This window comes from Rathayibacter sp. AY1A4, from assembly GCF_002930955.1.
Taxonomy (GTDB): Bacteria; Actinomycetota; Actinomycetes; order Actinomycetales; family Microbacteriaceae; genus Rathayibacter.
Window position 1 is genome coordinate 166,658 of the sequence record NZ_PSTN01000002.1, and the last position, 57,365, is coordinate 224,022.

Sequence of the window (57,365 nt, forward strand, 5' to 3'; positions counted from 1 at the left end):
CGCCCGTGCTGGAGGCGTTCCTCGGCGTCTACCGCGAGCTCGCCCGTCGCCGGAGCGAGGCGAGTGCCACACCGGAGGAGGCGCGCCGGGCCAACACCGCCCAGCGGCTCCAGCTGCGCGAGCGCAGCTCCTACCTGCCCGAGATCGAGGAGGTGGCGGGCGAGATGCTCCGGACCGTCGGGCACCGCGGAGGAGCACTGACCCACAGCTCCGTCTCGAAGATGGCCCGGCACCTCGGCTTCGAGATCATCCACGTCGGCGACCTGCCGCACTCCGCCCGCTCGGTGATCGACCTCGCGAACGGCAGGATCTACCTCCCGCCCGCCTCGATCCCCGGGGGCCACGGCCTGCGGGCGCTGGCGCTGCAGGCGATGGCGCACCGCCTCCTCGGGCACGAGCGGCCGGTGACCTACGCCGACTTCCTCCGCCAGCGCCTCGAGATCAACTACTTCGCCGCAGCGTGCCTGATGCCGCTGGAGCCGGCGGTCGCGTTCCTCCAGGAGGCGAAGCGCGAGCGGGACATCTCGGTGGAGGACTTCCGCGACGGCTTCGGCGTCACCCACGAGGCCGCCGCCCTGCGCTTCACGAACCTGCTCACCTCGCACCTCGACATCCGGATGCACTTCCTGCGGGTGCTGGGAGACGGCTCGATCCAGAAGGCCTACGAGAACGACGGGCTGCCGCTGCCGACCGACGTCACCGGGGCCGTCGAGGGCCAGGTGGTCTGCCGCTACTGGTCGGCGCGCTCCGCGTTCACCCGGACCAACCGGACGACGGAGTACTACCAGTACGTCGACACCCCGGCGGGGACCTTCTGGTCGGCGTCGCAGACCGGCACGACCGCCACCGAGGAGTTCTCGATCACCGTGGGCGTCCCGTTCGCCGAGGCCCGCTTCTTCCGCGGCCGCGACACCGACCGCCGCGAGCTCTCCCGCTGCCCCGACGAGTCCTGCTGCCGGCGCGCCCCGTCGGAGCTCGCCGCGCGCTGGGACGGCAACGCCTGGCCGAGCGCGCGCCTGCACGCGCACGTGCTCGCGCCGCTGCCGTCGGGGACCTTCCCCGGCATCGACGACGCCGAGGTCTACGAGTTCCTCGACGCGCACGCCCGCGAGTCCTGACCGCTCCCGCGAGACGCCGCTCCGGTGCGCTCGCGTCGGCGTGCCGCGTACCCGACCGGCGTCCCCGCGGAGGGGGCGGGAGTCGTCAGTCCGAGATGAGGGCGCGGGCCGTTCCCTCATCGAGGATGAGGTCGGTGATGAGGCCGGCCGCCAGGGCGCCGCGCAGGCCCGGCAGCTTCGAGGCGCCCGAGACGACGCAGATCCGGCGCGACGCGCGGCGCACGGTGGAGAGGTCCGGACCGCTTGCACGTTCGTTCATGGGGATGTCGTCCCAGCTGCCGTCGGACCGGTAGAACACCGTCGCGACATCGCCGACGACCCCGGAGCCGCTGAGCGAGGTGAAGTCGCTCGGCTCCAGGTAGCCGCCGATGTAGACCTTCGAGGGGACCGCCGCGAACGGCGACCCGAGCCCGAACAGCGCCACGTCCATCCGCTGCTGCAGCTCCAGGACCCGTCGGGTGGAGCGCTCGCGCCACACCGCCTGCTTGGTGGTCGGGTCGTCGAAGAACGCCGGCACCGGGAACTGCTGGACCTTCGCCGCGTAGGCGTCACCGAAGCGGCGGAGGATCTCGCTCGAGTAGTTGATGCCCGTGGTCTCGGTGTTGCCGGCGCCGTTCAGCTGCACGATCTGCGTGTTGTGCGTCTCCTTGGCGATCAGGTGGCGGCTGATCGCGCTCATCGTGGAGCCCCAGGCGATGCCGACGATCATGTTCGAATCGATGAACTGCCCGAGGATCCTCGCTGCGGACAGGGCGACCCGCTCGAGCCGGTCGATCTCGCTGGTGTGGTCCGGCACCGGCACGATGTGCGCCGTGATGTCGAAGTGGGACCGCACCTCGGCCGAGAGGGCGCTCGCCCGGTCGAGGGGGGAGCGGATCTGGATGTCGACCAGGCCGGTCGCGCGGGCGTGCGAGAGCAGGCGCGAGACGGAGGAGCGCGACGTGTGCAGCTCGTGCGCGATCGCGTCCATCGTCAGATCCTGCATGTAGTACAGCTGGGCCGCACGCAGCGCGTCCCGCGTCTTGTCGGGATGGGTCGCGTGGGTCGTCTCGTCGAGTTCGACGACCGGTCTCACCGGGGTCATAGCGCTCCCTGCACGGATTTCCACCCGTCTTGACCGGATGTGTTGTCGGGTCAAGGATGGCTGTATTCCTCCGCGAAATCAATCGGTCATCTCCCCGGTGCACGCTGGTGCGGAGGCCTCGACGACACCCCTACGACACGAAGGCGAGTACGAAGTGGCACAGTCCGACGGAACTCCCGGAAACTCCGCTCTGCGCGAGAGCGTCGCTGCTCTCCGCGACAACCCCCGCGCCACGGTCCTGGTCATCGGCGGTGGCATCAACGGCATCGGGACCTTCCGCGAGCTCGCGCTCAACGGCGTCGACGTCGCCCTCGTCGAGCGCGGCGACTACGTCTCTGGTGCCTCGAGCGCCTCGAGCCACATGATCCACGGCGGCATCCGCTACCTCGAGAACGGCGAGTTCCGACTCGTCAACGAGGGCGTGCACGAGCGCAACGGCCTGCTGAAGATCGCTCCCCATTACGTGAAGCCGCTGCAGACGACGATCCCGATCTACTCGACGTTCTCGGGCATCCTCGCGGCTCCGCTGCGCTTCCTGACCCACAAGTCGGGCAAGCCGCAGGAGCGCGGTGCGCTGCTGATCAAGGTCGGCCTCACGATGTACGACTTCTTCTCCCGCGACGGCGGCACGGTCCCGCGCCACCAGTTCCACGGGCGCAAGCGCTCGCTGAACGAGCTCCCCAAGCTCGACCCGAAGATCAAGTACACCGCCACCTACTTCGACGCCTCCGTGCACGAGCCCGAGCGCCTCGCGCTCGACGTGCTCCACGACGCGCTGATCGGCGGCAGGAAGGCCCGCGCGGCCAACTACGTCGAGGCCGTCGGCGCCGACGAGAAGGGCGTCGTCCTCCGCGACCGCGAGTCCGGCGAGGAGTTCACCTTCGCGGCGGACGTCGTCGTCAACGTCTCCGGACCGTGGACCGACTTCACCAACACGGCCCTCGGCACGTCCACGAAATTCATGGGCGGCACCAAGGGCTCGCACATCGTGCTCGACAACCCCGAGCTGGTCGAGGCCTGCGAGGGTCGCGAGATGTTCTTCGAGCACAGCGACGGACGCATCGTCCTCATCTACCCGCTCAAGGGCCGCGTGATGGTCGGCACGACCGACATCGACGCCGACCCCACGAAGCCGGCGGTGTGCACGGAGGAGGAGATCGACTACTTCTTCGAGCTCGTCAACCACGTCTTCCCGGCCATCCGCGTGGACCGTTCGCAGATCGTCTTCAAGTTCTCCGGCATCCGCCCGCTGCCCCGCCACGACGACGAGGCCCCGGGCTTCGTCTCCCGCGACTACCGCATCGAGCCCTCGACGCTCCCCGGCAACGGCTCGCCCGTGCTCAGCCTGGTCGGCGGCAAGTGGACGACGTTCCGCGCCCTGTCGGAGCACCTCTCGAACGAGGTCTTCAAGCGGATCGGCGTGACCCGTCGCGTCTCCACCGTGAAGACCCCCATCGGAGGCGGCAAGGGCTTCCCGCGCACCGACGCGTCCCGCGCGCAGTGGATCAGCCAGCACCGCTCCGGGCTCTCCTCGGCCCGCACGGGCCAGCTGCTCGAGCGCTACGGCACCCGCGCGCAGGAGGTCATCGAGGCCCTGGCCGACGGACACGACGAGGCGCTCGACTTCGACAAGGACTTCACCACCGGTGAGATCCGCTACCTCGCCCAGCGCGAGAGCGTGGTGCACCTCATCGACCTGGTGATGCGCCGCACCAACCACGCCTTCACGGGCGGCCTGAGCCGCGAGCTCCTCGAGGAGCTCGCCGAGCACACGGGCGCCGTGCTGGGCTGGGACGACGCCGCCCGCGCGTCGGAGGTCGACGCGACCATCGCGCACCTCAAGGAGTACAACGGCGTCGACGTCGGGGGCACCTCGGTGCAGACCCCGACGGCCGTGCCCGCCTCCTGATCGGCGATCAGGCGCGGATCGACGGAAGCCCCGGACCGAGGATCACCTCGACCGGGGCTTCCGTCGTGACAACGCACAAACGTGCACGCGCCGTTCCTTGTCGCTAGGACAGGGCGCCGATAACTTCACACCGTCGGGCATCGAAGCCCGCCGCGGATGCCTGTGCGCGTCCGTCTTACGAAAAGGAAAAGGTCAACGTGGACAATCTCGGAGTGGTCTTCCTCGCCGAAGTCGTGGGAACGGCCATGCTCGTGCTCCTCGGCTGCGGTGTCGTCGCCAACGTCGCGCTCGTGAAGAGCAAGGGTCTCAACGGCGGAACCCTCATGGTCAACATCGGCTGGGGCTTCGCGGTCTTCGCCGGTGTGATCGTCTCGTACAACTCGGGGGCGCACCTCAACCCCGCGGTCACCCTGGGCCTCGTCGCGAGCGGAGCGACCGAGTTCGGTTCCGGCGTGCCCGTCAACATCGTCTCGATCCTCGTCTACATCCTCGCCCAGATGATCGGTGCGATCCTCGGTGCCGTCTTCTGCTGGCTCGCCTACAAGCAGCACTTCGACGAGGAGCCCGACGCGGCCAACAAGCTCGGCGTCTTCTCGACCGGCCCGGCGATCCGCTCGTACGGCTGGAACTTCGTCACCGAGGTCATCGGCACCTTCGTCCTCGTCTTCGTCGTCATCGGCTTCGGCGGCGGACGTCAGGGCGACGGCGGTCTGGCCGCGCTCGGCGCGCTGCCCGTCGCCATCCTGGTGATCGCGATCGGCGCCTCCCTCGGCGGCCCGACCGGCTACGCCATCAACCCCGCCCGCGACCTCGGCCCCCGCATCGCGCACGCGCTGCTGCCGATCAAGGGCAAGGGCTCGAGCGACTGGAGCTACGCCTGGGTGCCCGTCGCCGGCCCGATCGTCGGTGGAGTGCTCGCGGGCCTCGCCTCGCTCGTGCTGCTCCCGGTCCTCTAGACCGCCGCGCTTCCTTTCACCCCCGTTACGAAGGAGTAATCATTCATGGCTGACTACGTCATCGCTATCGACCAGGGGACCACGTCGTCCCGCGCGATCATCTTCGACAAGAAGGGATCGATCGTCTCCACCGGCCAGAAGGAGCACGAGCAGATCTTCCCGCGCGCCGGCTGGGTCGAGCACGACCCGATCGAGATCTGGAACAACGTCCGCGAGGTGATCGGCCAGGCTCTCTCCCGCGCCGACCTGACCCGCCACGACATCGCCTCCGTCGGCATCACCAACCAGCGCGAGACCGCTGTCGTCTGGGACAGGACGACCGGCAAGCCCGTCTACAACGCCATCGTCTGGCAGGACACCCGCACCCAGTCGATCGTCGACCGCCTCGCCGGCGACGAGGGCGCTGACCGCTTCAAGTCGATCGTGGGCCTCCCGCTCGCGACCTACTTCTCCGGCACCAAGATCGTCTGGATCCTCGAGAACGTCGAGGGCGCGCGCGAGAAGGCCGAGGCGGGCGACCTGATCTTCGGCACGACGGACACCTGGGTCCTCTGGAACCTGACCGGCGGCATCGACGGCGGCGTCCACAAGACCGACGTCACCAACGCCTCCCGCACCCTGTTCCTCGACCTCGAGACCCTCGAGTGGCGCGACGACATCCTCGAGGCCTTCGGGGTCCCGAAGTCGATGCTCCCCGAGGTCTGCTCCTCCTCCGAGGTCTACGGCCACGTCGAGTCGTCGTCGCTGCTGCGCGAGGTCCCGATCGCCGGCATCCTCGGCGACCAGCAGGCCGCGACCTTCGGTCAGGCGGCGTTCGACCCGGGCGAGGCGAAGAACACCTACGGCACCGGCAACTTCCTGATCTTCAACACGGGCACCGAGATCGTCCACTCGAAGAACGGTCTGCTCACCACCATCGGCTACAAGCTCGGCGACGGCGAGGTGCACTACGCGCTCGAGGGCTCGATCGCGGTCTCCGGCTCGCTGATCCAGTGGCTGCGCGACAACCTGGGCCTCATCGGCTCGGCCCCCGAGGTCGAGGCGCTGGCCGCCACGGTCGAGGACAACGGAGGCGCGTACTTCGTCCCCGCCTTCTCGGGTCTGTTCGCCCCCTACTGGCGCTCCGACGCCCGCGGAGCCCTCGTCGGCCTCACCCGCTACGTCAACAAGGGCCACATCGCCCGCGCCGCGCTCGAGGCGACCGCCTTCCAGACCCGCGAGGTCCTGGACGCGGTCAACGCCGACTCCGGCGTCCCCCTGCAGGAGCTCAAGGTCGACGGCGGCATGATCGCCAACAACCTGCTCATGCAGTTCCAGGCCGACATCCTCGGCGTCCCGGTCGTCCGACCGGTCGTCGCGGAGACCACCGCGCTCGGAGCGGCCTACGCGGCCGGTCTCGCGGTCGGCTTCTGGGAGAACCTCGACGACCTGCGCCAGAACTGGCAGGAGGACTCGCGCTGGACCCCGCAGATGGACCAGGACGAGGCCGCCCGCCAGTACCGCCTCTGGAAGAAGGCCGTCACCAAGACCTTCGACTGGATCGACGAGGACGTGCAGTAGTTCCTTCCGCGGCAGTCCCTGCCTGCCGCGGCGCGGTCGGCTCATCGAGGTGGTCGCGTCTCGGGGAGCGGGTTCCGTCCGGTTAGGGGACAACGCTGACACGCGTTCTCCCCGTTCGCCTCGTGCGGCGAGCGGATGACGTGCGTCCGTTCACGGTGAAGCGCCCTGTCCGACCCTCGGGTCGGGTGGGGCGCTTCGTCGTTCCGACGACGGCGCAACGAGTATCGCAACGGGGTGGTTCGGGGACACCCATGCTGGTCGAGTGGTCGCCGCAGACGGCTCATCGAGACCCGGCAATTCGGACCTGCATGCTTGTCGGGTAGTCGCTGCAGGCGGCATATCGAGACCCGAACCGGGTGAGGCCTCAGTCCGCCGACAGCCCGAGCTGCGCGTCCAGCTCGTCCAGGGAAGCGATCCGGTGCACGCCCAGCTCGACCGCCTCGGGCGGCAGCACGCGGCCGTGCTCGGGACCGCCGACGCGGTCGAGCCAGACGCCGCGCAGGCCCGCAGCGGCCGCTCCGACGGCGTCGGTGCCGAGCCGGTCGCCGACGTAGAGGGCCTCCTCCGGAGAGACCCCGAACCGCTCGCAGGCGATCGCGAAGATCCGCGCGTCCGGCTTGGCGACGCCGACGTCGCCGGAGGCGATCACGTGCTCGAAGCGACCGGAGAGGCCCGTGCCCTCGATCTTCCCCCGCTGGAAGTCGAGCACGCCGTTGGTGATGACGCCGAGGCGGACTCCGGCGGCGTCGAGCCGGTCGAGGACGGGCAGCGCGTCGTCGTGGAGGGTCCAGGCGGCGACGTAGTGCTCGAGGTACCCGCGGAACCAGGAGCTCGCCTCCTCGGGAGTCAGCCCGACTCCGGCCTCCGCGGCGAAGTCCGTGGCGCGCGCCCGGCGCTGGCCCTCGTAGTCGAGCTCGCCCGCGAGGTAGCGGTGGTAGTGCTCCTCCTCGAGCAGGTGCCAGCGGCGCTGCACGTCGGCCGGCTCGCCGGCGTAGGCGGCGCCGAGCGAGGCGGCGTACGCGACGATCCCCTCCCGCACAGCGCGGGCATGGGCGAAGAGGGTGTCGTCGAGGTCGAAGAGCGCGAGCCGCAGCACGGCCGCCTCAGCGGACGCGGCGGAGGAGGCCGACGGAGTCGTAGACGGCGGCGAGCGTGCGCTCCGCGGTCTCGGACGCGCGGTCGGCGGCGAGGGAGAGGACCCGGTCGAGCTCGGCCGGGTCGGCGAGCAGCTCCGCGGTCCGCGCTCGGATCGGGTCGAAGGTGGCGGCGACCACCTCGACGAGGCCCTTCTTGAGGTCCCCGTAGCCGCGGCCCGCGTACTCCTGCTCCAGCGACTCGACGGAGCGGTCGGCGAGGACCGAGTAGATCGTCAGCAGGTTCGAGACGCCGGGCTTCGCCGCCCGGTCGAAGCGCACCTCCGACTCGGTGTCCGTCACGGCGCGCATGATCTTCTTCGCGGTCGCCTTCGGCTCGTCGAGCACGCTGAGCAGGCCCGCATCCGACTCCGCCGACTTCGACATCTTGGCGCCCGGGTTCTGCAGGTCGAAGATCTTCGCGGTCTCGCGCACGATGTGGGGCTCCGGCACGGCGAAGGTCTCGCCGAAGCGCGAGTTGAAGCGCGCGGCGAGATCGCGGGTGAGCTCCAGGTGCTGGCGCTGGTCCTCGCCGACCGGCACCGCGTCCGTCTGGTACAGCAGGATGTCGGCCGCCATCAGGATCGGGTAGGTGAACAGGCCCACCGAGGCGGCCTCGGCGCCCTGCTTCGCCGACTTGTCCTTGAACTGCGTCATCCGGCTGGCCTCGCCGAAGCCGGTCAGGGTGTTGAGGACCCAGGCGAGCTCGGCGTGAGCGGGCACGTGGGACTGGATGAAGAGGGTCGAGCGCGCGGGGTCGATGCCCGCGGCGATGTACTGCGCGGCGGTCGCGCGGGTGCGCTCGCGGAGCTGCTGCGGATCCTGCGGGACCGTGATCGCGTGCAGGTCGACGACGCAGAAGTAGGCGTCGAAGTCCTCCTGCATCGCGACCCACTGGGTCAGCGCGCCGATGTAGTTGCCGAGGTGCAGCGACCCGGAGGAGGGCTGCATGCCGGAGAAGATGACGGGCTTGGCGCCCGGGATGCTGGGAGTCATGGGTGGCCTCGAGGGGTCGGTTCGCGGGGGAGAGGGTCAGAGCTCGTAGTCGACGACCACGGGGGAGTGGTCGGACCAGCGGGTGTCGTAGGAGGCGGCGCGGTCGACCTCGTAGCTGCGGGCGAGGTCGGCGAGCGCGGGCGTGGCGAGCTGGTAGTCGAGGCGCCAGCCGGTGTCGGTGTCGAAGGCCTGGCCGCGCTGAGACCACCACGTGTACGGTCCGGGCACCTCGCCCGCGAACCGGCGGCCGAGGTCGACCCAGCCCAGTCCGGCACCGGCGTTGTAGTCCGGGTCGCCCTCGGCGCCGACGAAGCGGTCGACGTAGGCGCGCTCCTCCGGGAGGAAGCCGGCCTTCTTGACGTTGCCCTTCCAGTTCTTGATGTCGAGCGTGCGGTGGCCGACGTTGAGGTCGCCCATCACCGCGGCGAGCTCGCTGTGCGCCCGGATCTCGGGCAGGCGCGCCTCCATCGCGTCGAGGAAGCGGTACTTCTCGACCTGCTTGGGGGTGCCGACCTCGCCGGAGTGGACGTAGGTGGAGACGACGGTGAGCGAGCGGCCGCCGACCTCGTAGTCGGCCTCGAGCCAGCGTCCGGCCGAGTCGAAGTCGTCGGCGCCGAACGTCACGCGGTGGATCGTGGCGCGCCTGCGCGAGGCGAGAGCGACTCCGGCGCGCCCCTTGGCGGTCGCCTCGTCGTGCAGCACGTCCCACTCCTCCCCGAGGAGCCCCGTGAGGTCGTCCGTGGAGGCGCGGACCTCCTGCAGGGCCAGGACGTCGACGTCGCGGGCGGCGAGCCAGTCGCCCATCCCCTTGCGGTATGCGGCGCGGACGCCGTTCACGTTGACGGAGGCGATGCGGAGGGTGCTGCGAGTCACCGGAGCAGTCTATTCGGAGCCGCGGAGCGGGCCGCCCGGCAGCGCTCGCACCCCGGAACGCGGAAGCCGGCGGCCGCCTCGCGCGACTCCCTCGGAGAGGGGGAGGAGCGCGGAGGCGACCGCCGGCGGGACCGCTCAGGACGGTCGGTCGGAGGGGATCAGGCGGGGACGGCCTGCGCGGTGGCGGGCTCGGGCACCTCGGCGACCACCGGGGCGCGCTTGATGCTCTTCGCGATGATCACGCAGACGGCCGTGACGACCATGCCCACCAGGATGGCGACCAGGTAGAGGATCGGCTGCCCGACGAGCCCGGTGACCCAGACGCCGCCGTGCGGGGCGCGGAGGGTGGAGCCGAAGAGCGCGACGAGCGCACCCGTGACGGCCGAGCCGACCATGGCGGACGGGATCACGCGCAGCGGGTCGACCGCGGCGAACGGGATGGCCCCCTCCGAGATGAAGGACGCGCCCAGCAGGTAGGCGGCCTTGCCGTTCTGGCGCTCGGCGTCGGTGAACAGGCGCTTGCGGAGCGTCGTGGCCAGGGCCAGACCCAGCGGCGGGGTCATGCCGGCGGCCATGACGATCGCCATCACCTTGAACTGCACGGAGTTCGGGTCGCCGTCGGCGGGGACGGAGGCGAGGCCGGTGGTCGCGAAGGCGTAGGCCACCTTGTTGACCGGACCGCCCATGTCGAACGCCATCATCAGGCCGAGGATGATCCCCAGGATGATCAGGTTGCCGCCCGAGAGGCCCGAGAGCCAGGACGACAGGCCCTCGCTCAGTGCGCGGAGCGGCGCTCCGAGCACCACGAACATCAGGAAGCCGGTGATGAAGGTGGCGATCAGGGGGATGATCACGACGGGCATCAGCGACTTGAACGCCGCGGGGAGCTTGATCCGCGAGATGTAGAGGGCCGCGTAGCCGGCGATGAAGCCGGAGGCGAGGCCGCCCAGGAAGCCCGCGCCGACGGTGACCGCGACCGCGCCGCCGAGGAAGCCCGGCGCGATGCCGGGACGGTCGGCGATGCCGAAGGCGATGAAGCCCGAGAGCACCGGCACCAGGAAGGCGAAGGTCGCGCTTCCGATGAGGAACATCACTCCGGCCCAGTCCGTGATGTTCGCGACGTTGAAGCCGTCGTCGATGATCTGCTGGGCCGTGAAGTCGACGATCCGGTAGCCGCCGAACAGGAACGACAGGGCGATCAGCAGACCGCCCGCCGCGACGAACGGGATCATGTAGGAGACGCCGGTCATCAGGTTCTGGCGGATGCGTGTGCCGACGCCGACCTTCTTCGGCGCGGCGGGGGCCGCGGCCGGAGTCGAGCGGGCGGGGGCGGACGCGGCGGAGCCGCGGAGGGCCAGAGCGCGGTCGAGGACCTCGTCCGGCTTGGACAGGGCCTCGGCGACGCCCACCTGGAGGATCGGCTTGCCGGCGAAGCGGTCCTTGCCGCGGACCTCGAGGTCGGCGGCGAGGATGACGACGTCCGCGGCGGCGATGTCGGCCGCGGTCATCTCGTCCGAGCCGGCCGCGCCCTGGGTCTCGACGTGGATCGGGTAGCCGCGCTTCTTCGCGGCCTGCTCGAGCGCCTCCGCGGCCATGTACGTGTGGGCGATGCCCGCGATGCAGCTGGTCACGGCGACGAAGCGCGGGCCGGAGGCGGGGCTCGCGGCGGGCGCGTCCTGCACCTTCGCGACGGCGCGGTCGATGACGTCGGCCGCCTTCGCAAGCGCCTCCGACGTGCCCACCTCGAGGGTGGGCTTCCCGGCGAAGCGCTCCTTGCCGCGGACCTCGAGGTCGGCGGCGAGGATCACGACGTCGGCGTCGGCGATGGTCCGGTCCGACATGGGATCGGAGCCCGCGGCGCCCTGGGTCTCGACCTGGATCTCGTACCCCTTCTTCTTCGCGGCCTGCTCGAGGGCCTCGGCCGCCATGTAGGTGTGCGCGATGCCGGCGATGCAGCTGGTGACGGCGACGATCCTCATGAGACGACGACCTCTCGGGCGATGATGTCCGCGACCTCCTGGCCGCTGGCGGCGGCGCGGAGGGAACCGGTGAAGGACTCGTGGATCAGCTTGCGGGCGAGCTGGGCGAGGATCTTGAGGTGCGCCTGGTCGGCGCCGTCCGGAGCCGCGATCAGGAAGATCAGGTCGGCCGGGCCGTCGGGGGCCCCGAAGTCGACGCCCTGCTTCGCGATGCCGACCGCCACGCTGGGCGAGACGACGTGGGAGGAGCGGGCGTGGGGGATCCCGATGCCGCCGGGCATGCCGGTCGCCATCTGCGACTCGCGGTCGCGGACGTCGGCGAGGAAGCCGTCGAGGTCGGTGACGCGGCCGGCGTCGGCGAGCGTCTTCGCGAGCTGCGCGGTGGCCTCGTCCTTCGTGGCGGCGGTGAGGTCGACGATGACCGTCGACGCCTCGGTGAGAGCAGTCATGCGCTCAGTTCTCCAATCGGGAGGGTGGGGTCGGGGTTCTCGACGACGGAGACGTCGTCGAGGCGGAGGGAGTCGGGACCCGGGGCTTCGCTGCCCGGGAGCTGGACGGCGGCGGTACCCCACGCGACTGCTGTCGCGAGGCGCTCCGCCTCCGTGGCGTCGACGGCCGAGAGGTAGCCGGCGAGCGTGCTGTCGCCGGCGCCGACGGTGCTGAGGGGCACGACGGCGGGGGCGCCCGCCCACCACGACGCGTGCGCCGTGACGAGGAGGGCGCCGTGCTCTCCGAGACTGACGAGCGCTCGCGCGTCGGGCAGCTGCAGGAGTTCACGGGCTCCGGCGACGACGTCTCCGACCGTCGTCAGGGAGCGGCCGAGGAGCTCCTCGAGCTCCTCGAGGTTGGGCTTCACCAGGGTGGCGGTGCCGGCCGCGATGATCGCGGTCAGGGGAGCTCCCGAGGTGTCGACGGCGAGGGGGACGCCGAAGTACAGGGCGAGGCGGCCGAGAGCGGGGTAGAAGTCCGCTCCCAGTCCCGGGGGGACGCTGCCGCAGGCGACGAGCCAGCGGGGCGAGGCCGAGACGTGCTCGCCGATCAGCTCGGAGAGGGCGTGGGCCTCCTCCTCCGTGACAGCGGGGCCGGGCTCGTTGATCTTGGTGGTGCGGCCCGTCCGGTCGTCGACCACGGTGATGTTGGTGCGGATCGGGTGGGCGATCGCCGCACTGGCCGAGCGGACTCCGGCGGCCCGGAGCATCGTGGACAGGTCGAGGCCGGTGGAGGCGTCGGCCGGGTAGACCGCGGTCGCCTCGACGCCGTTGCGGGCGAGGGCACGGGCGACGTTGACGCCCTTGCCGGCCGGGTCGCGCCGCACGTCGTAGGCGCGGTTGACCTCGCCGACGGCGAAGCCGCTCGTGGAGAGGGTGACGTCGATGCTCGGGTTGGCGGTGACGGTGACGATCATGCGCGGACGACCTCCGGGCCGGCCGACTCGATGTCGTCGGCGAGCTCGTCGTCGACATCGGCGTCGGTGATGACGGTGTCGACCGCGGACAGCGGAGCGACGTGCCCGAAGTCCTGCCGGCCGAACTTCGAGTGGTCGGCGAGGACCACGACCCGGCGCGCGGAGGCGATGATCGCGGACTTGACGACGGCCTCGTCGAGATCGGGGGTGGTGAGCCCGCGCTCGAGGCTGAGGCCGTTCGTGCCGATGAAGGCGACGTCCACCGAGACCGTGGAGAGGGCCTGGGCGGCCCACGGTCCGACGGCGGCCTGCGTGACTCCGCGCAGGTGCCCGCCGATGAGGTGGAGGTCGATGTTGGGCCGGCCGACGAGCGCCATCGCGACGGGGAGGGAGTGGGTGACGACCGTCAGCCGGCGGTCCAGGGGGAGCAGCTCCGCCAGCCGCACCGTGGTGGTGCCGGCGTCGATGGCGATCGAGCCGCCGTCGGGCACCTCGGCGAGGGCCGCGGTGGCGATGCGGTCCTTCTCGCCGGCGAGGTGTCCCTCGCGGGCGGCGACCTCGGGCTCGATGCCCAGCCGCTCGACGGGGATGGCTCCGCCGTGCGCACGGCGCAGCAGGCCCCGCTTCTCGAGGCTGGTGAGATCGCGGCGGATCGTCTCCGGCGTCACGGCGAGGGAGAGGGCGAGGTCGCGGACCTCGACACGCCCGTCGGTGCGGGCGCGGTCCAGGATCGCCTGGTGCCGCTCCGGTGCGTACATGTGGACTCCGTCGTCTCGCCGTGGGTGGTGCCCCGGATCCGCGGTGTCGTTGCCGACCTCGGATCTGCGTTTACCTCTTTTTAGACCCGTCCGGGAGGGAAGTCAACAGAAACGGACAGAATCGGCAGGCGGAACCGGGCGCGGCGTCACCGGGAGGGACGGGAAGAGGTCCGCCGAGTCAGGCGGCGAGCTGCTCGAGCTCCTCCTCGAGCTGCGCGAGCTGGCGCTCCAGGCGCCGTCGTTTGAGGAGGGACGCCTCCGGCAGCGCGGCGCGAAGCCGCTCGCGCTCGGCCTCGGCGAGGGTGCGGCGGGCGGTGCGCAGCTGCTCCTCCCGCTCCTTCTCGCGCTCCTCCGGCGTGAGCTTGCGCGCCGAGATCCCGGCGTCGCTCATCCCGACGGAGATCCACGACGCGGCGATCAGGATCACCTGGCAGACGAGGTTGAACCAGATCAGCAGACCGATGAGGACCGCGAACGAGGCGAGCAGCGGATTGCGGGAGGCACCGCCCAGCAGCTGCGTCCCGAGGACCTTGAGCGCGCCGAGCGCGATCCCGCCGAGCAGCGACCCCGCCCAGAGGTTCTTCCAGGGGATCGAGATGCCCGAGAGGATGCGGAAGGAGCCGGCGAGCGTGCCCGTGTCCAGGGCGAGCATGATCAGCAGGCCGACCGCGCTGCCGGCGAGACGGGCCGGCATCGACTCGCTGCCGATCCCGAGGAAGCCGAACGCCACGTCCACCAGCGAGGTCGAGAACACGGAGAGACCCGCCGAGACCAGCAGCACCGCCCCGAAGACCAGGGCGAGCCCCGCGTCCTTGAGCTTGAGCAGGACGAAGAGGGTCGTGGGTCCGGGGAGCGAGAAGAGCAGCCGGACCGCCTGGCGCAGGCTCCCCAGGAAGTTCAGCGCCGTCCAGAGCAGGCCGGCGGCCGCGATCGCACCCGTCCAGCCGAGGATCGACGAGTCGAGTAGGTCGTCCACCGACACGAGCGCGTTCTTCCCGCCGATCAGGCCGGGGACGGAGCGGGTCACCAGATCGAGGAGGGAGTCGCGCAGCACCGAGTCGTCGCGCACCCAGAAGCCGAAGACGGCGAAGAAGACGAAGAGCGCCGCGAAGACCGCGAACAGGGCCTGGAAGGCGAGTCCGGAGGCGAAGAGGGGCCCGCCGGTCTCGGAGTAGTGGAGCATCACCCGCACCGGCCGCGTCCGCATGACCCGCTCGAACAGGCCCGGGATCCCGCGGGGAGTGTCGGCCGCCTCGGTCATTCCTCCAGCGTACTGAGGCCTCGCGGCGCTCCCGTGCACGCGCCCGCCTGCACGCAGGAACGCGTCCGGCCCGCCGGATCCGAGGATCCCGGCGGGCCGGACGCGTTCGCGAGGGGGATCAGGCGCGGCCGCGGATGACGGCCTGCTTCACCTCGGCGATCGCCTGCGTGATCTGGATGCCGCGCGGGCACGCCTCCGTGCAGTTGAAGGTCGTGCGGCAGCGCCACACGCCCTCCTTGTCGTTGAGGATGTCCAGGCGCGCTCCACCGGCGTCGTCGCGCGAGTCGAAGATGAAGCGGTGGGCGTTCACGATCGCCGCGGGGCCGAAGTACTGCCCGTCGGTCCAGAACACGGGGCAGGACGACGTGCACGCGGCGCAGAGGATGCACTTCGTGGTGTCGTCGAAGCGGGCGCGGTCGGCGACCGACTGCACGCGCTCCTTGCCCTTGGGCGCCGGGGTGTTGGCGACCAGGAACGGCTGCACCTCGCGGTAGGAGGCGAAGAACGGCTCCATGTCGACGACGAGGTCCTTCTCGAGGGGCAGGCCCTTGATCGCCTCGATGTAGATCGGCTGCGAGATGTCGAGATCCTTGATCAGCGTCTTGCACGCCAGGCGGTTGCGGCCGTTGATCCGCATCGCGTCGGATCCGCAGATGCCGTGCGCGCACGAGCGGCGGAAGGTCAGCGATCCGTCCTGGTCCCACTTGATGCGGTGCAGGGCGTCGAGGACGCGGTCGGTCGAGTACATCTCGACGTCGAAGTCCTGCCAGCGCGGCTCGGCGTCCACCTCGGGGTCGAAGCGGCGGATGATGAACGTGACGGTGAACGCCTCCGGGGCCGCGGGGGCGGCGGGCGGCTGCTCGAGGGTAGCGGTCGACATGGCTAGTACTTCCTCTCCATCGGCTGGTACCGGGTGATCACGACGGGCTTCCAGTCGAGCCGGATGTGGTCACCGGCGTCGGAGGAGTGGGCGTCACCGGAGAGGTACGCCATCGTGTGCTGCATGTAGTTCTCGTCGTCGCGCTTCGGGAAGTCGTCGCGCATGTGGCCGCCGCGGCTCTCCTTGCGGTTGCGCGCCGAGTAGACGACGACCTCGGCGAGGTCGAGCAGGAAGCCCAGCTCGACGGCCTCGAGGAGGTCGGTGTTGAAGCGCTTGCCCTTGTCCTGCACCGAGATGTTGCGGAACCGGTCGCGCAGGCGCTGGATGGTCCCGGTGACGGCCTCGAGGGACTCGTCGGTGCGGAACACCTGGGCGTTCTTGTCCATCTCGTCCTGCAGCTCCTTGCGGATCGAGGCGATCCGCTCGGTGCCGGTGGCGGAGCGGAGCGAGGCGAGCATGTCGCGGATCGCGCCGGCCGGGTCGGCGGGCAGGGGGGTGAAGTCGACCGTCTTGGCGTAGTCGGCGGCGTTGTTGCCGCTGCGCTTGCCGAAGACGTTGATGTCGAGGAGGGAGTTGGTGCCGAGGCGGTTGGAGCCGTGCACCGAGACGCACGCGCACTCGCCGGCGGCGTAGAGGCCGGGGACGACGGTCGTGTTGTCCGAGAGCACCTCGGCCTTGACGTTGGTCGGGATGCCGCCCATCGCATAGTGCGCGGTCGGCATGACGGGGACCGGCTCGACGACGGGGTCGACGCCCAGGTAGGTGCGGGCGAACTCGGTGATGTCGGGGAGCTTGGTCTCGAGGACCTCTGCGCCCAGGTGGGTGCAGTCCAGCAGCACGTAGTCCTTGTGCGGTCCGGCGCCGCGGCCCTCCGCCACCTCCTGGACCATGCAGCGGGCGACGATGTCGCGCGGCGCGAGGTCCTTGATGGTGGGGGCGTAGCGCTCCATGAAGCGCTCGCCCGAGGCGTTGCGGAGGATCGCACCCTCTCCTCGCGCTCCCTCGGTGAGGAGGATGCCGAGCCCGGCGAGGCCGGTCGGGTGGAACTGGAAGAACTCCATGTCCTCCAGGGGGAGGCCCTTGCGCCAGATGATGCCGACGCCGTCGCCGGTGAGGGTGTGCGCGTTGGAGGTGGTCTTGTAGATCTTGCCGAAGCCGCCGGTCGCGAAGATGATCGCCTTCGCCTGGAAGACGTGCAGCTCGCCCGTGGCCAGCTCGTAGGCGACGACGCCGGAGGGCTTGGCCACTCCGTCGACCTCGGTCATCACCAGGTCGAGGACGTAGAACTCGTTGTAGAAGTTGATGCCGAGCCGGACGCAGTTCTGGAACAGCGTCTGCAGGATCATGTGGCCGGTGCGGTCGGCCGCGTAGCAGGCCCGGCGGACGGGCGCCTTGCCGTGGTCGCGGGTGTGGCCGCCGAAGCGGCGCTGGTCGATCTTGCCCTCCTCGGTGCGGTTGAAGGGCAGGCCCATGTTCTCGAGGTCGATGACCGCGTCGATGGCCTCCTTCGCGAGGATCTCGGCCGCGTCCTGGTCGACGAGGTAGTCGCCGCCCTTGACGGTGTCGAAGGTGTGCCACTCCCAGCTGTCCTCCTCGACGTTCGCGAGGGCGGCGGCCATGCCGCCCTGCGCCGCTCCGGTGTGGGAGCGGGTCGGGTACAGCTTCGAGATCACGGCCGTCCTCGCCTTGGGGCCGGCCTCGATGGCCGCGCGCATCCCGGCACCGCCGGCGCCGACGATGACGACGTCGAACTGGTGGTAGTGGACGCCGTCGGGTCCGACGGTCTGCGCGAAGGCGCTCTGGTCGGCGCCGGTGTGGGAGTGGCCTGGTGTGCTCACGGGGTGGGTGCTCCGTCGTACGGGGATGGGAGGGGGAGGTGCCGGGACGTGATGCCGCGGACCGGAAGGGGCGCGGGCCCCTCTCCGATCCGCGGCACCGTGGTCACGCTGCGCAGAAGGAGGGCAGCAGGTCCGCGGCGGTGCCGGCGGGGCACGGGTCGAACGCGAAGACGACCCAGGTGCCGAGCGCGATCAGCGCGACGACGGCGACGAGGATGCCGCCCTTGAAGGCCTTGGCCAGCAGGGGCGAGGTCGCGTAGTCGTTGACCAGCGTGCGCATGCCGTTGCCGCCGTGGATCAGCGCGAGCCACAGCATGAGGACGTCCCACCACTGCCAGAACGGGTTCGCCAGCTTGCCGCCGACGAAGCCGAAGTCGATGGCCTTGATGCCGTCGCCCAGCAGCAGGTTGTAGATGAGGTGCCCGAAGATCAGGACGATCAGCACGACGCCGGAGGCGCGCATGTAGATCCAGCCCCACTTCTCCCAGTTGGTGCCGGAGGAGCGGGTCGGGGTGTGCGGGGTCCGCGGTGCGGCGACGGTGCTCAATGCGCACCCCCCTCGCTGAAGACGTTGATCAGGTGGCGCGGCGCGAAGCCGAGCATCAGCACGACCCAGAGGCCCATGACGACCCAGAAGAGGACGCGCTGGTTGCGGGTCGCCCAGCTCCAGAAGTCGACCAGGATGATCCGCAGGCCGTTCAGCGCGTGGAACGCGATGGCGCCCACGAGCCCGGTCTCGCCGAGTCCCATGATCGGGTTCTTGTACGTGCCGATGACCGCGTTGTACGCCTCGGGGCTCACGGCGATGAGAGCGGAGTCGAGGACGTGGACGAGGAGGAAGAAGAAGATGGCGACACCGGTGATCCGGTGGAGCACCCACGACCACATGCCTTCGCGACCGCGGTACAGGGTGCCGGCCGGACGCCGGATCTTCCCCTGCTTCCGGGGTGCGAGGGTTTGAGCAGCTTGAACTGACACGAACAACCCTCCCTGGTTGTGCTCCGACGGCCTGACCTTTTCCCACGTCGCGTGGACGGGGACGGGGCGGGGAGCGACGAGAAACTCGCCCTCCGATTCTAAGCGCGCTCGCAGGCGGGCGCGGCTTAGGCGAGCCTTAGCTGCGGGGCAGGGCGAGGGCGGGTGCCCCCGCGGTCGCGTAGTGCGCGAGGAGCTCGTCGGTGAGTGCGCTCCAGGTGCGGTGGAGCACGCGGCGGCGGCCCGCCTCGCCGAGCCGGGCGCGCAGTGCGGGATCGCGGACCAGGCGCTCCACCTGCCGGCGGAGGTCGGAGTCGCTCTCGGGCGCGTAGAGCAGGCCGTCCACGCCGTGCTCGATGAGGTCGGTGGGGCCGCCCGCGTGCGGCGCGACCACCGCGGTGCCGGACGCCTGCGCCTCCTGCACCGTCTGGCCGAACGTCTCCTCCGTTCCGGTGTGCACGAAGACGTCGAGCGCGGCGAAGACCGCCGGCAGCCGGTCGCCGTCGAGCCGGCCGAGCATCCGCGCCGCCGGGCCGAGGGCGGCGGCGACCCGGGCGGAGGAGGGGCCGTAGCCGCCCACGACCAGCTCCGCGTGCGGGAGGGAGGCGAGTGCCGCCATCCGCTCCACTCTCTTCTCGGGGGAGAGGCGCCCGATGTAGCCGACGAGCGCGTCGTCGGCGCCGAGTCCGGCCCGGACGGCCTGCGCGTAGGGGGAGGAGCGGCGGCGCGGGTGGAAGCGCTCGCTCTGCACGCCGCGGCCCCACAGCGCGGTGCGCTCGATGCCGGCGGCGGCGAGGTCGTCGAGGGCGCTGGTGGAGGGGGCGAGGGTCAGGTCCGCCCCGGCGTGGATCTGGCGGATCACCCGCCAGGCGAGGGCGCGGGCGCCGCGGATGCCGTAGCGGGCCGCGAATCGCGCGACGTCCGTCTGGTAGATCGCGACACTCGGCACCCCGAGCCGGCAGGCCGAGGCGATGGCGCGGGCGCCGAGGAGGAAGGGCGAGGCGACGTGCACCACGTCGGGCTCGAAGTCGGCCAGCTCCCGGGTGAGGGCGAGCGTGGGGATCCCGACCGGGAAGTCGCGGTAGGCGATCGCCGGGTGCTCCACGACGCGGTGGCCCGCGTAGTGGCCCGGCGCCCCCGCGGCCGGGCAGACGACGAGCGCCTCGATCCCGCGCTCCGCGAACTCGTCGAGCACCCGCAGGACGCTCGTGGTCACGCCGTTCAACGACGGCAGGAAGCTCTCGGTGACGACCGCGACTCTCACGCCCCGGACGCTACGGCGGCGGGATGAACGGCGGCGCGCGCCCGGGTGAACGGACGGTCGCGCTCGGGCTCCCTTGTATCCTGCGGACATGACATCACCTGAGACCGATGGCCGCGCCCCGCTCGACCGCTTCTACAGCGTGATCCCCGCCGGCGGGATCGGCTCGAGGCTGTGGCCGCTCTCCCGGGCCGACGCCCCGAAGTTCCTGCACGATCTGACGGGGTCGGGACAGACCCTCCTCCGCGACACCTGGGACCGCCTCGCGCCCATCTCGGGCGCCGACCGGATCATGGTCGTGACCGGGCGCGCGCACCGCGCCGCCGTCGAGGAGCAGCTCGAGAGCCTCGAGGACCTCAACGTCGTCCTCGAGAGCGAGCCGCGCGACTCGTCCGCCGCGATCGGCCTGGCCGCCGCCATCCTCGAGCGCCGCCAGCCGGGCGTGATCATCGGCTCGTTCGCCGCCGACCACGTCATCAGCGGTCAGCAGCTGTTCCACGACGCGGTCGCCGAGGCCGTCGTCGCGGCGGACGCGGGCTACATCGCGACCATCGGCATCACGCCGACCGAGCCTGCCGTGGGCTTCGGCTACATCCGCACGGGGAAGCACCTCGGGATCGACGGGGCGACGCACACGCTCGCCGTCGACTCCTTCGTCGAGAAGCCCGACGCCGACACCGCGCGCGCCTATCTCTCCAGTGGTCAGTACCTCTGGAATGCGGGCATGTTCATCGCCCGCGCCGACCGCCTCCTCGAGGAGCTCGGCCGCGCCAAGCCGAAGCTGCTCGCCGGACTGCTCGAGCTCGCCGCCGCGTGGGACACCCCGGAGCGCGGCGCGGTCGTCGACCGCATCTGGCCGGGCCTGGAGAAGATCGCGATCGACTACTCCGTCGCCGAGCCGGCCGCGGCCGCGGGCAAGCTGGCCGTCGTGCCCGGCCACTTCTCCTGGGACGACGTGGGCGACTTCGCCTCGATCGCGAAGCTGCACTCGAGCGGACTCCGCTCGGACCTCGCCATCCTCGGCGAGGACGCGCGTGTTCTGGCCGACTCCGCGACGGGCATCGTCGTCAGCGGCGGCAACCGCACCATCGCCCTCATCGGAGTGAAGGACATCGTCGTCGTGGACACCCCCGATGCGCTCCTGGTGACCACGACCGAGAACGCCCAGAAGGTCAAGGGCGTCGTCGACGCCCTGCGCCTCTCCGGCCGCACCGACGTCCTCTAGCCCTCCGTCACACCCGGCGAAGCGCGGCCCTCCCCTCGGAGGCGCCGCGCTTCGCCGTTCCGCCCCTCGCCTCTTGCGCGTGCGGAGGTCCCGATCCGCCGTTCGCGCGGCCACTCGACCACCCTCGATGAGGGCCTCGGCGGTCGCCCTGGGTGCTGGTGGCTGGGTCTCGATATGCCGCTTCCGCGGCAACTCGACCACCATGGAGGAGCATCGCGTCGAGCCCGATCGCGCGCAGCGCGGAGTTCCTCCGAACGCCTTCGACATCCGGCAGCAGGGGAGAGGGCCGCGAGCCGGAATCGCGTGCCAGCGATTCAGGCCAGCCCGACGCGACCCGCTCTGCGGAACGCACCCGTCGCGAAGCCGACCGCGCCGAGCCGCTCCGCGGCTCGGAATCGAGCCCAGCCGACCGCGCCGAGCCGCTCCGCGGCTCGGAATCGAGCCCAGCCGACCGCACCCCGCGACACGCTCCGCGTGTCGCGAATATCAACACTGTGTAACGCTTCCTGAGGTCTACCGTCCGGGCGGCTGAGCGGCTTGTCACATTGGGTAACGTGTGGGAATCGACGCCCTGCTGCGCTCGTCGCGCGGGGCCGCATTCCTGGAGGACGACATCTTGACTATCACCTCGCGTAAGGCCGCGTTCGGCGGTCTCGCCGCCCTCGGCGTCACCGCGCTTCTCGCCGGTTGCGCCTCCGCCCCCGAGGAGAGCGGCTCCAGCGCCGCCGCCGGTGGCGACTTCCTGCCCTGCATGGTCTCCGACGCGGGCGGGTTCGACGACAAGTCGTTCAACGAGCTCGGCTACAACGGCCTCGTGAAGGCCTCGGAGGACCTCGGTGTCACGCCGAAGACCGTCACCTCGGAGTCCGAGACGGACTACGCCCCGAACCTGACCAGCCTCGTCGACCAGGGCTGCAACCTGATCATCACCGTCGGCTTCGCGCTGGCCGAGGCCACGTCGGCCGCGGCCGAGGCGAACACGGACATCGACTTCGCGATCATCGACGACGCGTCGATCGACCTGCCGAACGTCAAGCCGATCACCTTCGACACCTCGCAGGCGGCGTTCCTCGCCGGCTACACGGCCGCGTCGTACTCCAAGACCGGCGTCGTCGGCACCTACGGCGGCCAGCAGTTCCCGACCGTCACGATCTTCATGGACGGCTACGCCGACGGCGTGAAGTACTACAACGAGCAGAAGGGGAAGGACGTCAAGGTCGTCGGCTGGGACGTCGACGCGCAGACCGGCTCCTTCACCGGCGGCTTCGCGGCGGGCGTCGAGGCCAAGTCGGCCGCGCAGTCGCTGATCGACCAGAACGCGGACGTCATCCTCCCCGTCGGCGGTCCGATCTTCCAGTCGGCGATCGAGGCGATCCGCGACTCCGGCAAGGACATCGCGATGGTCGGCGTGGACGCGGACCTGTACGAGACCTACCCCGACGGCGCCGACCTGTACCTGACCTCGATCCTCAAGGGCATCGAGGCCGGCACGACCGACGTCACCAGCTCGGCCGGAGCCGACGACTTCGACCCCACTCCCTTCGTGGGCACCCTCGAGAACGACGGAGTCGGCATCGCGCCGTTCCACGACTTCGAGTCGAAGGTCTCGGGCGACCTGCAGGGCGAGCTCGACACCATCAAGGCGGGCATCATCGACGGCTCCATCACCGTCACCTCCCCGTCCGCTCCCGCGGCGTCCTAGCCGCTTCCTCGAAGAGGCCGGCGGGCCCGAGCACACCTCGGGCCCGCCGGCCTCTTCGTCGGTCCGGCGGGCGGATCGGCTCCGCTGCGTCCCTTGATCCCGGCCGACGGCGCATCGTGGCGCGAACCGAAAGTTAGATTGGTCCCATGAAGCTCGAACTGCGTGGCATCACGAAGCGCTTCGGCGCGCTCGTGGCCAACGACCACATCGATCTCACCGTCGAACCCGGCGAGATCCACTGCCTCCTCGGCGAGAACGGCGCGGGCAAGTCGACGCTCATGAACGTGCTCTACGGCCTGTACCAGGCCGAGGAGGGGGAGATCCTGCTGGACGACGCGGTCCAGCACTTCTCCGGTCCGGGTGACGCCATGAAGGCGGGCATCGGGATGGTCCACCAGCACTTCATGCTCGTCCCCGTGTTCACCGTCGCCGAGAACGTCATGCTGGGCCACGAGGAGACGAAGGCCGGCGGGCGCCTGGACCTCGCCGCCGCGCGCGCCCGGGTGCGCGAGATCTCGGACCGCTTCGGCTTCGACGTGGATCCCGACGCCCTGGTCGAGGACCTCCCCGTCGGCGTGCAGCAGCGGGTCGAGATCATCAAGGCCCTCTCCCGGGACGCCCGGGTGCTCGTGTTCGACGAGCCGACCGCGGTGCTGACCCCGCAGGAGACCGACGAGCTGATCGCGATCATGCGCCAGCTGCGCGCGGCCGGGACCGCCATCGTCTTCATCACGCACAAGCTCCGCGAGGTGCGCGAGGTCGGAGACCGCATCACGGTCATCCGCCTCGGCAGAGTCGTGGGGGAGGCGTCGCCGACGGCGAGCAACGCCGAGCTCGCCTCGCTGATGGTGGGCCGCGCCGTCGAGCTGACGGTGCAGAAGGAGCAGGCGGTGCCGGGCGACGAGGCCCTCGTCGTCTCGAACCTCACCGTGCGCGACGCCAACGGCCAGGCCGTCGTCGACGACGTCTCCTTCGAGGTCCGCCGCGGCGAGATCCTCGCGATCGCGGGCGTGCAGGGCAACGGCCAGACCGAGCTCACCGAGGCGATCATGGGCCTGCAGGAGCGGGTCGAGGGTTCGGTGACCCTGGACGGGCGCCGCCTCGACGGGCTGTCCGTGCGCCGCGTCCTCGAGTCGGGGGTCGGCTTCGTCCCCGAGGACCGCACCGAGGACGGTCTGGTCGCCGAGTTCACGATCGCCGAGAACCTCATGCTCGACCGCAGCGACCGCGGTCCGTTCGTGAAGGGACTGGGCCTGCGGCTGAAGGAGCTCGAGCGCTTCGCCGAGGAGCGGGTGCGCGAGTTCGACGTGCGCGCCCAGGGGATCGGCACCCACGTCGGCCGCCTCTCCGGAGGCAACCAGCAGAAGGTGGTGCTCGCGCGCGAGCTCAGCCGGGAGCTGCGGCTGTTCATCGCGGCGCAGCCCACCCGCGGCATCGACGTCGGCTCCATCGAGTTCGTCCACAAGCGCATCGTCGAGACGCGCGACACCGGGGTCCCCGTGATCGTGGTGTCGACGGAGCTCGACGAGGTCGCGGCGCTCGCCGACCGCATCGCGGTCATGTACAAGGGCGGGATCATCGGCATCGTCCCCGCCGACACGCCCCGCGAGGTCCTGGGGCTCATGATGGCCGGGCAGACGCCCGCCGAGAAGGGAGCGGCGGCGTGAGCGACGCGCAACTGCCCGCGGTCGATCCCGACGCGGAGACCGAGAAGGCGTCCGGGCTCGAGCCCGGCCAGAAGCCGGATCAGGAGGTGCGCCCCGGCCCGCTCGAGAGCGGTGCCTCGCGTGTCCTGCGCGAGATCCTCTCCGGCACCGCGCTGATGTCGGTGCTCGCCGTGCTGCTCTCCCTCATCGCGGGCGGCGTGCTGATCGCCGCGACCGACAAGGACGTCCAGGCGGCGTCGGGCTACTTCTTCGCCCGGCCGCTCGACACCCTGCAGGCGATCTGGCAGTCCGTCTCCGGTGCCTACTCCTCGCTCTTCCAGGGCTCGGTCTACAACTTCCGCCGCGAGGGCTTCGCCAACGGCATCAAGCCGCTGACGGACACCCTGGCCTTCGCGACTCCGCTGATCGCCGGCGGGCTCGGAGTGGCGCTGGCCTTCCGCGTCGGCCTGTTCAACATCGGCGGCCGCGGCCAGATGCTGATCGCCGCCGCCTGCGCGGGCTGGGTCGGCTTCTCCTTCGACCTCCCGTGGGGCGTGCACCTGATCGTCGCGCTCGCCGCCGGAATCCTGGGCGGCGCGCTCTGGGGCGGACTCGTGGGACTGCTCAAGGCCCGCACCGGCGCGCACGAGGTGATCCTCACGATCATGCTCAACTACGTCGCGTTCTACCTGATCTCCTACCTCCTGCGGACGCCCGGCGCGCTGCAGGCGCCCGGCTCGAACAACCCGAAGTCGCCCGGGATGAAGGAGACCGCGGTCTTCCCGGCGCTCCTCGGCCCCGGATACTCGCTCACGCTCGGCTTCGTCTTCGCGGTCCTCGCGACCGTGTTCGTCTGGTGGCTCCTGAACCGCTCGACGATCGGCTTCAAGTTCCGCGCGGTGGGGGAGAACCCGCACGCGGCACGGGTCGCGGGCATCGACGTGAAGAACAGCTACGTGTACGCGATGCTGCTCTCCGGCGGCCTGCTCGGCCTCGCCGGCAGCGCCCAGGTGATGGGGACGGTCACGACCGGCTTCACCTCGGGGATCGACGCGGGCATCGGCTTCGACGCGATCACGGTCGCGCTGCTGGGCCGCTCCCGACCCTGGGGCGTGTTCTTCGCCGGCATCCTCTTCGGCGCCTTCAAGGCGGGCGGCTACTCGATGCAGGCCGCCGAGGGCGTGCCGATCGACGTGGTCCTCGTCGTCCAGTCGCTGATCGTCCTCTTCATCGCCGCACCGCCGCTGGTGCGCGCGATCTTCCGCCTCCCGACGCCCGGGGCCGCCCCGAAGCGCCGCACCCGCCGCACCTCGGAGGTGTCCGCATGAGCACCGCCGTCGCCACCGCCCCCGACCGCGTCGTGATCCGCAGCTGGAAGGCGCCGATCGCGTTCGGAGTCTTCGCGCTGCTCGCCGTCGTCCTCTTCGTGGCACTCGGCCGCGACGGGACGAGCTCGTTCCGCCTCGCCGCGGGGACCGACTTCTTCGCGCTGCCGGACATCCCGTTCCCGACGCGGGGGACGGGAGTGGTCGTCGCGATCCTCCTGGTCGGCCTGGCCGTCGCCTCGGCCGCGCTCACCCGCGCCGGCCGCCGGATCCCGCTCTGGCTCTCGGCGGTCTTCGCCCTGGTCTTCCTGATCGGGTTCCTCGTCTGGGCGTCGGCCGGTGCCGCGCTGCCCGTCTCGGGACTGCTGCTCGGGACCGTCGGGCTGGCCACTCCGCTGATCTTCGGCTCGCTCGGCGGCGTCATCTCGGAGCGGGTCGGAGTCGTCAATGTCGCGATCGAGGGGCAGCTGCTCGCCGGCGCCTTCACCGCGGCGATGGTCGGCTCCCTCACCCGCCAGCCGGTGCTCGGCCTGCTCGCGGCGATGGTCGCGAGCGTCCTGGTGTCGTTCGTGCTGGCCGCCTTCGCGATCAAGTACCTGGTCGACCAGGTGATCGTCGGAGTCGTGCTGAACGTGCTGGTGACCGGCCTGACGAGCTTCCTCTACTCCCAGGTCCTCTCCGCCGACGCGTCGACGTTCAACTCGCCGGTGAAGTTCGACCGCCTCCCGATCCCGGTGCTCAGCCAGGTGCCTATCGTGGGCGCCGTCTTGTTCAACCAGACGGTGATCGTCTACCTGATGTACTTCGCGATCTTCGCGGTGTGGTGGGGCCTGTTCAAGACCAAGTGGGGCCTCCGCCTGCGCGCCGTCGGCGAGCACCCTCAGGCCGCGGACACCGTGGGCATCGATGTCGCCCGCACGCGCTTCTGGAACGTCTCCCTCGCCGGGGCGATCGCCGGAGTCGGCGGCGCGTACTACACGCTCGACGCGGTCGGCGCGTTCGGCAAGGAGATGACCGCGGGTGCGGGCTTCATCGCCCTGGCCGCCGTCATCTTCGGCCGCTGGGACCCGATCAAGGCGACGCTCGCGTCGCTGCTGTTCGGCTTCGCGACCAACCTGCAGAACGTGCTCGGCGTCATCGGCTCGCCCGTGCCCAGCGAGTTCATGCTGATGCTGCCGTACGTCGTGACGATCTTCGCGGTGGCCGGTCTCGTCGGCCAGTCCCGCGGACCGGCCGCCGCCGGCAAGCCGTACCTGAAGTCCTGAGAGGAGCCGTCGTGACCGACATCGACTGGGAGGCGCTGCGCGAGGCCGCCCTCGAGGCCATGAGCCACGCCTACGTCCCGTACTCGAAGTTCCCCGTCGGGGTCGCCGCGCTCGTGGACGACGGCCGGACGATCTCGGGCTGCAACGTCGAGAACGCCTCCTACGGGCTCACGCTCTGCGCCGAGTGCGCGCTGGTGTCCTCTCTGCACATGACGGGCGGCGGCCGGCTCGTCGCCTTCACCTGCGTCGACGGGAAGGGCGGCGTCCTGATGCCCTGCGGGCGCTGCCGCCAGCTGCTCTTCGAGCACTCGGCCGAGGGCATGCTCCTCCAGACCGTGTCGGGCGTGAAGACGATCGACGAGGTCATCCCCGACGCCTTCGGCCCGCGCACGCTCGAGGCCTACGCCGCCTCCTAGCGCCGCCGTCACCGCTCCCACTCCCGAACCGAGGACTCCGCATGACCCGCACCACCCGCGTCGAGGACTTCGACGCCGTCGACATCATCCGCACCAAGCGCGACCGCGGCACGCTCTCGACCGCGCAGATCGACTGGCTGATCGACGCCTACACCCGCGGCTACGTCGCCGACGAGCAGATGGCGGCCTTCGCGATGGCGGTCCTGCTGAACGGGATGGAGCGCGACGAGATCCGCGACCTCACCCTGGCGATGATCGCCAGCGGCGAGCGCATGCGCTTCGACGGACTCGGCAAGCGCACGGTCGACAAGCACTCCACGGGCGGGGTCGGCGACAAGATCACGCTGCCGCTGATGCCGCTGGTCGCCTCCTTCGGCGTGGCGGTGCCCCAGCTCTCGGGACGCGGGCTCGGCCACACGGGCGGAACGCTCGACAAGCTGGAGTCGATCCAGGGCTGGCGGGCCGACCTCGGCAACGAGGAGATGCTGGAGCAGCTGCGGACGGTCGGCGGCGTGATCTGCGCCGCGGGCTCGGGCCTGGCCCCCGCCGACAAGAAGCTCTACGCGCTCCGGGACATCACCGGGACCGTCGAGGCGATCCCGCTGATCGCGTCCTCGATCATGTCGAAGAAGATCGCCGAGGGGACCGACGCCCTGGTGCTCGACGTGAAGTTCGGCTCCGGCGCGTTCATGGTCGACATCGAGCGCTCGCGGGAGCTGGCGCGGGCGATGGTCGACCTCGGCAACGACGCGGGGGTGCGGACCACCGCGCTGCTGACCAACATGAACGTGCCGCTCGGTCTGGCCATCGGCAACGCGAACGAGGTGCGGGAGTCGGTCGAGGTGCTCGCCGGCGGCGGCCCCTCGGACGTCCGGGAGCTGACGCTGGCCCTGGCCCGCGAGATGCTGGCCCTCGCCGGGCAGCCGGACGCGGATGTCGAGCGCGCCCTCGACGGCGGCGCGGCGATGGACACCTGGCGCGCGGTCATCCGCGCTCAGGGAGGGGATCCGGATGCGGCGCTTCCCGAGGCCCGCGAGACCCACGTCGTGGTCGCCGAGCGCGACGGCGTCCTGGTGGAGCAGCAGGCGCTGCCGTTCGGCATCGCCGCCTGGCGCCTGGGCGCCGGACGCGCCCGCCAGGCCGACGCGGTGCAGCACGCGGCGGGGATCGACCTGCACGCGAAGCCGGGCGACCGAGTCCGCGCGGGCCGGCCCCTGATCACCCTCTCGGCAGACGAGCCGGAGCGCTTCGCCCGGGCGCTCGAGGCGCTCGACGGTGCCTTCCGGATCGGCGACGAGGGCGACGAGGTGCTCGACGGCGGCCCCCTCGTGGCGGAGCGCGTCTCCTAGCCCCGCGCCGCCCGGCACGGAGGAGGCGCCGCCCGGCGAGCCGCTTCCGCCGACCCTCTAGGGTGGTCGGCGAACCACCGCCGACCTGCGAGGAGCACCGTGACCGATCAGACCGAGGAGTACCTCCTCCCGGGCGAGGGCGTCCTCATCGACGAGCTCCCCAAGGTGTCGCTGCACGACCACCTCGACGGAGGCCTGCGGCCCGGGACGGTCCTCGAGATCGCCCGCGAGACGGGCGTGCCGCTCCCGGCCGAGGAGCCGGACGCGCTCGCCGAGTGGTTCCGTGCCACGGCCGACTCCGGCTCCCTCACCGACTACATCGCCACCTTCGAGACGACGGTCGCCGTGATGCAGACCGCGCCGGCGCTCGAGCGCGTGGCCCGCGAGTTCGTGCTCGACCTCGCCGCCGACGGAGTCGTGCACGGCGAGGTGCGCTGGGCGCCGGAGCAGCACCAGCGCGCCGGGCTCTCGCTCGACGCGGCTGTCCAGGCGGTCCAGGAGGGGCTGCAGCAGGGCGTGCAGGAGGCGGCGGCGCAGGGACACCGCATCCGCGTCGGCCAGCTGATCACCGCGATGCGGCACGCCGACCGCTCGCTCGAGGTCGCCGAGCTGGCGCTGCGCCACCGCGAGCGCGGTGCGATCGGCTTCGACATCGCCGGAGCCGAGGCGGGCTTCCCCGCCTCGCGGCACCGTCCCGCCTTCGAGCTGCTCGCGGCGGCGCACTTCCCGACCACGGTGCACGCGGGGGAGGCGGACGGCCTCGACAGCATCCGCTCGGCCCTGCTCGACGGCCGCGCGCTGCGCCTGGGTCACGGGGTCCGGATCGCGGAGGACATCCGCATCGAGCGCCAGGACGACGACGCGAGCTACGTGACCCTCGGCGAGCTCTCGGAGTGGGTGAAGGACCGCGAGATCGCCCTCGAGCTCAGCCCCTCCTCCAACCTGCAGACCGGCGCCGTCGCGGCGTGGGGTGCCGAGCTCGCCGAGCACCCCTTCGACCTGCTCTACCAGCTGGGCTTCCGCGTCACGGTGAACACCGACAACCGCCTGATGAGCGCGACGACCCTCAGCCGCGAGCTCGCCCTCCTGTCCGACGCGTTCGGGTACGACCTCGACGACTTCGAGGCCTTCCAGCTGAACGCGGCTCACGCCGCCTTCCTGCCGCTCGACGAGCGCCGCGAGCTCGTCGAGACGATCAGCGCCGGCTTCGAGGCGGCCTGACGGTGCCGCTCGACGCGCTCCCCGAGGAGGCGGTGGCCCTCCGCCACTCCGCAGGATCCTGGCGGGAGGCGGTCCTCGAGGCGGGCCGTGCGCTCGAGCGGACCGGCGCGGTGGACGCCGCCTACTCCCGGCGCATGGTCGAGCAGGTCGACGTGCTCGGGCCGTACATCGTCATCGCGCCCGGGCTCGCCCTCGCGCACGCCCGGCCCGGCAACGACGTCCTCGCGGACGGCCTCTCCGTCGTCACGCTGGCCGAGCCCGTCGCCTTCGGCCACAGCACCAACGACCCGGTGTCGGTCGTCATCGGGATCGCCGCCACCCAGGCGCACGGACACGTCGGCTTCGTCTCCGGGCTCGCCGACGTGCTCAGCCGTCCGGACGCGGTCGGCGCCCTCGCCGCCGCCCGCACCGTCCGCAGCATCAACGCCGTCCTCACCGACAGCACCCCGCACCACCCGCACCACGGAAGAAGCGCATGAAGATCGTCACCCTCTGCGGCGCCGGAATCGGCACCTCCGCCATCCTCAAGCTCGGCGCCGAGCGCGCCCTCGAGACCCTCGACCTCGAGGCCGAGGTGATCGCCTCCGACCTGGCCTCCGTCGACGCGCTCGCCGCCGACGCGCAGGTCATCCTCACCTCCGGCGAGCTCGTCGACCGAATCGGCCGCACCTTCGCCGAGGTCGTCGTCATCGACAACTACCTCGACCAGAACGAGATCACGGAGAAGATCGAGCGAGCGCTGGGCTGAGTCCGTTTCTGAGCCGCTCCCTGCGCGGCTCAGCGCGGTCGGCCTCCCGACGGGGCGCGTTCCGCAGAGCGTATTCCGTCGGGCTGCCTCGAATCGCTGGCACGCGCGGTGCTCGACTCTGAGCCGCTCCCTGCGCGGCTCAGCGCGGTCGGCCTCCCGACGGGGCGCGTTCTCAAGAGCGGGTCGCGTCGGGCTGCCTCGAATCGCTGGCACGCGATTCTCGGACGCGCCCTCCACCTTGCGGGGAGAGGGCGCCCCTGCCCCTGCTGGTCGAGTGGCCGCGGAGCGGCGTGCCGAGAGCCGGGTTCCCGCGCGGACGGCTGCTCGGGTCTTGGGGGGTCAGCGGGCGGCGAGCTGCTCGAGGACGGTGCCGATCAGGCGGCGGGCGCGGGCGGGGGAGAGGCGGGCGGGCTGCTCGGCCGCGCGGGAGACCGCGATGCCGTCGAGGACCGCGAGGAGCAGCGCGGCGTCGTCGGCGCCGAACGACGCCGCGGGATGCGCGGCGCGCAGCAGCTCCAGGACGACGTCCTCCGTGCGCGACCAGCCGGCGGTGTGGATCGCGCGGATCTCCGGATCGGTGCCGGCGCGGGAGGCGAAGGCGGTCCACACGATCGCGTCGGGCACGTCCTCGTCCGCGACGCACGCGATCTCGTCGCAGAAGACGCGCAGCCGCACCTCGGCCGAGGATTCGGCCTCCAGGCGGCTCCGCATCCGCTCGCGGAAGCGCTCCTCGACCCGGGCCATCGCGCCGGCCAGCAGCGCCTGCTTCGTCGGGAAGTGGTGCTGGACGGCCCCCACCGAGACGCCGGCCTCGGCCGCGACGGTGCGGATGCTGAGGTGCTCCGCCCCGCGGGTCGAGAGGACGGCGACGACCGCCGAGAGGATGTCGCTCCTGCTCTCGCGCCGATCCGGCATGGCGTCCCTCTCGTTCGACTGCTCGAGCAGGCTACGCTCTCGGACATGACCAATACGACCGTATTGCCGCCCCGTGCCGGAGCCGGCCGCCGCATCGCGACCCTGGACGTCGTCCGCGGTGTCGCGATCATCGGGACCTTCGGCACGAACATCTGGATCTTCTCCCACCCCTGGGGGATGCTCGGACTGCTCTCCGTCCCGGTGACGCCGGAGACCTCCTCCTCCGCCGGGACTGCGCAGCTCCTGCTGATGGCGCTGGCGCAGGGCAAGTTCCTCGCCCTCCTCTCCCTCGCCTTCGGGGTGGGCCTCGCGATCCAGCACGCGTCCGCGGTCCGGCGCGGGACGCGCTGGCCGGGCCGCTACCTCTGGCGCGCGACGCTCCTCCTCCTGGACGGCGCGGTCAACTACGTGCTGATCGCGGAGTTCGACGTCCTCATGGGATACGCCGTCACCGGAGCGGTCGTCGCCTGGCTGCTGCTCACCCGGCCGACGACGCAGCGCCGCGTGATCCTCGTCTGCGGCGCTCTGCACGTCGTCCTGATCTCGGCGCTCGTGGCGCTCGTGGCGGCGAGCCCGGACGGTGCCGGACAGGGGCCGACCGGCCGGAGCCCCTACGCGGACGCGTCGTTCCTCGGCCTCGCCCTCTTCCGGCTGCAGAACGCGGGCGTCTTCCGTGCGGAGCCGGTGCTCATCGGGCTCCTCAGCCTCGCGATGTTCCTCCTCGGCGCGCGCCTCCATCGGGCGGGGGTCCTCGCCGCCGAGGGCGCGTCACTCCGCCGTCGCCTGATGGTCCTCGGCGCCCTCGCCCTCCCCGTCGACCTCGCGCTGGGCATCGGGGGGAGCGCCGCCGGTCTGCTCGCCGAGCGCTACCTCGTCGCGCCCCTGGTCGGGCTCGGCCTGCTCGCGGCCCTCGCCGAGGCCTGCCTCCGCCGGGGCGCCGAGGGCTGGGCGGCACGCCGGGCGCGGGAGGTCGGCCGGGTCGCCCTGAGCGCCTACCTCCTGCAGAACCTGCTCGGCGGCGCCCTCTTCTACGGCTGGGGACTCGGGCTGGCGGTGACCGCCGCGCAGTGGCGCGTCCCGGCGACCGTCGGAGCGTTCCTGCTCATCGCGGCGGTCGTCGTGCTCGCGGCGCACCTGTGGCTGCGCCGGTTCGAGCTCGGTCCGGTGGAGTGGCTCTGGAAGCGGGGCGAGCGGATCGGTGTCCGCGCGCCCCGCTGACCGGAGGGGGACCTACGCGAGGAGCTCCGCGGCGCCGGTGCGCAGGGCGGCGAGGCGGGACGAGACGGCCGACCGGCGGGCGTCGGCGTCGGAGTCGTGCGACCAGGCGTCGAGGTAGAGCTTGACCTTCGGCTCCGTGCCGCTCGGGCGCGCGATGAGACGGGCACCGTCCAGGGAGAAGCGGAGCGCGTCGGTCGGAGGCAGCGCGCCGCCCTCGGCGAGCAGGTCCTCGCTCCGCTCGACGGCGAGCCCGCCGATCGCGGTCGGAGGCGTCGCGCGCAGTCCGGCCATGATCCGGCCGATCTCGGAGAGGTCGGTGACGCGGAGCGAGATCTGCTCCGATCCGAAGAGCCCGAACCGCTCGGCGAACGACTCCAGCTCGTCGTCGATCGTGCGCTCCTCGGCGGCGAGCCCGCTCGCGAGGGAGAGGAAGGCGAGCGCGGCCGAGACGCCGTCCTTGTCGCGGACCGTCCCGGGGTTCACCAGGTAGCCGAGCGCCTCCTCGTAGCCGAAGACGAGGTCGGGGACGCGCGAGATCCACTTGAAGCCCGTGAGCGTCTCGGCGAAGTCGAGGCCGTAGTCGGCCGCCACAGCACCGAGGGCGGGGGAGGAGACGATCGAGCAGGCGAGCGCTCCTCCGGTGCGGCCCTCGCGGCGGGCCTGCTCGGCGGCGCGCCAGCCGAGCAGCGCTCCGACCTCGTTGCCGGTGAGGCGCCGGAAGCCCTCCGGGGCGGAGGCGTCGGGCACGGCGGCGGCGAAGCGGTCGGCGTCCGGGTCGTTCGCCACGATCAGCTGCGCGCGACCGGAGCGCGCGGTCGAGAAGGCGAGGTCGAGGGCGCCCGCCTCCTCCGGGTTCGGGAACGCGACCGTGGGGAACGCCGCGTCGGGCTCGATCTGCTCGACCACGACGGCCGGCTCGTCGAATCCCGCCGCGGAGAGCACCCGGTGCGCCGTCTCCCAGCCGACCCCGTGCATCGCCGTGTAGACGACGCGCAGCGGAGCGGACTGGCGGCCGACGGAGGCCGTCGCCTCGATGTAGGCGGCGACCACGGACTCGTCCGCGAGCCGGTACTCGCCGCGCGGCAGCTCCGGAACGCGCCGGTCCCGCGCGACCGCGAGGATCCGCTCGGCGATCTCGGAGTCGACCGGCGGCACGATCTGCGAGCCCTCGTCGGCGCCGCCGAGGTACACCTTGTAGCCGTTGTCCTGCGGCGGGTTGTGGCTCGCCGTGACCATCACTCCGGCGTCGGCGCCGAGGTGGCGCACGGCGAAGGCCAGCACGGGGGTGGGCAGGAGCCGGGGCAGCAGCACCGCGTCCACGCCGGCGCCCGCCATCAGCGCGGCGGAGTCCTCGGCGAAGACGCGCGAGTTCTTCCGACCGTCGTAGCCGATCACGACCACGGGCCGCTGGACGCCCTGCGCCAGCAGGAAGTCGGCCAGGCCGACGGCGGCCTGCGAGACCAGCACGCGGTTCATCCGGTTGGATCCCGCCGCGATGGCGCCGCGCAGGCCCGCGGTGCCGAACGCCAGGCGGGCGCCGAAGCGGTCCTCGAGCTCGGCGCGGGCGGAGGCGTCCCCCGAGTCGGAGGCGGTCAGCAGGCCGACCAGCTCCTCCCGCGTCTCCGGGTCGGGGTCCTGGGCGAGCCAGGCCTCGGCGAGCTCCCGGACGTCGGCGCTCACAGGGCGCCCGTGATCCCGGCGAGCAGGCGGGCGAGGTCGTCCTCGGCGTCGCGGCCGGCCTCGAGCACCTCCTCGTGGCTGAGGGGGGTCTTCTGGATGCCGGCGGCGAGGTTCGTGATGAGCGACATGCCCAGCACCTCCATGCCCGCCTCGCGCGCGGCGATGGCCTCGAGGGCGGTCGACATGCCGACGATGTGGCCGCCGATGATCTTCGCCATCTGCACCTCGGCCGGGCTCTCGTAGTGCGGCCCGCGGAACTGCACGTACACGCCCTCGTCCAGCTCAGGACGCGTCCCCCGGGCGAGGTCGCGCAGGCGCGAGGAGTAGAGGTCGGTGAGGTCGACGAACGTCGCGCCCTCGAGCGGCGAGTCGGCGGTGAGGTTGATGTGGTCGCTGATCAGCACGGGGGTCCCGGGCGTCCAGTGCTCCTTGATGCCGCCCGCGCCGTTGGTGAGGATCATCACCGTCGCGCCCGTCGCGGCGGCGGTGCGGACGCTGTGCGCGACGCGGCGCACGCCGTAGCCCTCGTAGTAGTGGGTGCGGGCGCCGATGATCAGCGCGCGCCTGCCGGTGGGGAGCAGGACGGAGCGCAGGGTGCCGCCGTGCCCGTGCACGGCCGGCTTGGAGAAGCCGAGGATCTCGGTGGCCTCCACCGTCGCGGTCGTCTCGCCGATCGCGTCGGCGGCCTTGCCCCAGCCGCTGCCGAGGGTGAGGGCGATGTCGTGCTTCTCGACCCCTGTCGCCTCGGCGATCTGAGCGGCCGCGCGGGCCGCGATCTCGAAGGGATCGGCGTCGGGGGCGTCGAGGGGGTGCAGGGTCTGGTCGGACATCCTCCCACCCTACCGACGGGCTGCGCGGCGGCGGAGGGCGACTCCCGCGGCCGATCCGACACCCCGCGATTGGGCGAACACTCAGTGAGAGAGGACAATGGGAAGCATGGCTTACGAGTTCGAGCGCGCGCAGAGGATCGCTGTACTCGGAGGGGGGCCGGGCGGCTACGAAGCCGCCATCGCGGGAGCGCAGCTCGGCGCCGAGGTCACCCTGGTCGAGCGGGTCGGAGTGGGCGGCTCGGCCGTCATCACCGACGTCGTCCCGTCGAAGTCGCTCATCGCGACGGCGGAGGCCACCAACGCCATCGGCGAGGCCGCCGACCTGGGCGTGCAGTTCTTCACCCGCTCGGAGCAGAACAAGCCGGTGCGCCCGGACGTGGCGGTCAACCTGGCGACGGTGAACAAGCGCCTGCTCGGGCTCGCGCGCCAGCAGTCCGAGGACATGCGCGCGAACCTGGTGCACCACGGCGTGCGCATCGTCCAGGGGGACGGGCGCCTGGACGGCTCGAACGCCTTGATCGTCTCCACGGCGGCCGGCGGCGAGGGCATGGACTTCGACCGCATCGAGGCGGACACGATCGTGGTCTCGGTGGGCGCCAGCCCCCGTGTGCTCCCGACCGCGGCTCCCGACGGCGAGCGCATCCTCAGCTGGACCCAGCTCTACAACCTCAAGTCCGTCCCCGAGCACCTGATCGTGGTGGGCTCCGGCGTGACCGGCGCGGAGTTCGCCTCCGCCTACCGTGCGCTCGGCGCCCGCGTGACCCTCATCTCCTCCCGCGACCAGGTGCTGCCCGGCGAGGACGCCGACGCGGCCGCCGTGATCGAGAACGTCTTCAAGCGCAACGGCATGCTCGTGCTCTCGAAGTCGCGCGCCGACCGCGTCGAGCGGACCGAGAAGGGCGTGCAGGCCGTGCTCTCGGACGGACGCGTCGTCGAGGGCTCGCACTGCCTGATGGCCGTCGGCTCCGTGCCGAACACGGCGGGCATCGGCCTCGAGGACGCGGGGGTGCAGCTGACGGAGTCGGGGCACATCCGCGTCAACCGCGTCGCCCGCACCAGCGTCCCCTCGATCTACGCGGCCGGGGACTGCACCACGTTCCTCCCGCTCGCCTCCGTCGCCGCCATGCAGGGCCGCACCGGAGTGTTCCACGCCATGGGCGACGCCGTGAACCCGACCGAGGTGCGCAACGTCGCGGCGAACATCTTCACGCAGCCCGAGATCGCGACCGTCGGGTGGAGCCAGCGCGAGATCGAGGAGGGCATCGCGCAGGGCGAGATCTACAAGCTCCCGCTCGCCGCGAACCCGCGGGCGAAGATGATGGGCATCCGCGACGGCTTCGTGAAGCTGTTCGCGCGCACCGGCTCCGGCACCGTCATCGGAGGCGTCATCGTCGCTCCGAAGGCGAGCGAGCTGATCTTCCCGCTCGCCCTCGCCGTGGAGCACCGCCTGACCGTCGACCAGGTCGCGCGGGCCTTCACCGTCTACCCGAGCCTCACCGGCTCGATCTCGGACGCCGCGCGCGCCATGCACATCGTCACCTGACGCGCCCCTCCGCCGGGCCGCGCGGGGTGCGGCCCTTCATCGGCAGAGCGCGTGACCGGGAATCGCGTGCGAAGCGATTCACGGCAGCGCGACGCGACCCGCTCTGCGGTGCCCCTCACGTCGAGGAGCCGACCGCGCCGGGCCGCGCGGGGAGCGGCCTTTCATCGGCAGAGCGCGCGACCGGGAATCGCGTGCGAAGCGATTGACGGCAGCGCGATGCGACCCGCTCGGCGGTACCCCTCACGTCGAGGAGCCGACCGCGCCGGACCGCGCGGGGAGCGGCCCGGAACGGGCTCAGACGATCTGAAGGAGCACGTGTCCCGCGGGGACGGTCGCTCCGGCCGTCGCGTCGAGGCCCTTCACGACGCCGTCCTTGTGGGCGGTGAGCGGCTGCTCCATCTTCATCGCCTCGAGGACGACGACCAGGTCGCCGGTGACGACCGTGTCGCCCTCGGCGACGGCGACCTTGACGATGGTGGCCTGCATGGGCGAGGCGACGGAGTCGCCCGTGACGGTGCTGACGGAGGAGGAGCCGCGGCGCTTCGGGGAGGCGGCAGCGGCCCCGCGGGCGGGTCCCGAGCCGACCAGGTCGCCGGGGAGCGTGACCTCGACGCGGCGCCCGTCGACCTCGACGACCACGTTCCGGCGGGCCGCCGGCTCGTCGGTCGCTCCGGGCTCGCCGCTCCAGGCCGGGATGGTGTTCTCGAACTCGGTCTCGATCCAGCGGGTGTAAATCGTGAAGGGCGCGCCGCCCTCGGGGGCGAAGGCCGGGTCCTCGACGATCGCGCGGTGGAAGGGGAGGACGGTCGGCAGCCCGGTGACCTCGAACTCGGCGAGGGCGCGGCGCGAGCGCTCCAGCGCCTGCTCGCGGCTGTCGCCGGTGACGATCAGCTTCGCGAGGAGCGAGTCGAAGGAGCCGGAGATCACGTCCCCGGCGACGACGCCGGAGTCGACGCGGACGCCGGGTCCGCCGGGGGCCTTGAAGACGTGCACCGGGCCCGGAGCGGGGAGGAAGCCGCGGCCCGCGTCCTCGCCGTTGATGCGGAACTCGAAGGAGTGGCCGCGGGGCGCCGGGTCGTCGTAGTCGAGCACGCCGCCCTCGGCGAGGCGGAACTGCTCGCGCACGAGGTCGATGCCGGTGATCTCCTCCGACACGGGGTGCTCGACCTGGAGGCGGGTGTTCACCTCGAGGAAGGACACCGTGCCGTCCTTGCCGATCAGGAACTCGCAGGTCCCGGCGCCGAGGTAGCCGACCTCCTGCAGGATCGCCTTCGAGGCGCGGTAGAGCTCGGTGTTCTGCGCGTCCGTCAGGAACGGCGCGGGCGCCTCCTCGACGAGCTTCTGGTGGCGGCGCTGGAGGGAGCAGTCGCGGGTGGAGACCACGACGACGTTGCCGTGCGCGTCGGCCAGGCACTGGGTCTCGACGTGGCGCGGCTGGTCGAGGTACTTCTCGACGAAGCACTCGCCGCGGCCGAAGGCGGCGACGGCCTCGCGCGTGGCGGAGGCGAACAGCTCCTCGACCTCGTCGCGCTCGCGGGCGACCTTGAGGCCGCGACCGCCGCCGCCGAAGGCCGCCTTGATCGCGACGGGGAGGCCGTACTGGTCCACGAACTCGAGCACCTCGGCGGCGCCGGAGACGGGGTTGAGGGTTCCCGGGGCGAGCGGCGCGCCGACCTTCTCGGCGACATGGCGGGCCGAGACCTTGTCGCCGAGGCGCTCGATGGCCTCGGGGCCGGGGCCGATCCAGATCAGGCCGGCGTCGATGACGGCGCGGGCGAAGTCGGCGTTCTCGGCGAGGAAGCCGTAGCCGGGGTGCACGGCGTCGGCACCGGAGCGGCGGGCCACCGAGAGCAGCTTGTCGATGACGAGGTAGGTCTCGGCGCTGGTCGTCCCGCCGAGGGCGTAGGCCTCGTCGGCGAGGCGGCTGTGCACGGCGTCGCGGTCCTGGTCGGCGTAGACGGCCACGGAGGCGATCCCGCTGTCGCGGGCGGCGCGGATGACTCGGACGGCGATCTCGCCCCGGTTGGCGACGAGCACCTTCGTAATCTTCGGCATGGTCCCCAACCCTAGGGGGCGGCTCCGCCCGGCCCGGCGCGGCTCACCACAAAGAAGCGGAGGGCCTTCGTCGGTTCCTCACAAGGGCGGGACGGGCCTCAGCGGTTCCAGAGCGCGGTCCAGTCGACGCCGAGGCTCCGCACCAGAGTGCGGAGGGTCGGCACCGACATCCCGATCACCGTCGAGGGGTCGCCCTCGATCGCGGTGATGAAGCCGGCGCCGCGGCCGTCGATGGTGAAGGCGCCGGCCACCTCGAGGGGCTCGCCGGTGGCGACGTAGGCGTCGATCTCGGCGTCGTCGATGTCGTCGGCGAACGTGACGGCGGCGGAGGTGACCGCTCCGGCCTCGGCGACGATCCTCCCGCCGCGGTGGTCGACGAGCCAGTGGCCGGAGTAGAGGCGGCCGGTGCGACCGCGCTGGGCGCGCCAGCGCTCCCGGGCCCGCTCCGGCTCGTGCGGCTTGCCGTGGACGACCCCGTCGAGGACGAACGCGGAGTCGCCGCCGAGCACCAGACCGTCGATGTCCGGGCGCAGGACGGCGTGCGCCTTGGCGCGGGCGAGCAGCGAGACGGTGGCGTCCGCGTCCAGTGCCGCGCCCCGCTCCTGCTCGGCCCGGGCGACGGCCGCGGGCTCGTCCACCTCGGAGGGGACGACGACGGGCTCGATCCCGGAGGCCCGCAGCAGCGCGAGGCGCGCGGGGGAGGTGGAGGCGAGGTAGAGGCGCACGAGGGCTCCCTGCGGCCGGGCCCACGCTGTGGGATGCTCGACGGATGGCACAGACCCCGTCCCGAGCATCCGCCCGCCCCGACGGGGCCGACGACGCACTCGGGACCGAGATCGAGCTCGACATTAGCAACGTCGCCCACGGCGGCGTGTTCGTCGCCCGGCACGAGGGCCGCGTCGTCTTCGTCCCGGACGTCCTCCCCGGCGAGCGCGTGCGGGCGCGGATCAGCGAGGTCCGGCACGACAGCTTCTGGCGTGCCGAGGCGCTCGAGGTGCTCGAGGCGTCCGAGCACCGGGTGGAGCACGTCTGGCCCGAGGCCGCCCTCGACCGCCGCCCGGAGGAGCGCGTCGGCGGCGCCGAGCTCGGCCACGCCGACCTGGCCTACCAGCGCGAGCTGAAGCGCCTCGTGCTCGTCGACTCCTTCTCCCGCTTCGCCCGTCGCGAGGTCGAGGTGGAGGTCTCGCCGATCGGCGGGGACGACGCGTCCGGCGGCCTCGGCTGGCGCACGCGGAACCGCCTCCACGTCGACGACGACGGACGGGTCGGCCCCTACGCGGCACGCAGCCACCACGTCGTCACCGTGGAGTCGCTGCCCCTCGCGACCGCCGACTCCTCCCTGGCCGCACCGCTCGGCGAGCGCCTCGCTCCCGGCTCGGTGGTCGACCTCGTCGACGCGGCCGGGTCCGAGGGGGCCGCGGTGCTCGTGCACGACCCCTCCGACAAGCGCGCCCGCCGCGACCGCACGGTGGTGAGCGAGTTCGTCGCCGACCGCACCTTCCGGGTCGACCGCACCGGCTTCTGGCAGGTGCACCGCGGAGCCGCCGCCGCGCTCTTCGAGGCCGTGCAGGCCGCCGTCGACGCGGATGCGGCGGACCCGTCGGCCGCCAACCACGACCTCTACGGCGGGGTGGGCCTGCTCGCCGCGGCGCTGGCCGACCGCCTCGGCGCCGGAGTGCGCGTGACCAGCGTCGAGAGCGACTCCCGCGCCACCGAGCACGCGCTCGAGAACCTGGCCGACCAGGTCGGCGCCCGCGCGGTGACCGCCCGCGTCGACCGCTACCTCCGCGACGTCGTCGCCCAGGCCGATGCGCGCGAGCGGGCGCGGTGGCGCGCGGCGACCGTGGTCCTCGACCCGCCGCGCTCGGGCGCCGGCCGAGCGGTCACCGACGCTCTGGCGGAGCTGCGGCCGGCGCAGCTCGTCTACGTCGCCTGCGACCCGGTCGCGCTCGCCCGCGACGTGGGCGCCCTGACCGGGGCCGGCTACGAGCTGGAGCGCCTCGAGGGCTTCGACCTCTTCCCGCACACCTCCCACGTGGAGGCCGTTGCGCGACTGGTCCGCCGAGAGGACTGACCGCGGGCCCGCGCCTGCGTACCATGGGCGGGATGGAGCCCCACGTCGACGCAGCCGAGGCCCCGCGCGTGCGCGTGGCGATCGTGGACGACCACGAGTCGGTGCGCCTGGGCGTGGCCGCCGCCGTCGAGAGCGCGGGGATGCAGGTGGTCGCCGCCGCCGAGACCGTCCAGGCCCTCGAGAGCACGATCGGCGGCGCCGAGATCGAGGTGCTCGTCCTCGACCTGTCCCTGAACGACGGCTCCAGCATCACCAGCAACGTCAAGTGGGGGCAGGTGCGCGGCTCCGCCGTCCTCGTCCACAGCATCGCCGACCGCGTCGTGGCCGTGCGGGAGGCGCTCGCCGCGGGAGCGGCCGGCGTCATCCCGAAGTCCTCGCCCATGTCGACGGTCGTCGCCGCCATCCGCACGGTCGCCCGCGGCGAGGTCCTCAACAATCTGGAGTGGGCCTCGGCCATCGACGCCGACGACGACTTCGCGCGGGCCGTGCTCGGTCGTCGCGAGCGCGACGTCCTGCACCTCTACGCCTCGGGGCTGCCGCTGAAGCTGGTGGCCGAGCGGCTGCAGATCTCGGTGTCGACGGCGAAGGAGTACCTCGACCGGATCCGCGACAAGTACGTCGAGATCGGCCGTCCCGCCCCGACGAAGGTCGATCTGCTGCGGCGCGCGGTGGAGGACGGCATCCTGCCGGGCATCGACCCGGACGACGGCGATGGCGGGCGCTGAGGCGCCGATCGCCCGCCGCAACGCCGGGCGCGAGCGGATCGACCGGATCATCAGCACGGTCGTGTCGTTCTTCGGCTTCGGCTTCGGCGTGCAGACCGTCCCGCCGATCCTCGCCCAGCTGCCCCTGCTGCGCCCCGAGGTGGCCTGGCCGGTGCTGGCGCTGGTCTTCGGATCGCTCACCGCCGCCGTGGCCACCGCCGTGCTGCGGCGGGGCACGCGGATCACGGCGGTCCTGGTCGCGGTCGGTGTCCTCGTGGCCCTCCTGACCTGGCCGGCCGCCGTCGCCACCGGGGGCGCGGACCGCGAGACCCCGTGGATCTGGTACCTGCTGACCATCGGCACCGCCTTCTGCACGATCGCGGCTCCCCTCCGGATCGCGATCGCGTACGTGTCGGTGACGACCGTGCTGTTCGGGCTGCTGCGCGTCCTCCCCTCCGGCGGCGGGGCGGAGCCGACCCGCGCGATCCTCGACGCCGCCTACGTGGGCATCGTCGGCTTCGTGATGCTGGTGCTGATCACCGTGCTCCGGCAGTCGGCCGACCAGATCGATCGCGCGCAGACGACGGCCATGGAGCAGTACGAGGCGGCGATGCGCCAGCACGCCGGCGAGGTGGAGCGGGTCGAGGTCGACGCCCTAGTGCACGACAACGTGCTCGCGACGCTGCTCTCCGCGGCCTCCGCCGAGTCGCCGGCCGAGCGTGCGCTGGTCTCCTCAATGGCGCAGCGCACCCTCGCCGTGCTGCTGCCCGACCACGAGCCGGAGCCGCCCGAGGGGCTGGTCCCGCTCGAGCTCCTGCAGCGCCAGCTCGCCCACGCGGCGTCCACCTTCGGGACCGAGATCGCAGTCGCGACGGCCGACGGAGTGGATCCGCGCGCGACGACGCTGCCGCGCCCGGTGGCCGAGGCGCTGCTCGGCGCGGTCTGGCAGGCGCTCGCCAACAGCGTTCAGCACGCGGGTCCGAGCGGCAGCGTCCACCGCGCCGTGCACGGGCTGCTGGGCGACGGCGCGGTGGAGGTCGTGGTGGAGGACGACGGCCGCGGCTTCCGGCTCGCCGACGTCCCGCGCGAGCGGCTGGGCATCCGGCTCTCCATCCTCGAGCGGGTGCACAACGCGCGGGGATCGGCGCGGGTCGACTCGACTCCGGGCGAGGGCACCCGTGTCGTCCTCTCCTGGCGGGCGGACGCGGGAGGAGGGCCGTGATCGCCTACCCGCGCCCCCTGCTCCAGGCGCTCGGCGCCGGCTTCTCGCTGTACCACGTGGTGCTCGCCTTCTTCTCCTTCCGCATCTCCCCGGCCACGCCGGCCGACCTCGTCGCGGTCGCGCTGTACGTCGCGGCGACCGTCGTCGCCCTCTGGCCCGGAGCGACGACCCGGCTCGCCCTGCCCGTCGCGGTCGGGATGACCGCGGTCGCCGTCGCTCTGCCGCTGCTGGTCGCGCCCTCGCTCGATCCGGGTGCCTCCAACGGCTACTCCACCTGGTACATCGCCGCGGTCGGCACCCTCATGACGATCGTGTGCGCCCGCCGGCGCGCGGCCTGCGCCTGGGTCGGCGTCGGCTTCCTGATCGTGCACACCGTGTTCTGGGCCGGCCCGGCCGCGCTGGCCACTCTCGGCGTCGTCGGGGGGATCGCCTGGGTCGCGATCGCGCAGCTGCTCATCGTCGAGCTCGGGCGCGCGGGCTCCGAGGCGCGCGTGCTCGAGGCGGCCGAGCGCGCGGCCGCGTCGTGGCGGGCCGCGGAGGAGGCGCACCTCACGGAGCGCGAGGTCCGGCTGGAGCAGACCCGCGCCCTCGCCGCCGACATGCTGCTGCGCATCGCCGAGCCGGGACCGGGCCTCACCGACGAGGAGCGGCGCGAGTGCCGGCTGCTCGAAGCGGCCGTGCGCGACGAGATCCGCGGCCGGCGGCTGCTGGACGACGAGGTGCGGCGTCTCGTGCTCGACGCGCGGCGGCGGGGCGTGACCGTGTCGGTGCTCGACGACGGCGGCCTCGACCGCACCTCCGAGGGCGAGAGCCGACGGGTGCTGGGGGAGCTCGCCCGGGCTCTGAGCGGGATCCGCGAGGAGGTCGACCGCGTGGTGGTGCGCACCGCGTCGGCCGACTCGGCCTCGGCGGTCACAGTGGTGGGCCTGCGGACGGCCGGCGACGGCAGCGCGGGCGCCCTCGGCTCCGACGACGCGGGGGACGAGGTCGACGCCTGGGTCGAGATCCGGCGCGACGGCGTCGGCGGACGGGACGTCTGAGCGGCGGAGCGCGCTCGGGACGGCGCGGCCGTCCCCATGCGCAGCGACCGGTGGCGACCCGGCCCGAAGGGCGTGCGGATGTCGGATCGGTGCCGCGGTCGGGACGCTCCGGCTCTCAGCACGGCTCAGGTCCTGGCGCACCCGGTCTCTCGGCGCGGACCGATCGTCGGCGCGGCACGAGCGTGAGCAGAGCCGTCATGGGCAGAGCCCGTTGAGCGCAGAGCGCGTCAGGACGAAAGCCCGTTAACGGAGTGCGGCGGGCCGTCCACTCCTCCGAAGAGGGGGCCCGGCCCGCCGTCAAACCCCGAGTGAGGGTAACAACCCGAATATTACCCTCACTCGCCCCCAACACACCCGCCTGCTTACCCTGGTCGGCGAGTGATTGGCGGTGCCCCTTCCGAAGGAGAAGCACCGTACGTCCACTAGTGTGCTCTCTCCGCCAGGAGGCGCATAGTCAGCACTTTAGGGGACTAATCGGGGGACAAATTTCACGTTCCGCGTCGCGGATCGCTCGTTCCCCGACGGGCTGCGTCTGCGAGTCCGCTCAGCCGGAGAAGGAGCGCCACGCTCCCGGTGCCGGCCGCAGCGGCCCGCGGACCGCCGCGGCGCGGTCGTTCCAGCCCCCGCTGAGCTCCTGCGGGGTCTCCGGCTCGGCCTCGGTGCGCGAGGTCAATGCGGTGACGACGGCCGTGACGGCGGCGATCTCGGCGGCGTCGAGGCCGGAGGTGGAGATGACGACGGCGGGTGCGGAGTCGGAGGCGGTCATCCCGTGACGCTATCGCATGCCGTTCACGGCGCCGGTCGGCGGGGCATGGCTATGCTGACGCCGGATGCCGCCGGAGCGTCGTCCGTCCGTTGCGAACAGGAGCGTCCCCGCATGCCGACGTGGTTCCCGAGGAGCGGTGCCGCGGCGCTGCGCCCCCTGCGTCTGCTGGTCCGGAGGTCGCCCGCGGCCGTCTCGGTCGTCCTGGTACTCCTGGCCGCGAGCGCGATCACGGGGACGCTCGTCGCCCCCGCGGGAGCCGAGACGACGGCCTGGTGGGCGGCGGGCCCGATGACGACCCTCGACGGCCGTCCGTGGACGGCGGTGACCGCCCTCCTGATCGCGGCGGACCCGCTGCAGCTGCTCCTGGACGTCGTGCTGGTGCTCCCGATGCTCCTCGCCGCGGAGCGCCGCCTCGGCTCGGCCCGCACCCTCCTCGCCTTCCTCGTGACCGGCGCCGTCGGGATCGTCGTCGGGTCCTCCGTGCAGTCGATCGGCGCTCTCGTCGGGGAGTGGTGGGCGGGCGACACCGTCGGCGACCACACCTTCGACCCGCTGATCGGCGCGGTCGGCGCCCTCATCGCCTCGACCGCCTTCATGGGCGCTCTGTGGCGTCGCCGGCTCCGGGTGACCGTCTTCGCCGTCGTGCTGATGTTCGTTCTCTACGCGGGCGACTCCGCCGACGCGTACCGGCTCCTCGCGGGCGGCGCGGGGCTCGTGCTCGGCGCGGTGCTCGCGCGGGGAGCGGCGGGGCTGCGTCCGCAGCGTCCGGCGCCGAGCTCGCACCGCGAGTCCCGGGGGCTGCTGGCGGCGGTCGTCGTCGTCACCGCGATCGGTCCGCTCGTCGCCGTCCTCTCGGACTCGGGCTACGGTCCGTTCTCGTTCCTCGGCCGACTGCTGCAGAGCGCCTTCACGGGGACGACGGACCTCGAGGACCCGTGCAGCCGCGCCCTCCGGCACTGCGCGCACCACGTGAAGCTGAGCCTGGTCGCCCCCGGGCCGATCCTGCTGACGTTCGTCCCGCTCCTCCTCCTGCTCGTCGCCGCCTACGGCCTGCGCTCCGGGCGCCGCCTGGGCCTGCTGCTGGCGGTCGGGGTGAACATCGCGATCGCGATCCTGGAGGTCTTCTCCCTCCAGCGCGCCGCCCGTCACCCCGAGTTCCTGTACTACGCCGAGTACCTGCTCTGGGTGGCGACGACGGTGCTGGTGCCGCTGGCCGTCGTGGCGATGCTCGTGATCGGGAGGAGGCACTTCCGCATCCGCGCGCCCCGTGCCGCTGCGAGGCTCTGGACGCGGGTCGTCGCCATCGCCTTCGTCGTGTCCCTCGGCGGCTATCTGGCGCTCTCGGCCGGCGTGCGCACGAGCTTCGAGCCGCTCCTGGGCCTCGGGAGGCTCCTCCTGGACGGGCTGCTGCGCTTCGTCCCGGTGAGCTTCCTCGGCGGCGCCGGACTGCTCGCCGTGCCGCGGGAGCCGGTGGCGCGGATCGTCTTCGAGTGGGTCGGCCCGGTGTTCTGGCTCGTGGTCGTCGTGGCGGTGGTCGCTCTGCTCCGGGCCACCGACGTGCAGCGGAACCGCGGCGACGAGGCGCGGTACCGCGCGCTCCTGTCCCTGCACGGCGCCGGCAGCCTCGGCCACCAGGGGACCTGGGAGGGCAACGCGCACTGGATCTCGGCCGACGGGACCGGCGGGGTCGCCTACCGGGTGATCGGCGGCGTGGCGATCACCCTCTCCGACCCCGCCTGCGCTCCCGAGCGGCGGGAGGACGTCGTGGCCGAGTTCGTGCGGTTCTGCGACGAGCGCAGCTGGACGCCCGTGTTCTACAGCATCCACGACGAGCTGCTCCCCGTCTTCGACCGGCTCGGCTGGTCGCGCCTCTCGGTCGGCGAGGAGACGATCATCGAGCTCTCCTCCTTCGAGCTCACCGGCAAGCGGTGGCAGAAGGTGCGCTACCCGCTCACGCGCGGCATCAAGCTGGGCATCGAGGCGCAGTGGACCAGCTGGCCCGAGCTCTCCCTCGGCATGGCCAACCAGATCGTCGACCTGTCGGAGCGCTGGGTCGCCGAGAAGGCGCTGCCCGAGATGGGCTTCACCCTCGGTGGCATCGACGAGGTCCGCGATCCCGACGTCGCCCTCCTGCTCGCGGTCGGACCGGACGGCGTGCTGCAGGGAGTGACGAGCTGGCTGCCCGTGCACAGGGAGGGTCGCGTGGTCGGCTGGACCCTCGACTTCATGCGCCGCTCCGACGACTCGATGCCCGGCATCATGGAGTTCCTCATCGCCTCCGCGGCGCTGCGCGTCAAGGAGGAGGGTGCCGAGTTCCTCTCGCTCTCGGGCGCACCGCTCGCCACCGCACCGGTCGAGGAGGGGGAGGTGCCTCCGGAGCCGACGGTCCTCTCGCGCCTGCTCGAGTTCCTCTCGCGGACGCTCGAGCCGGCCTACGGCTTCACGTCGCTGTTCCGCTTCAAGGCCAAGTTCCACCCGCGCTACGCGGGCCTCTGGATGACCTACCCCGACGCGCTGCAGCTGCCTCGGATCGGAGCCGCGCTGGGTCGCGCCTACCTGCCGGACCTCTCCGCCGCGCAGGCGCTGGCGTTCGCGCGGGTGGTCGGGGCGAAGCCGGAGGAGAAGCCGTCCGAGGCGCCCGCGGCGAAGCCGGATCCTCCGGCCGCGAAGGCAGGCGCTCCGGCGGTGAAGGCGGGTGCTCCGGCAGCCGAGCCGGACGGTCCTGCGGTGAAGGCGGGTGCTCCGGCGGCGAAGGCGGATGCCCGGGAAGCGGAGCCCGATTCCGCGACAGGGGAGCCGGGTGCTCCGGCCGCGGAGCCGGACGCTCCCGTCGTGCGGCCCGATGCTCCCGCGGAGTCCGCTGCCCGACGGACCGGGCGCGGCTCCTCCGACTGATCGTTCCGCCCCTCCGCCCCGTGAGGAGGCGGTCGCAGCGGAACGCCGCGGCACGGACGGTCTCCCGTCTCCTGCCGCGGCGTCCGAGCGAGCCGGGTCAGAGCGGGATGTTGCCGTGCTTCTTCGCGGGCAGGTTGGCGCGCTTGGTGCGCAGCGCCCGCAGCGCCTTGATGACGGAGACACGCGTCGCCGAGGGCTCGATCACGCCGTCGAGCTCGCCGCGCTCGGCCGCGAGGAACGGGCTCGCGACGTTGTAGGTGTACTCGTTCGCCAGGCGCGTCCGGACGGCTGCGACGTCCTCGCCGGCCTCCTCCGCCTTGCGGATCTCGTTGCGGTAGAGGATGTTCACCGCGCCCTGGCCGCCCATGACGGCGATCTCGGCGGTCGGCCACGCGAGGTTGATGTCGGCTCCCAGCTGCTTGGACCCCATCACGATGTACGCGCCGCCGTAGGCCTTGCGCAGGATGACCGTGACCAGCGGCACGGTCGCCTCGGCGTAGGCGTAGAGCAGCTTCGCGCCGCGGCGGATGACGCCGGTCCACTCCTGGTCGGTGCCGGGCAGATAGCCCGGGACGTCGACCAGGGTCAGGATCGGCAGCGAGAACGCGTCGCAGAAGCGGACGAAGCGGGACGCCTTCTCGCCCGCCTCGATGTTCAGCGTGCCCGCCATGGCGCTCGGCTGGTTCGCGATGATGCCGACGGAGCGGCCCTCGACGCGGCCGAAGCCGATCACGATGTTCGGCGCGAACAGCGGCTGCACCTCGAGGAAGTCGCCCTCGTCGACGATGTGCTCGATGACGGCGCGCATGTCGTACGGCTGGTTCGGGCTGTCCGGGATGACCGTGTCGAGGAAGCGGTCCGCGTCGGTCGTCTCGAGATCGACCTCGGTCTCGAAGACGGGTACCGGCGACAGGTTGTTGTCCGGGAGGAAGGAGAGGAGCGTCCGCGCGTAGTCGAGCGCGTCGTTCTCGTCGCTCGCGAGGTAGTGCGAGACGCCCGAGATCGTGTTGTGGGTCAGCGCACCGCCGAGCTCCTCCATGCCGACGTCCTCGCCGGTGACGGTCTTGATCACGTCGGGCCCGGTGACGAACATCTGGCTGGTCTTGTCGACCATGATCACGAAGTCGGTCAGGGCGGGGGAGTAGACCGCGCCTCCCGCGGCCGGGCCGCAGATGATCGAGATCTGGGGGATCACGCCGCTCGCCGCGGTGTTGCGGCGGAAGATCTCGCCGTACTTGCCGAGGGCGACCACGCCCTCCTGGATCCGTGCTCCGCCGGAGTCGAGGATGCCGATGATCGGGACGCCGGTCTTCAGGGCGAGGTCCATCACCTTGATGATCTTCTCGCCGGCCACCTCGCCGAGCGAGCCGCCGAAGATCGTGAAGTCCTGCGAGTACACGGCGACCTGGCGGCCGTGGATGGTGCCGGTCCCGGTGACGACGGCGTCGCCGTAGGGGCGCTTCTTCTCCATGCCGAAGGCGTGGGTGCGGTGGCGCACGAACTCGTCCAGCTCGACGAACGAGCCCGGGTCGAGGAGGGTGTCGATCCGCTCCCGTGCGGTCATCTTGCCCTTGGCGTGCTGCTTCTCGATCGCCGCCTCGCCACTGGCCGTGACGGCCTCGTGGTAGCGGTTCCTGAGGTCCGCGATCTTCCCCGCGGTCGTGTACAGATCGGGCGCGGGACGTTCGGTGTTCGCGGTCACCCGCTCACCCTACCGGCGGGGCGGACGCCTCCTCTTGTCGCACTCGCACAGGGAGGGCCGCTCCGAACGGGAGGATCCGGACAAGGGCGGGACGTCGCGAGCGGCGCTCGGAGCGGCCTCGCGGGAGCCGCCGCTACCGTGGCGGCATGCTCCTCCCGCTCTCCTCCGCCGTCTCCCCCCGCGTCCTCGCGCTCGAGTCGGCGGGGTCGACGAACGACGAGCTCCGCGAGCGGGCGGCCGCCGACCCCGCCGCGTGGCCGCACCTCTCCGTCGTCGCCACCGGCGACCAGCGCGCCGGGCGCGGCCGGCTGGGGCGCGTCTGGCAGGCGCCCGCGGGCCGCACGCTCGCGGCCTCGACGCTGGTCGACGCCTCCGCCCTCGGCGCCGAGGCCTCCGGCTGGCTGCCGCTCGTGGCCGGCGCCGCTCTCGCCCGGGCCCTCGCACCCCTCGTCGACGGGGACGTCGCCGTCAAGTGGCCCAACGACGTTCTGATCGACGGCCGGAAGGTCGCGGGGATCCTCGCCGAGCGCCTGCCGGACGGGCGGGTCGTCGTCGGCACCGGCGTGAACCTGCTGCTGACGGAGGCGGAGCTGCCGGTCCCGACCGCCACCTCGCTCGCCCTCGCCGGAGCACGGACGACGAGCGCCGACGAGGTGCTCGCCGCGTTCCTGACCGGATTCCAGGGTCTGCTGGCTCCGCTGCTCGCCCAGGGCGACCCCGAGGCCTCCGGAGCGGCCGCCGCCGTCAGCGCCTCCTGCGGCACCCTCGGCACGCGCGTCCGGCTCGAGCTGCCCGACGGCACGCAGGAGGAGGGGACCGCCGCCGCACTCGCCCCGGACGGCTCGCTCCTGCTCGAGCAGGGCGGCGCGCTGCGCTCGTTCACGGCCGGCGACGTCACGCATCTGCGCTCCTGATGGCCAGGACCGACCCCGCCGACCGCGAGCTGGCGCGGCTGACTCCGCGCGCCCGCCGGGCGGTCGCACCGGTCGTCGGCCTCCTCCTGCTCACCTGGACGGGCTTCTACTTCGCCGCGCAGTTCGAGCTCGCCCTGCAGCGCTGGATCATCGGGCTCGGCACCGCACTTCTGGTGCTGCTCCTCTGCGCTCCCGGGATCGCGGGCTGGGCGAGCGTGCGCTACCGCGTCACCGCTTCCGGCCTCAGCGCGCGCCGGGGCGTGGCGTCGATCCGGCGGGCCGCGGTGGTCTTCGATCGGAGGATGGAGGTCGTGGTCGAGCGCTCCCTCGGCCAGCGCCTCGCCCGGTGCGGGGACGTCCGGATCCTGCAGGCGGGAGCCGAGGTGTTCGTGCTGCGGGACCTGCCGGATCCGGAGCTCACGGCCGACCTGCTGCGGGGGGCGATCGGCGCGGCTCCCGCTCTCGAGCCGGAGTGGCCGCCGCCCGCGTGAGAGCGTCGGGGCCTCGGTAGCATGGAGCCGCCCCGCGCCAGCGGGCGGAGACGGAGGAGCGCCATGCGCGTCGGCGTGATCGGGGGCGGCCAGCTCGCCCGGATGATGATCCCCGCGGCGGTGGAGCTCGGCATCGAGATCGCCGTGCTCGCCGAGAGCGAGGGCGCCCCGGCGGGGCTCGCCGCGACACGGGTCGGCGACCACCGCGACGAGGCGACCGTGCTCGCCTTCGCCGAGACCGTGGACGTGGTGACGTTCGACCACGAGCACGTTCCCCAGCCGATCCTCCGCGAGCTCGTCGCCCGCGGCGTCGCCGTGCACCCCGGCCCCGACGCCCTGCTGTTCGCCCAGGACAAGCTGATGATGCGGCGCCGCCTGACCGAGCTCGGCGTGCCCGTGCCCGAGTGGGCCGAGGTCTCCTCCGCCGAGGAGCTGGGGGAGTTTCTGGCCGAGCACGGCGGCAGCGCCGTGGTGAAGACCGCGCGCGGCGGCTACGACGGCAAGGGCGTGCGCGTGGTGCGCGGCGCCCACGAGGCGGACGACTGGTTCACCGCCCTCGCCGAGGACGGCCGGGGCGGCTCGCTCCTGGTCGAGGAGCTGGTGGGCTTCCGCCGCGAGCTCGCGCAGCTCGTCGCCCGGCGTCCCTCCGGCGAGAGCATCCTCTGGCCGGTGGTGGAGTCGGTGCAGCGCGACGGCGTCTGCGCCGAGGTGATCGCTCCGGCCCCCGCGTCCGCCGGCCGGCTCGCATCAGCCGCGGCCGAGATCGCGCAGACGATCGCCGACAGCCTCGGGGTCACCGGCGTCCTGGCCGTCGAGCTGTTCGAGACGACGGACGACCGGATCCTGGTCAACGAGCTGGCCATGCGCCCGCACAACAGCGGCCACTGGACGATGGACGGATCGACCACGTCGCAGTTCGAGCAGCACCTGCGCGCGGTCCTCGACCTGCCGCTCGGCGCGACGGGCTGCCGCGATCCGTGGACCGTGATGGTCAACGTGCTCGGCGGCCCGGTGGGGGAGTCGCTGACCGACCGCTATCCGCGGGTGCTCGCCGATCACCCGGGAGTGAAGGTGCACAACTACGGCAAGGAGCCGCGACCGGGCCGCAAGGTCGGGCACGTGAACGCCACCGGCGACGACCTCGACCTCGTGGTCTACGAGGCTCGCGCGGCGGCGGCCGTTCTCACGGACTGACCCGTACGATGGTCGCCGTGACGAGCCTGCCGACCTCCCCGACCCCTGCCGGAGCCCTCTCGTGAGCGCGGACGCGCTCGTGAACGGGCCCGCGCCGCTCGTCGGCGTCGTGATGGGCTCGGACTCGGACTGGTCCGTCATGGAGGCGGCGTCCACCGTCCTCGCCGAGTTCGGCGTGGCGCACGAGGTCCGGGTCGTCTCCGCGCACCGCACCCCGGAGGCGATGATCGCGTACGGCCGCGAGGCCCGCGGCCGCGGCCTGAAGGTCGTCATCGCCGGAGCGGGCGGAGCCGCCCACCTCCCCGGCATGCTCGCCGCCGTGACCTCGCTCCCCGTCGTCGGAGTGCCGGTCCCGCTCGCCCGACTCGACGGGCTCGACTCCCTCCTCTCGATCGTGCAGATGCCGGCGGGCGTCCCCGTCGCCACCGTCTCCATCGGCGGAGCGCGGAACGCCGGACTGCTCGCGGTGAAGATCCTCGCGACCGCGGACGACGCCCTCTCCGCAGCGCTCGACGCCTTCGCCGCCGACCTCGAGGTGCAGGTCGCCGCGAAGAACGACGCCCTGGTGGCGGGCCTGTGACGGCCGTCGCCCTGCCGCTGCGGCACCCGGACGTCGCCTCCCGCGCCTTCATGACGCGGCGGGCGTGGTGGCTGCTGATCGTCAACCTGCTGGTGCCCGGGTCCGCTCAGGTCCTCGCGGGCAACCGCCGGCTCGGGCGCCTGGGGCTCGGCTTCACCCTCGGGCTCTGGGTCGCCCTCCTGGTCGCGGTGCTCCTCTACTTCGTCTTCCCGACCGGCCTCTACACGCTCGCGACCTTCGACCTCTCGATGCTCGCGCTCCAGGCCGCGCTCGTCGTCTACGGGGTGGTCTGGGCCGTGCTGACGCTCGACACCCTCCGCCTGATCCGCGTCGTCCGGGTGCGCCCGCGGATGCGCGGCGTGCTCGCGTTCGCGACGATCGCGCTGATGGCGATCTCGGTCGGCACCACCGCCTACGGCACCTACCTGCTCGGCGTGACACGGGGGACGCTGTCGTCGATCTTCGGCGGCGGAGCGATCGAGCAGCCGATCGACGGCCGCTACAACGTGATGCTCCTCGGCGGCGACGCGGGAGAGGACCGCGACGGTCTGCGCCCCGACAGCATCTCGGTGGTCAGCATCGACGCGTCGAGCGGCAAGGCCTCGATCATCGGCGTCTCGCGCGAGTTCGTCGACTTCCCGTTCCCCGAGACCAGCCCGATGCACGAGCTCTACCCCGACGGCTACGACACCGACAACTGCGCCGTCGACGTCTGCAAGCTCAACTCGGTCTACACCGAGGTCGAGCTGAAGCACCCGGAGCTCTACCCCGACGCCGTCGACCACGGCAGCGAGCCCGGCATCGAGGCGATGCGCGACGCGGTCGAGGGCATCCTCGATCTGAGGATCCAGTACTACGCGCTGATCGACATGGAGGGCTTCGCCCAGCTGATCGATGCGCTCGGCGGCATCGACATCGACTACGTGGCCGACGAGCCGCTGCCCCTGGGCGGACTGCCCGACTCCGACGGCGTGATGCAGGGCGTCAATCAGTGGATCGATCCCGGGCACTGGCACTTCAACGGCGAGCAGGCCCTCGCCTACGCCCGGTCTCGCTACACCACGAGCGACTACGACCGGATGGCGCGCCAGCGGCAGGTGCAGGAGGCGCTGCTCGCCCAGTTCGAGCCGGGCAACGTCCTCGCCAAGTTCCAGGACGTCGCGTCCGCCGGGTCCCAGGTCATCAAGACGGACGTCCCGCAGGGGATGCTCGGCTACTTCGTGCAGCTGGGGCTCAAGACGAAGTCGCAGCCGGTGGATCCGATCGAGCTGGTCCCGCCGGCCGTCGACCCGGAGGACCCGGACTACGACGTCGTGCACTCGCTGGTGAGTGCCGGACTGTCGGGCGACTCCGCGCCGTAGACGGCCGGGTGCCGCACGCCTCAGAGGTCGGCGTGCAGCGCCCAGACGCGCTCGGCGGAGTCGCGCCAGCTGAAGGCTCGGGAGCGGTCGCGGCCGGCCACCGACATCCGCTCGCGCAGACCGGTGTCGGCGAGAACGCTGCTCATGGCGAGGGCGAGGCGGTCCGGGTAGTCCTTCGCGTCGCCGCGCTCGACGGCGACGCCGGCGTCCGCGGCGACCTCCATCAGCGCGGGGTCGTCGGAGTGCACCACCGGCACTCCGAAGTGCATCGCCTCGAGTACGGGCAGGCCGAAGCCCTCGGCGATGCTCGGGTAGACGAAGAGCGTGGCACGGGAGAGGACGACGGCGAGGTCGGCGTCGCTGAGGACTCCCAGGGCGCGCACGCGCGTCTCGTCGAGGCCCTGCTCGTCGGCGACGGAGGCCACGTCGAGGTCGCCCCAGCCGGTCGGCCCGACCAGGAGCAGCGGGATCGCCGGCGCGGACGCTCCTCCGAAAGCCGCGATCAGCGAGACCAGGCCCTTGCGCGGCTCCAGCGTTCCGACGCTCAGCACGTACTCCGGGGGGAGGCCCAGCGCCGTGGCGCGCTCGTCGGCGTCCTCCGGGGCGACCAGGCCGGAGCCGACGGCTCCGCCGATCACGCGCAGTCGATCGCCGAAGTCCATCAGCTGGGAGAGCTGGTGGGCGACCGCGTGGGTGGGGACGACGACGGCGTCCGCGTGCTTGCGGGCGCGCTTGGCCATCGCCCGGTGCCACTTCGCGCCGTGGGGGGTGAGGGTCTCGGGATGCGTCCACGGCACCGTGTCGTGGATCGTGACGGCGATCTGCTCGCCCTCGCTCCCGTCGTGGCTGCGCAGCGGTGCGAAGAGGCTCGGGGCGTGGATCATGCCGCCACCGGCCGGGATGGCGATCCCGTACTGCCAGGCGCGCGAGAGCTCGCGGCGCCCGAGCGGCAGCCGGTGGATGCGCGCGAGGCCGGGCAGGCGCAGGCGCAGCTCCTCCTCCTTCTCGGGCGGGTGGGCGGAGACGACGGCCTCCACCTCGCAGTCGCGGGGAGCCGTCGCGATCAGCTCGCGGGTGAGCTCCTCGGTGTAGCGGCCGATGCCGCCGGGCACGCGGGCGAGCATCTGGTCGACGACGACGCGGAGAGTGGTGGTCACGGGGTCACCGCCTCGAGGGGTGCGGCGGCGAGCGCGTCCTGCCAGGAGCGCAGCGGCGGCAGGCCCGCCCGGCTCCAGCCGTCGTGTCCGAGGACCGAGTAGGCCGGACGCGGAGCGGGGCGGACGAACGAGCCGCTGTCGGTCGGGCGCAGGCGCTCGGGATCCAGGCCCGCCTTGGCGAAGACGGCACGGGCGAAGCCGAGCCAGGTCGTCTCGCCGGAGCTGGTGCCGTGGTAGACGCCGGCCGGGGCCTCCGCGTCGACCAGCTCGATCAGGCGCGCGGCGAGGTCGGCGGTCCAGGTGGGCTGGCCGTGCTGGTCGTCGACCACGGTCAGCGTCTCGTGCGCGCCCGCCAGTCGCACCATCGTCTTCGCGAAGTTGCCGCCGTGCTCGCCGTAGAGCCAGGCCGTGCGGACGACGTAGCCGCGCTCCGGGTTGGCCTCGAGCACCAGGCGCTCGCCCTCGGCCTTCGTGCGGCCGTAGGCCGAGATCGGGTTCCGGGGGTGGTCCTCGGAGTAGGGGGTCGTCGCGGAGCCGTCGAAGACGTAGTCGGTGGAGACCTGCACGAGCGCGGCTCCCGTCTCGGCGGTGGCGAGGGCGAGGTTGCGCGCTCCGACGGCGTTGACGCGGTGCGCCTCCTCCTCGTCGGTCTCGGCGTCGTCGACGCGGGTGTACGCGGCGCAGTTCACCACGGCGTCGTGTCCCGCGACGGCGGCGCGCACGGCGTCGAGGTCGGTCACGTCGAGGTCGGAGCGGCCGAGGGCGGTGCTGGGGCGGGAGCCGAGGGCCGCGCGCAGGTCGGTGCCGAGCATGCCGGAGGCGCCCGTGAGGAGGAAGGTCACCTCCTCATCATGCCCGAGCGGTCCGTCGGCCGACGGTCGGCGCTCCGGTACGCCGCCGGGTGGCGCAGAGGGGCGTCGCGGGCCCGTGACACGCCGTCGTTACACTGGCGACCGTGCAGATCCGAGAGCTCGACATCCCCGACGTCTACGAAGTGACTCCGCGCCAGTTCCCCGACGATCGCGGGGTCTTCTACGAGTTCTACCGCTTCGACCGCCTGGCCGAGAAGGTCGGGCACCCGCTCTCGCTGCGGCAGGGCAACACCTCCGTCTCGCGGCGCGGCACCGTCCGCGGCATCCACTTCGCGCAGATCCCGCCGTCGCAGGCCAAGTACGTCTCGTGCTTCTCCGGCGCGGTCCTCGACTACGTGATCGACGTGCGCGTCGGGTCGCCGACCTTCGGGCGCTGGGAGTCGATCCTGCTCGACGACGTCGACCGCCGCTCCGTCTACATCGCCGAGGGCGTCGCGCACGCCTTCGTGGCGCTGACCGAGGGCGCCGTGGTCTCGTACCTCGTGAACGCCACCTTCGACCCGGTGCGGGAGAAGGGGATCGACCCGCTCGACGAGCAGATCGGCCTGCGCTTCCCGGAGGAGGCCGGCGAGCTGCTCCTCTCACCGAAGGACACCGACGCACCGACGCTGGCCGAGGCCGAGGCGCAGGGCCTGCTGCCGACCTGGGACGAGGCGCGGGCCTTCTACACGGAGCTCGACTCCGCGTCCTGACCGCCGATCCGGCGGACGGGCCGCCCGGCGCCGGCCAGGCGGCACGCCCGACCGGACCGGATCAGCTCTTCGAGCGCAGGCGCATCAGCGCGACCCGGGCGCCCAGCCCGGCGCGCACCGCCGCACGGATCGGCGCCTGGTACCAGGCCCCGTACTTCTGCGCGAGGTAGAGGTAGGCGCTGCGGTGGTGGACCGCGAGCATCCGCGCCGAGGCCAGGCGGGTGGAGTGCCCGCCGAGGTGGGAGACGACCGCGTCGGCGAGGTAGACGTTGGTCCACCCGCGCTGTCCGAGCGAGTCGCCCAGCTGGACGTCCTCGAAGTACATGAAGTAGCGGTCGTCGAACCCGCCGATCTCCTCGAAGGCCGTGCGGCGCACCATCACGCAGGCGCCGGAGAGCCAGCCCGCCTCCATCCGGCCGTGGCGGAGGGTCTCGACCGCGCGCGAGCGCCGGTAGGTCGCCGACCACGGGTTGCCGGGCCAGACGTGGGCGAAGACGGCGTGCCCGACGCCCGTGCCGAGCGAGGGCAGAGCGCGGGCGGAGGGGTAGATCGTGCCGTCGGAGTCGAGGATCCGGGG

Annotated in this window: 51 protein-coding genes (2 of these 51 running past the window's edge); 27 read left to right on the top strand and 24 right to left on the bottom strand. The window is 72.2% G+C overall.

Going from position 1 to position 57,365, the window contains the following annotated elements; all coding sequences use genetic code 11:
* On the top strand, positions 1-1,118 hold the 3' portion of the coding sequence (locus C5B92_RS02400) for a helix-turn-helix domain-containing protein (protein ID WP_258061231.1). 343 nt of this gene lie to the left of the window's left edge; only the last 1,118 of its 1,461 coding nucleotides appear in the window; its start codon lies beyond the left edge, outside the window; its stop codon occupies positions 1,116-1,118.
* Between the two features lie 85 nt (positions 1,119-1,203).
* Here the strand turns inward: C5B92_RS02400 and C5B92_RS02405 are convergent, their stop codons facing one another.
* Positions 1,204-2,103 (bottom strand): sugar-binding transcriptional regulator, encoded by a 900-nt coding sequence (locus C5B92_RS02405; protein ID WP_374952908.1) that lies wholly within the window; start codon positions 2,101-2,103, stop codon positions 1,204-1,206.
* Positions 2,104-2,356: 253 nt separating this feature from the next.
* Between C5B92_RS02405 and C5B92_RS02410 the strand changes: the two genes are divergently transcribed.
* From C5B92_RS02410 to glpK, 3 genes are all read left to right on the top strand, one after another.
* Positions 2,357-4,111 (top strand): glycerol-3-phosphate dehydrogenase/oxidase, encoded by a 1,755-nt coding sequence (locus C5B92_RS02410; protein WP_258061232.1) that lies wholly within the window; start codon positions 2,357-2,359, stop codon positions 4,109-4,111.
* A gap of 245 nt (positions 4,112-4,356) precedes the next feature.
* A complete protein-coding gene (locus C5B92_RS02415) occupies positions 4,357-5,067 on the top strand; it encodes an MIP/aquaporin family protein (RefSeq protein WP_374952909.1) in 711 nt (236 codons plus the stop codon).
* A 45-nt stretch (positions 5,068-5,112) separates the two neighbouring features.
* Positions 5,113-6,627 carry a glycerol kinase GlpK gene (gene glpK / locus C5B92_RS02420; RefSeq protein ID WP_104226427.1) on the top strand — a complete coding sequence of 505 codons (1,515 nt, stop codon included), beginning with the start codon at positions 5,113-5,115 and terminating at the stop codon, positions 6,625-6,627.
* A 364-nt stretch (positions 6,628-6,991) separates the two neighbouring features.
* On the opposite strand, the gene C5B92_RS02425 is transcribed toward glpK, so the two are convergent.
* From C5B92_RS02425 to C5B92_RS02485, 13 genes are all read right to left on the bottom strand, one after another.
* The gene (locus C5B92_RS02425) at positions 6,992-7,723 is read right to left on the bottom strand and encodes an HAD family hydrolase (RefSeq protein ID WP_104255406.1); all 732 of its coding nucleotides are present in this window, start codon (positions 7,721-7,723) and stop codon (positions 6,992-6,994) included.
* A 7-nt stretch (positions 7,724-7,730) separates the two neighbouring features.
* Positions 7,731-8,756: a tryptophan--tRNA ligase gene (trpS, locus tag C5B92_RS02430; protein WP_104350029.1), complete on the bottom strand. Its 1,026-nt coding sequence runs from the start codon at positions 8,754-8,756 to the stop codon at positions 7,731-7,733.
* A gap of 36 nt (positions 8,757-8,792) precedes the next feature.
* Positions 8,793-9,629 (bottom strand): exodeoxyribonuclease III, encoded by an 837-nt coding sequence (locus C5B92_RS02435; RefSeq protein ID WP_104255405.1) that lies wholly within the window; start codon positions 9,627-9,629, stop codon positions 8,793-8,795.
* Between the two features lie 158 nt (positions 9,630-9,787).
* Positions 9,788-11,608 carry a PTS fructose-like transporter subunit IIB gene (locus C5B92_RS02440; RefSeq protein WP_104255404.1) on the bottom strand — a complete coding sequence of 607 codons (1,821 nt, stop codon included), beginning with the start codon at positions 11,606-11,608 and terminating at the stop codon, positions 9,788-9,790.
* Positions 11,605-12,057, bottom strand: a complete 453-nt coding sequence (locus C5B92_RS02445; protein ID WP_097166616.1) for a PTS sugar transporter subunit IIA — start codon at positions 12,055-12,057, stop codon at positions 11,605-11,607. The genes C5B92_RS02440 and C5B92_RS02445 overlap by 4 nt, the downstream gene beginning before the upstream one ends.
* Positions 12,054-13,013 (bottom strand): 1-phosphofructokinase family hexose kinase, encoded by a 960-nt coding sequence (locus C5B92_RS02450; RefSeq protein WP_104350030.1) that lies wholly within the window; start codon positions 13,011-13,013, stop codon positions 12,054-12,056. Before C5B92_RS02450 ends, C5B92_RS02445 begins: the two co-directional genes overlap by 4 nt.
* Entirely contained in the window at positions 13,010-13,771 is a 762-nt protein-coding gene (locus C5B92_RS02455; RefSeq protein WP_104226423.1) for a DeoR/GlpR family DNA-binding transcription regulator, read from the bottom strand. The genes C5B92_RS02450 and C5B92_RS02455 overlap by 4 nt, the downstream gene beginning before the upstream one ends.
* 178 nt (positions 13,772-13,949) lie before the next feature.
* Positions 13,950-15,032, bottom strand: coding sequence for a YhjD/YihY/BrkB family envelope integrity protein (locus C5B92_RS02460; RefSeq protein WP_104223189.1), 1,083 nt, complete (start codon positions 15,030-15,032; stop codon positions 13,950-13,952).
* 118 nt (positions 15,033-15,150) lie between these two features.
* The gene (locus C5B92_RS02465) at positions 15,151-15,912 is read right to left on the bottom strand and encodes a succinate dehydrogenase iron-sulfur subunit (RefSeq protein ID WP_068254543.1); all 762 of its coding nucleotides are present in this window, start codon (positions 15,910-15,912) and stop codon (positions 15,151-15,153) included.
* A 2-nt stretch (positions 15,913-15,914) separates the two neighbouring features.
* Positions 15,915-17,651, bottom strand: coding sequence for a succinate dehydrogenase flavoprotein subunit (gene sdhA / locus C5B92_RS02470; protein WP_244230709.1), 1,737 nt, complete (start codon positions 17,649-17,651; stop codon positions 15,915-15,917).
* Between the two features lie 202 nt (positions 17,652-17,853).
* On the bottom strand, positions 17,854-18,297 hold the full coding sequence (locus C5B92_RS02475; RefSeq protein ID WP_104223187.1) for a succinate dehydrogenase hydrophobic membrane anchor subunit: 444 nt from the start codon (positions 18,295-18,297) through the stop codon (positions 17,854-17,856).
* Positions 18,294-18,728, bottom strand: a complete 435-nt coding sequence (gene sdhC / locus C5B92_RS02480; RefSeq protein WP_374952907.1) for a succinate dehydrogenase, cytochrome b556 subunit — start codon at positions 18,726-18,728, stop codon at positions 18,294-18,296. Before sdhC ends, C5B92_RS02475 begins: the two co-directional genes overlap by 4 nt.
* A 136-nt stretch (positions 18,729-18,864) precedes the next feature.
* Positions 18,865-19,989 carry a glycosyltransferase family 1 protein gene (locus tag C5B92_RS02485; protein ID WP_181028716.1) on the bottom strand — a complete coding sequence of 375 codons (1,125 nt, stop codon included), beginning with the start codon at positions 19,987-19,989 and terminating at the stop codon, positions 18,865-18,867.
* 88 nt (positions 19,990-20,077) lie between these two features.
* On the opposite strand from C5B92_RS02485, the gene C5B92_RS02490 reads away from it, so the two are divergent.
* From C5B92_RS02490 to C5B92_RS02535, 10 genes are all read left to right on the top strand, one after another.
* On the top strand, positions 20,078-21,211 hold the full coding sequence (locus C5B92_RS02490; protein WP_104223184.1) for a mannose-1-phosphate guanylyltransferase: 1,134 nt from the start codon (positions 20,078-20,080) through the stop codon (positions 21,209-21,211).
* A 616-nt stretch (positions 21,212-21,827) separates the two neighbouring features.
* Positions 21,828-22,913 (top strand): BMP family protein, encoded by a 1,086-nt coding sequence (locus C5B92_RS02495; RefSeq protein ID WP_104232890.1) that lies wholly within the window; start codon positions 21,828-21,830, stop codon positions 22,911-22,913.
* A gap of 146 nt (positions 22,914-23,059) precedes the next feature.
* Complete coding sequence (locus C5B92_RS02500; protein ID WP_104223182.1) at positions 23,060-24,580, top strand: ABC transporter ATP-binding protein; 1,521 nt, start codon at positions 23,060-23,062, stop codon at positions 24,578-24,580.
* On the top strand, positions 24,577-25,887 hold the full coding sequence (locus C5B92_RS02505) for an ABC transporter permease (protein ID WP_219812597.1): 1,311 nt from the start codon (positions 24,577-24,579) through the stop codon (positions 25,885-25,887). The genes C5B92_RS02500 and C5B92_RS02505 overlap by 4 nt, the downstream gene beginning before the upstream one ends.
* Positions 25,884-27,149 carry an ABC transporter permease gene (locus C5B92_RS02510; RefSeq protein WP_104255401.1) on the top strand — a complete coding sequence of 422 codons (1,266 nt, stop codon included), beginning with the start codon at positions 25,884-25,886 and terminating at the stop codon, positions 27,147-27,149. The genes C5B92_RS02505 and C5B92_RS02510 overlap by 4 nt, the downstream gene beginning before the upstream one ends.
* A gap of 11 nt (positions 27,150-27,160) precedes the next feature.
* The gene (locus C5B92_RS02515; RefSeq protein ID WP_104223180.1) at positions 27,161-27,565 is read left to right on the top strand and encodes a cytidine deaminase; all 405 of its coding nucleotides are present in this window, start codon (positions 27,161-27,163) and stop codon (positions 27,563-27,565) included.
* Between the two features lie 41 nt (positions 27,566-27,606).
* Entirely contained in the window at positions 27,607-28,914 is a 1,308-nt protein-coding gene (locus C5B92_RS02520) for a thymidine phosphorylase (RefSeq protein WP_104350032.1), read from the top strand.
* Positions 28,915-29,013: 99 nt separating this feature from the next.
* A complete protein-coding gene (locus C5B92_RS02525; RefSeq protein WP_104350033.1) occupies positions 29,014-30,135 on the top strand; it encodes an adenosine deaminase in 1,122 nt (373 codons plus the stop codon).
* A 2-nt stretch (positions 30,136-30,137) separates the two neighbouring features.
* Complete coding sequence (locus C5B92_RS02530; protein ID WP_104255398.1) at positions 30,138-30,614, top strand: PTS sugar transporter subunit IIA; 477 nt, start codon at positions 30,138-30,140, stop codon at positions 30,612-30,614.
* The gene (locus C5B92_RS02535) at positions 30,611-30,883 is read left to right on the top strand and encodes a PTS sugar transporter subunit IIB (protein ID WP_104226416.1); all 273 of its coding nucleotides are present in this window, start codon (positions 30,611-30,613) and stop codon (positions 30,881-30,883) included. Before C5B92_RS02530 ends, C5B92_RS02535 begins: the two co-directional genes overlap by 4 nt.
* A 339-nt stretch (positions 30,884-31,222) precedes the next feature.
* Here the strand turns inward: C5B92_RS02535 and C5B92_RS02540 are convergent, their stop codons facing one another.
* Positions 31,223-31,798 carry a TetR/AcrR family transcriptional regulator gene (locus C5B92_RS02540; RefSeq protein ID WP_104350034.1) on the bottom strand — a complete coding sequence of 192 codons (576 nt, stop codon included), beginning with the start codon at positions 31,796-31,798 and terminating at the stop codon, positions 31,223-31,225.
* A gap of 45 nt (positions 31,799-31,843) precedes the next feature.
* On the opposite strand from C5B92_RS02540, the gene C5B92_RS02545 reads away from it, so the two are divergent.
* On the top strand, positions 31,844-33,016 hold the full coding sequence (locus C5B92_RS02545; RefSeq protein WP_104350035.1) for a DUF418 domain-containing protein: 1,173 nt from the start codon (positions 31,844-31,846) through the stop codon (positions 33,014-33,016).
* A 12-nt stretch (positions 33,017-33,028) separates the two neighbouring features.
* Here the strand turns inward: C5B92_RS02545 and C5B92_RS02550 are convergent, their stop codons facing one another.
* Together C5B92_RS02550 and C5B92_RS02555 are read right to left on the bottom strand one after the other, a co-directional pair.
* Positions 33,029-34,696, bottom strand: coding sequence for a phospho-sugar mutase (locus tag C5B92_RS02550; protein ID WP_104350036.1), 1,668 nt, complete (start codon positions 34,694-34,696; stop codon positions 33,029-33,031).
* Positions 34,693-35,526, bottom strand: coding sequence for a purine-nucleoside phosphorylase (locus C5B92_RS02555; protein ID WP_104238027.1), 834 nt, complete (start codon positions 35,524-35,526; stop codon positions 34,693-34,695). The genes C5B92_RS02550 and C5B92_RS02555 overlap by 4 nt, the downstream gene beginning before the upstream one ends.
* Before the next feature lie 106 nt (positions 35,527-35,632).
* On the opposite strand from C5B92_RS02555, the gene C5B92_RS02560 reads away from it, so the two are divergent.
* Entirely contained in the window at positions 35,633-37,069 is a 1,437-nt protein-coding gene (locus C5B92_RS02560) for an NAD(P)H-quinone dehydrogenase (protein WP_104350037.1), read from the top strand.
* Between the two features lie 294 nt (positions 37,070-37,363).
* On the opposite strand, the gene C5B92_RS02565 is transcribed toward C5B92_RS02560, so the two are convergent.
* Together C5B92_RS02565 and C5B92_RS02570 are read right to left on the bottom strand one after the other, a co-directional pair.
* Complete coding sequence (locus tag C5B92_RS02565) at positions 37,364-39,124, bottom strand: biotin carboxylase N-terminal domain-containing protein (protein WP_104223170.1); 1,761 nt, start codon at positions 39,122-39,124, stop codon at positions 37,364-37,366.
* 98 nt (positions 39,125-39,222) lie between these two features.
* Positions 39,223-39,849, bottom strand: a complete 627-nt coding sequence (locus C5B92_RS02570) for a nucleoside triphosphate pyrophosphatase (RefSeq protein WP_181028717.1) — start codon at positions 39,847-39,849, stop codon at positions 39,223-39,225.
* Between the two features lie 44 nt (positions 39,850-39,893).
* On the opposite strand from C5B92_RS02570, the gene C5B92_RS02575 reads away from it, so the two are divergent.
* From C5B92_RS02575 to C5B92_RS02590, 4 genes are read left to right on the top strand one after another with little or no spacing between them, the layout of a single operon-like run.
* On the top strand, positions 39,894-41,198 hold the full coding sequence (locus C5B92_RS02575) for a class I SAM-dependent RNA methyltransferase (protein ID WP_146079247.1): 1,305 nt from the start codon (positions 39,894-39,896) through the stop codon (positions 41,196-41,198).
* 23 nt (positions 41,199-41,221) lie between these two features.
* Entirely contained in the window at positions 41,222-41,923 is a 702-nt protein-coding gene (locus C5B92_RS02580; RefSeq protein WP_104223169.1) for a response regulator transcription factor, read from the top strand.
* Complete coding sequence (locus C5B92_RS02585) at positions 41,910-43,124, top strand: sensor histidine kinase (RefSeq protein ID WP_104274219.1); 1,215 nt, start codon at positions 41,910-41,912, stop codon at positions 43,122-43,124. The genes C5B92_RS02580 and C5B92_RS02585 overlap by 14 nt, the downstream gene beginning before the upstream one ends.
* A complete protein-coding gene (locus C5B92_RS02590; RefSeq protein ID WP_104274220.1) occupies positions 43,121-44,164 on the top strand; it encodes a hypothetical protein in 1,044 nt (347 codons plus the stop codon). Before C5B92_RS02585 ends, C5B92_RS02590 begins: the two co-directional genes overlap by 4 nt.
* Positions 44,165-44,708: 544 nt before the next feature.
* Here C5B92_RS02590 and C5B92_RS02595 read toward each other — a convergent pair.
* On the bottom strand, positions 44,709-44,930 hold the full coding sequence (locus C5B92_RS02595) for an acyl-CoA carboxylase subunit epsilon (RefSeq protein ID WP_104256322.1): 222 nt from the start codon (positions 44,928-44,930) through the stop codon (positions 44,709-44,711).
* Positions 44,931-45,041: 111 nt separating this feature from the next.
* Here C5B92_RS02595 and C5B92_RS02600 point away from each other — a divergent pair, with 111 nt between their 5' ends.
* Complete coding sequence (locus C5B92_RS02600; RefSeq protein ID WP_181028718.1) at positions 45,042-47,825, top strand: DUF2156 domain-containing protein; 2,784 nt, start codon at positions 45,042-45,044, stop codon at positions 47,823-47,825.
* 97 nt (positions 47,826-47,922) lie between these two features.
* Here the strand turns inward: C5B92_RS02600 and C5B92_RS02605 are convergent, their stop codons facing one another.
* Positions 47,923-49,527: an acyl-CoA carboxylase subunit beta gene (locus C5B92_RS02605; protein WP_104274222.1), complete on the bottom strand. Its 1,605-nt coding sequence runs from the start codon at positions 49,525-49,527 to the stop codon at positions 47,923-47,925.
* A 146-nt stretch (positions 49,528-49,673) separates the two neighbouring features.
* Between C5B92_RS02605 and C5B92_RS02610 the strand changes: the two genes are divergently transcribed.
* From C5B92_RS02610 to C5B92_RS02630, 5 genes are all read left to right on the top strand, one after another.
* Positions 49,674-50,441 carry a biotin--[acetyl-CoA-carboxylase] ligase gene (locus C5B92_RS02610; protein ID WP_104274223.1) on the top strand — a complete coding sequence of 256 codons (768 nt, stop codon included), beginning with the start codon at positions 49,674-49,676 and terminating at the stop codon, positions 50,439-50,441.
* Complete coding sequence (locus C5B92_RS02615) at positions 50,441-50,932, top strand: PH domain-containing protein (RefSeq protein WP_104274224.1); 492 nt, start codon at positions 50,441-50,443, stop codon at positions 50,930-50,932. Before C5B92_RS02610 ends, C5B92_RS02615 begins: the two co-directional genes overlap by 1 nt.
* A gap of 63 nt (positions 50,933-50,995) precedes the next feature.
* Positions 50,996-52,126 (top strand): 5-(carboxyamino)imidazole ribonucleotide synthase, encoded by a 1,131-nt coding sequence (locus tag C5B92_RS02620; RefSeq protein WP_104246679.1) that lies wholly within the window; start codon positions 50,996-50,998, stop codon positions 52,124-52,126.
* Between the two features lie 112 nt (positions 52,127-52,238).
* On the top strand, positions 52,239-52,706 hold the full coding sequence (purE, locus tag C5B92_RS02625) for a 5-(carboxyamino)imidazole ribonucleotide mutase (protein ID WP_104274227.1): 468 nt from the start codon (positions 52,239-52,241) through the stop codon (positions 52,704-52,706).
* Positions 52,703-54,067 carry an LCP family protein gene (locus tag C5B92_RS02630; protein ID WP_258061233.1) on the top strand — a complete coding sequence of 455 codons (1,365 nt, stop codon included), beginning with the start codon at positions 52,703-52,705 and terminating at the stop codon, positions 54,065-54,067. Before purE ends, C5B92_RS02630 begins: the two co-directional genes overlap by 4 nt.
* Positions 54,068-54,087: 20 nt before the next feature.
* Here the strand turns inward: C5B92_RS02630 and C5B92_RS02635 are convergent, their stop codons facing one another.
* Complete coding sequence (locus C5B92_RS02635) at positions 54,088-55,224, bottom strand: glycosyltransferase family 1 protein (RefSeq protein ID WP_258061234.1); 1,137 nt, start codon at positions 55,222-55,224, stop codon at positions 54,088-54,090.
* Positions 55,221-56,066 (bottom strand): dTDP-4-dehydrorhamnose reductase, encoded by an 846-nt coding sequence (rfbD, locus tag C5B92_RS02640; RefSeq protein ID WP_104256326.1) that lies wholly within the window; start codon positions 56,064-56,066, stop codon positions 55,221-55,223. The genes C5B92_RS02635 and rfbD overlap by 4 nt, the downstream gene beginning before the upstream one ends.
* A 113-nt stretch (positions 56,067-56,179) precedes the next feature.
* Here rfbD and C5B92_RS02645 point away from each other — a divergent pair, with 113 nt between their 5' ends.
* Positions 56,180-56,788 (top strand): dTDP-4-dehydrorhamnose 3,5-epimerase family protein, encoded by a 609-nt coding sequence (locus tag C5B92_RS02645; RefSeq protein ID WP_104232821.1) that lies wholly within the window; start codon positions 56,180-56,182, stop codon positions 56,786-56,788.
* A gap of 61 nt (positions 56,789-56,849) precedes the next feature.
* Here the strand turns inward: C5B92_RS02645 and C5B92_RS02650 are convergent, their stop codons facing one another.
* Positions 56,850-57,365: the 3' portion of a glycosyltransferase family 2 protein gene (locus C5B92_RS02650; RefSeq protein WP_258061235.1), read on the bottom strand. 345 nt of this gene lie beyond the right edge of the window; only the last 516 of its 861 coding nucleotides appear in the window; its start codon lies beyond the right edge, outside the window; its stop codon occupies positions 56,850-56,852.

Coding starts and splice junctions, on each gene's coding strand:
- C5B92_RS02405 (WP_374952908.1), bottom strand. CDS start 2,103: ATGCAGGATCTGACGATGGACGCGATCGCGCACGAGCTGCACACGTCG.
- C5B92_RS02415 (WP_374952909.1), top strand. CDS start 4,357: ATGCTCGTGCTCCTCGGCTGCGGTGTCGTCGCCAACGTCGCGCTCGTG.
- glpK (WP_104226427.1), top strand. CDS start 5,113: ATGGCTGACTACGTCATCGCTATCGACCAGGGGACCACGTCGTCCCGC.
- trpS (WP_104350029.1), bottom strand. CDS start 8,756: ATGACTCCCAGCATCCCGGGCGCCAAGCCCGTCATCTTCTCCGGCATG.
- C5B92_RS02440 (WP_104255404.1), bottom strand. CDS start 11,608: ATGAGGATCGTCGCCGTCACCAGCTGCATCGCCGGCATCGCGCACACC.
- C5B92_RS02445 (WP_097166616.1), bottom strand. CDS start 12,057: ATGACTGCTCTCACCGAGGCGTCGACGGTCATCGTCGACCTCACCGCC.
- C5B92_RS02450 (WP_104350030.1), bottom strand. CDS start 13,013: ATGATCGTCACCGTCACCGCCAACCCGAGCATCGACGTCACCCTCTCC.
- C5B92_RS02455 (WP_104226423.1), bottom strand. CDS start 13,771: ATGTACGCACCGGAGCGGCACCAGGCGATCCTGGACCGCGCCCGCACC.
- C5B92_RS02460 (WP_104223189.1), bottom strand. CDS start 15,032: ATGACCGAGGCGGCCGACACTCCCCGCGGGATCCCGGGCCTGTTCGAG.
- C5B92_RS02465 (WP_068254543.1), bottom strand. CDS start 15,912: ATGTCGACCGCTACCCTCGAGCAGCCGCCCGCCGCCCCCGCGGCCCCG.
- C5B92_RS02490 (WP_104223184.1), top strand. CDS start 20,078: ATGACATCACCTGAGACCGATGGCCGCGCCCCGCTCGACCGCTTCTAC.
- C5B92_RS02500 (WP_104223182.1), top strand. CDS start 23,060: ATGAAGCTCGAACTGCGTGGCATCACGAAGCGCTTCGGCGCGCTCGTG.
- C5B92_RS02510 (WP_104255401.1), top strand. CDS start 25,884: ATGAGCACCGCCGTCGCCACCGCCCCCGACCGCGTCGTGATCCGCAGC.
- C5B92_RS02520 (WP_104350032.1), top strand. CDS start 27,607: ATGACCCGCACCACCCGCGTCGAGGACTTCGACGCCGTCGACATCATC.
- C5B92_RS02535 (WP_104226416.1), top strand. CDS start 30,611: ATGAAGATCGTCACCCTCTGCGGCGCCGGAATCGGCACCTCCGCCATC.
- C5B92_RS02540 (WP_104350034.1), bottom strand. CDS start 31,798: ATGCCGGATCGGCGCGAGAGCAGGAGCGACATCCTCTCGGCGGTCGTC.
- C5B92_RS02545 (WP_104350035.1), top strand. CDS start 31,844: ATGACCAATACGACCGTATTGCCGCCCCGTGCCGGAGCCGGCCGCCGC.
- C5B92_RS02555 (WP_104238027.1), bottom strand. CDS start 35,526: ATGTCCGACCAGACCCTGCACCCCCTCGACGCCCCCGACGCCGATCCC.
- C5B92_RS02560 (WP_104350037.1), top strand. CDS start 35,633: ATGGCTTACGAGTTCGAGCGCGCGCAGAGGATCGCTGTACTCGGAGGG.
- C5B92_RS02565 (WP_104223170.1), bottom strand. CDS start 39,124: ATGCCGAAGATTACGAAGGTGCTCGTCGCCAACCGGGGCGAGATCGCC.
- C5B92_RS02575 (WP_146079247.1), top strand. CDS start 39,894: ATGGCACAGACCCCGTCCCGAGCATCCGCCCGCCCCGACGGGGCCGAC.
- C5B92_RS02580 (WP_104223169.1), top strand. CDS start 41,222: ATGGGCGGGATGGAGCCCCACGTCGACGCAGCCGAGGCCCCGCGCGTG.
- C5B92_RS02585 (WP_104274219.1), top strand. CDS start 41,910: ATGGCGGGCGCTGAGGCGCCGATCGCCCGCCGCAACGCCGGGCGCGAG.
- C5B92_RS02595 (WP_104256322.1), bottom strand. CDS start 44,930: ATGACCGCCTCCGACTCCGCACCCGCCGTCGTCATCTCCACCTCCGGC.
- C5B92_RS02600 (WP_181028718.1), top strand. CDS start 45,042: ATGCCGACGTGGTTCCCGAGGAGCGGTGCCGCGGCGCTGCGCCCCCTG.
- C5B92_RS02610 (WP_104274223.1), top strand. CDS start 49,674: ATGCTCCTCCCGCTCTCCTCCGCCGTCTCCCCCCGCGTCCTCGCGCTC.
- C5B92_RS02615 (WP_104274224.1), top strand. CDS start 50,441: ATGGCCAGGACCGACCCCGCCGACCGCGAGCTGGCGCGGCTGACTCCG.
- C5B92_RS02620 (WP_104246679.1), top strand. CDS start 50,996: ATGCGCGTCGGCGTGATCGGGGGCGGCCAGCTCGCCCGGATGATGATC.
- purE (WP_104274227.1), top strand. CDS start 52,239: ATGGGCTCGGACTCGGACTGGTCCGTCATGGAGGCGGCGTCCACCGTC.